Raw genomic sequence first — 56687 nt, forward strand, 5'->3', positions numbered from 1 at the left:
GGTGAAGTAGCGGGTTTCGATCAGGTGCGCCGTGTCGAAATCCACTTGGGCGCCTTCCACCACGGCGCAGAGGATTTTCTCCGGCGCAGGCAGGCAACCCTGGGTTTTGCTGCGCAGGATCGACGGCGTGATGGCCAGCATCGCCGCGAGCTTCGGATCCGACGGCGTGCCGCCAGGAATCTGATAACCCTTCACGTCCCAGCGCTGCACAGCGACCGGGTGAGCGACAATCCACGCCCGCGCCTTGGCCATCAGCTCATCGCGATCGGCGGCCAACTCGTCGATCAACCGCGCCTGCAACGCCTGTTGCGGACGGATTTTTTTGCCTTCGAGCAGGTATGGCAGGGCTTTTTCAATGCCCAGCATGCGGACCATGCGCACTACCCCGCCGCCGCCCGGCAACAGGCCAAGAGTGACTTCCGGCAGGCCAAGCAGCACCGACGGATTGTCCAGCGCCACACGGTGATGGCACGCCAGGCAGATTTCCCAACCACCGCCGAGCGCCGCGCCGTTAATGGCGGCAACTACCGGTTTGCCGAGGGTTTCCAGGGTACGCAGTTGGCCCTTGAGGGTCAGCACCTTGTCGTAAAAGGCTTTGGCTTCGGGTTTGCCGACCTTGATCAGTTCATTGAGGTCGCCGCCGGCGAAGAAGGTTTTTTTGGCCGAGGTGATGATCACACCGGCAATCGCATCCTTGTCGGCGACCAGGCGCTCGACGCAGGTGGCCATGGCCTCGCGGTAGACCGCGTTCATGGTGTTGGCGCTCTGGCCCGGCATGTCGATGGTCAGGACGACGATCTGGTCCTGACCCTTTTCGTAACGGATGGCTTGGGTCATGGCAATTTTCCTTGAGTCGGATTTTCTTAAAGTCAGGCTCAGAGGCGTTCGATGATGGTGGCAATGCCCATGCCGCCGCCGACACACAATGTCGCCAGACCATAGCGCAGGCGCCGGGTTTCCAGTTCATCGAGCAGCGTGCCGAGAATCGCGCAGCCGGTGGCGCCGAGCGGGTGGCCCATGGCGATGGAACCGCCGTTGACGTTGACCCTGTCCGGGTCGATGGCCATGTCTTTGATGAACTTGAGCACGACCGAGGCGAACGCTTCGTTGACTTCGAACAGGTCGATGTCTTCGACCCGCAGCCCGGCCTTGGCCAGTGCCTTGCGGGTGGCCGGCGCCGGGCCGGTGAGCATGATGGTCGGGGCGGTGCTGGTGACGGCCGTGGCGACGATCCGCGCCCGTGGCTGCAAGCCCAGCGCCCGGCCACAAGCTTCGGAGCCGATCAGCATCAGCGCCGCGCCATCGACGATCCCGGAACTGTTGCCCGGCGTGTGAACGTGGTTGATCCGCTCGACCTGGCTGTAAACCCGCAATGCCGTGGCGTCAAAGCCCATTTGCCCGATCATTTCGAAGCTCGGCTTGAGCTTGCCCAAGCCTTCCATGGTCGATTCGGCGCGAATGAACTCATCGTGATCGAGCAGGATGATGCCGTTCTGGTCCTGCACCGGCACCAGCGACTTGTTGAACGAACCGTTCGCCCGCGCCCGTGCAGCCTTCTGCTGGGAGTGCAGCGCGAAAGCATCGACGTCCTGACGGCTGAAGCCTTCAATCGTGGCGATCAGGTCGGCGCCCACGCCCTGGGGCGTGAAATGGTTGTGCAAATTGGTTTCCGGGTCCAGCGCCCAAGCGCCGCCATCGCTGCCCATGGGTACGCGGGACATCGACTCGACGCCACCGACCACCACCAGATCTTCGAAGCCGGAACGCACTTTCATCGCGCCCAGGTTCACCGCTTCCAGCCCCGACGCGCAGAAGCGATTGAGCTGCATCCCGGCCACACTGACGTCCCAATCGGCCACCTGGGTGGCGGTCTTGGCGATGTCGGCCCCCTGATCGCCGATGGGCGTCACACAGCCGAGCACCACGTCATCGACCTGACTGGTGTCCAGGGACGTGCGCCGCTGCAACGCCCTCAGCAGCCCGGCCACCAGGTTCACAGGTTTGACGCTGTGCAACGCGCCATTGGCTTTGCCTTTGCCACGGGGCGTGCGTAACGCGTCGAATATCAAGGCTTGGGTCATGACGTCCTCGAACCTGGTGGTGAATGGAAATCAAAGGATCAAAAGATCGCAGCCTTCGGCGGCTCCTACGGGAGGCCGCGAGATTCTGATCTTTATGCATTCACCTTATGCCGAGCAGCCGTGGATTCAATGACCACAGTGCTCACTGGCGTTGACGGTCACGCTCAGACGAACGGTAGTCAGCTACCGGATTAACCGATTCATGTCACCAAGCTGTCTAGCCAACGGGCGCCCAAGTAGCTGGCCATAGGCCTCATGCCTTTTTAACAGCAACTAGTGCCAATCCCATACGAAATGGATCTAAGCCAAGCGTGACGCGGGCCCTAATGTAAACCTGTACGAAGTTGTCGTCGGGTTTTGCCGAGGCACTCGTCCAACAAGGAAGTGCAGCGCTCTGCCGTCATGGAGATAGGCAGGCAGGCATCAGGAAATAACAAAAAAGGCGGTCAAGCCATGTTCAAGCATTCGAAAGTACGTCAAGCCGGGCTCATTCTATTTGCCACTACGCTGTTGTTGATTTTGCCGAACCTGACCAAGGTGATTGGCTGATCGAGCATCAGGGTTTTCATTTCGCCTGATTAAAAATGTGATTGGCTCGCTACCCGGGCCAGCGTGGCTGTGCCAACCTTTGCGGCACTTCTCACGACATGGACGGCGATCATTTGAAAACGCTCATTCTGTTTGGGGCCTTGCTGCTCAGCACGCCTCTGTTTGCCGCACAGCTGAATCTTGAGCTGGGCGCGAGCCCTCGCACGTGGCAAACCGAGGAATTGCTCAAGCATCCTCAGGTTCAGACCGTCACGATCACTAACGACGTTTCCTACAAGCGGGACATGAGCTATCGCGCCGTGCCGTTGGCGGCGTTGTTGACGGGTATCCAGCCTGACGATCATCTGCAAGCCGTTGCCCTGGATGGTTTTGCCGCCGAACTGGCTGCCGCGCCGCTGCTCAATACCCAAGGGGCGCGGGCCTGGCTGGCGATTGAAGACCCGGCCAAGCCGTGGCCGCCGCTGTCAGAGGGCAAGCACAGTGCCGGGCCGTTTTATCTGGTCTGGACCGATCCGCAGGCGGGCAATATCAGCCCCGAGCAATGGCCGTTCGAAGTGGCCAGTATCAAGCGCATGGCGCCGGTGGCCGAGCGCTTCCCTGCCTTGCTTCCCGATCCTGCGCTGAAGGCGGACGATCCGGTGAACAAGGGCTTTGCGCTGTTTCAGAAGAACTGCCTGGCGTGTCATCGATTGAATGGCGCGGGGGATGCGCAGTTCGGGCCGGACCTGAATATTCCGTTCAACCCGACCGAGTATTTCGGCGCGGACTTCCTCAAGCGCTACATTCGTGACCCGCAGAGTTTGCGTCAGTGGCCACAGGCGAAGATGCCCGCGTTCTCGACGACGGTATTGCCGGAGGGGGATCTGGAATTGTTGGTGGGGTATTTGAAGCACATGGCGGGACGGAAGGTGCAACCCTGAAGACATCCTACCTGTGGGAGCGGGCTTGCCCGCGATAGCATTATCTCAGACACCAATACGGTGACTGGAAGACCGTCATCGCGGGCAAGCCCGCTCCCACAGTGGGTGTGCGGTATCCCCGATTACTGCTGCTGGACGGAGATCACCGGCAGCGGCGTCGGCGAAACAAACACCTTGGCATGCATCTGCTCGCACCCACCGCCACGGCGCATGCCGCGCACCGGGCAGGCGTCGAGGTAGTCGAGGCCCACAGCCAGTTTCAGGTGACGCTCAGGGCGGGCCAGTTCGTTGGTCACGTCGAAGCTGTACCAGGCGTCATCCAGCCAGGCTTCAGCCCAGGCGTGACTGGCCAGGTGCTCGCTGTTCTCGCTGTATAAATACCCCGACACATAGCGCGACGGGACCCCAAGGCTGCGGGCGCAGGCGAGAAACGCATGGGTATGGTCCTGGCAGACCCCGGAACGCCTGGCAAAAGCTTGCGCGGCGCTGGTGTCCACTTCGGTGGAACCCGGCGCGTAGGTCATGTGCTGGTTCAGGCCATGCATCAAATCGATCAGCGCCGTGCGATCCCGGCGCTGTTTGCACTGTTTCTCGGCAAACGCGCGCAGGGCTTCGTCCGCTTCGGTCAGCCGGGTGAAGCGCAGGAACGGCAGCGCCGACTGGCTCTCATGCTCGGCTTCGCGCAATTCGTCGATGTCCACCTGGCCACGGGCTCCGATGATGATTGCCTCGTGGGGTTCGTCCAGGGTCAGCACATGCAGAATGTTGCCGAACGGATCGAGTTGCGCGCGCACCGGGCGCGGCAGGTCGAGCTGCCAGCTGAGCACATGCTGGCGCTCGCTGTCGTGAGGGGTCAGTCGCAGGTACTGGATGCTCGCCCGCACCTGATCTTCATAGTGATAGGTGGTCTCGTGGCTAATGGAAAGTCTCATGCAGCCTCCAGGTAGGAACTGTGAATGGCGTTGCCCAACTGGCGCACCAGCGGGATGAACTCGGTCAGCCAGGCGTGCAGGCCTTCGTCGAGGATTTCGTTGATACCGGTGTAACGCAGGCGCGCGTCCATCTCCGCCGCCAAACGCTGCGCAGGACGGCCATTGGCCCCCGGCAATTGGGCAAGGATCTGGTCGATTTCTTCGGTGCAGGCCCGCAGGGATCGCGGCACGTCGGCGCGCAGCAGCAACAGCTCGGCCACATGCCGGGCGCCGGGGGCATCGCGGTAGATCTCGGTGTAAGCCTCGAACGACGACAAAGCCCGCAGCAAGGCGCTCCACTGGTAGTAGGCGTGGGCCGTGCCGTCGCTGACCGCTTCGGCCTGATCGCCGGCCATTTCGTAACGGGCGTCGAGCAGGCGCAAGGTGTTGTCAGCCCTTTCGATAAAGGTACCCAGACGAATGAACCGAAACGCGTCGTTACGCATGATCGTGCCGTAGGACGCGCCGCGGAACAGGTGGGAACGCTCCTTGATCCACTCACAGAAACGGCTCATGCCGTAGCGACTCAAGCCCTGCTCGGCGATCCCGCGAATTTCCAGCCAGGTGGCGTTGATGTTTTCCCACATGTCGGCGGTGATTCGCCCACGCACCGCATGGGCACTGGCTCGCGCGGCACCGAGGCAACTGTAGATGCTCGCCGGGTTGGCCGCATCCAGAGCGAAGAAATGCAGCAGCCGTTCGGCATGCAAATCGCCGTGGCGCTCCAGGTAATCATCCAGGGTGCCGGTGATCAGCAACGGCATGGCAAGTTCGTGCAAGCCGTCGCCACGACCGTCCTGGGGCATCAGCGACAGCGAATAACTGATGTCGAGCATCCGTGCGAGGTTTTCCGCCCGCTCCAGGTAACGCGACATCCAATACAGATCCGAGGCAGTTCTACTTAACATGGCAGGCTTCCTTCAATCCTCGACCACCCAGGTGTCCTTGGTTCCGCCGCCCTGGGAGGAATTCACCACCAGGGAGCCTTCACGCAAGGCGACACGGGTCAAACCGCCGGGCACAACCCGGGTTTCGCGGCCAGACAATACAAACGGACGCAGGTCGATGTGGCGTGGAGCAATGCCGTTTTCGACAAAGGTCGGACAGGTCGATAAAGACAACGTCGGTTGGGCGATGTACGCGTGGGGCTTGGCTTTGATCCGCTCGCGGAAAGACTCGATTTCCGCCGCCGTCGCCGCCGGCCCCACCAGCATTCCGTAACCGCCGGAACCCTGGGTTTCCTTGACCACCAGCTCTGGAAGATTGGCCAAGACATGGGACAGTTCAGAGGGATTACGACACTGCCACGTCGGCACGTTCTTCAGGATTGGCTCTTCATCCAGGTAGAAACGAATCATGTCCGTGACGAAGGGATACACCGACTTGTCGTCCGCGACCCCGGTACCGATGGCATTCGCCAGCACCACGTTGCCGGAGCGATAGGACGACAGCAGCCCTGGCACGCCAAGCATCGAGTCCGGGTTGAACGCCAGCGGATCGAGGAAGGCATCGTCGAGGCGACGATAGATCACATCGACCGCTTTCGGCCCGTCCGTGGTGCGCATGAACACCTTGTCGTCGCGCACGAACAGGTCCGCGCCTTCCACCAGTTCAACGCCCATTTCCCGGGCCAGAAACGCATGCTCGAAAAATGCGCTGTTGAAGCGCCCTGGCGTCAGCACCACCACACTCGGGTTGTCGATCGGGCTGGAGCTTTTCAGGGTGTCGAGCAACAGGTTCGGATAGTGGTCGATTGGTGCGATGCGCTGGGCCGAGAACAACTCGGGGAACAGGCGCATCATCATCTTGCGGTCTTCGAGCATGTAGCTCACGCCACTGGGGGTACGAAGATTGTCTTCGAGCACGTAGTACGTGCCGTCGCCATCGCGCACCAGGTCGACACCGGAAATGTGCGAATAGATATCGCGGTGCAGATCCAGCCCTTGCATCGCCAACTGGTATTGCTCGTTGGCCAGCACTTGCTCGGCCGGGATGATGCCGGCCTTGATGATGCGCTGCTCGTGATAGAGGTCGGCAAGGAACATGTTCAATGCCTTGACCCGCTGAATGCAGCCGCGCTCGACGACCCGCCATTCACTGGCGGGGATACTGCGGGGAATGGTGTCGAAGGGAATCAGGCGCTCTGTCCCCTGCTCATCACCATAGAGCGTGAATGTAATCCCGGCACGATGAAATAACAGATCGGCCTCGCGTCGCCGTTGTGCCAGAAGCTCGTCAGGCGTTTCGGCCAGCCAACGGGCAAACTCCCGATAATGCGGGCGGACCTGGCCGCCGGCATCGTACATCTCATCAAAATAGGTGCGGATCATGCCGTACTCCTTGTCACCCGGACATCCAGGCCTTCGCAAGGCCCGTGCCATCGGCATAAACGCTTTGATATCAATCAGTTGGATAATAGCGCCACACGCACCGCACCAAATCCGTGCAGTAAATGCCCCAACCTGATCGCCCCCGCTTCATGGCGAAGCAATGCTGTCGCCTATCAGCAGCATAGTCAGAGTTGATTTCACCGCTCGGGGGGGAGATGCGGATAATTCGGGCATTCGCTGCAAAACTTATCGCTCTTCCCTTTTAGCCACTTGTTTAGGTGGCTTTTTTTTGTCCGTTTGAAATGTCGTGAAATAAAAGCAAGATCAAAAGATCTTTTTCACCCCCCACAAACGAAAACGGCCAACCCGAAGGTCAGCCGTTGCTGAGTGTTGTCGCTGTTCATAAGGTTATGCGAGTAGCCCTCGTACCTCCTGCTTGACGCCCCATCCTTCGATGATACCGCCCAAAGGTTCGACCACCGCCTCGAAGTCCTGCTCAAAGTCGCCGATCCCGTCGTAGGTGGCGTACATCACTTTGCTCAGTTCCAGATACCACGCACCGTCGTCGCGCACGCTGATCTGGGCATTCAAGGACTCACCACAAAAATGACCTGCCGCCCTGCGTGCCCGCTCCTCGTCCGGGAAAATGGCGTAGAACTCGATGGGGTGGAATCGTGAAAAGTCGAAACCGCCTTCTTTCATGCGGCGCAGCACGCTGCTGCTGATGTCTTCTTGATAGGCTGTGCTCATGAAACGTCCCCCTCAGACTGATGGATAGACTTTCCGTATTCCCTGCACTTTCAACCGATTGGCGAGAGCGATACGACAACAGAAGTTGCCGACGGGAAACAAGCATGTAGCTGACAAGACCAGACCTTAGCGAGTCATTCGCTGATCTCGCTTGCAGAGTAGCCCCAAGACAGAGCCGCTGCCAAGGTCTGGTGGTGAATGTGACAAGAGGTGTATCAGATCGGGGTAATACCGAGGATTTCAATGCTGTACTGGGATTTCAGACTTTTGACGGTCGGATCATCGGTACGACCCTCCAGATCATTGAGATCCAGTTCGGCAGCGACCGGCAGGCGCCGGGCGCGAATGAGTTTGGCGGCTTGCTCGCTGTTCGGGCATTCCTCGCACTCGAAGAGTTCGTCGACTGTTTCACCGTGATCATCCACGAAAGTGATTTTCCACTTTTGCATCGGTGCCTCCTCGATAACCCCGCAAAGGGGCTTACAACTATCTGGACTTTTACTCTGAGTGATCGTTCAAACGGATTACACCGCAAAGTATGAAAAGTAGACGGCATTGTGGGAGCGAGCCTGCTCGCGAAAGCGGTGTGTCAGTCGACATCTCTATTGACTGGAAGACCGTCTTCGCGAGCAGGCTCGCTCCCACAGAGGTTATGCGCAGGATTTAGTCGTTGCTGGGTTTGTTCACCGCTTGCAGCACGTATTGCGGCAAGGCGAACGCACCGATGTGGATTTCCGGGTTGTAGTAGCGGGTGATGATGCCGCTGCCAGCGAAACGCTGTTGCAAGGTTTCGCGGGACAACTTGCGATAGGCGGTATCGGTCGCGCCCCAGGCGAAGGTCATCGCGCCGCCGATGTAGGTCGGCACGGCCGCCTGATAGAAGTGCCAGTCCGGGAACAGGCTGCGCAGGCGGCCGGCGGTGGTTTTGACTTCTTCGATCTGCATGAACGGGGTGCCGTTCTGGGTCACCAGAATGCCGCCTTCGTTCAGGCAGCGACGGCAAGCCTGGTAGAAGTTTTCGGAGAACAGCACTTCGCCCGGACCGATCGGATCGGTGGAGTCGGAAATGATCACATCGAACTTTTCGGTGGTGGTGGCAACAAAACGCATGCCGTCGTCGATCACCAGGTTCAGGCGTGGATCATCGAACGCACCCTTGGAGTGGTTCGGCAGGAATTCCTTGCACATGTCGACCACGGTGCCGTCGATCTCGACCATGGTGATGTGCTCGACGCTGCGGTGCTTGGCCACTTCACGCAGCATGCCGCCGTCGCCGCCACCGATGATCAGCACGCGCTTGGCGGTGCCATGGGCGAGGATCGGCACGTGGGTGAGCATTTCGTGGTAGATGAACTCGTCGGCTTCGGTGGTCTGGATTACGCCGTCCAGCGCCATCACCCGGCCCATGCGCGGGTTCTCGAAGATCACCAGGTGCTGGTGCTCGGTGCGCACTTCGTGCAGCAGTTTTTCCATGCGAAAACGCTGGCCATAGCCTTCGTAAAGGGTTTCCAGGTACTCGCTGGTTGGGGTATTGCTCATGGGAAGTGCTCCGATGAATGCGGGTGGCAACGGACGGTTACCCGCCCATGATGGCCAATCGATCGCCTCGATTGACCGGGAAAGGCGCGCATTCTACGTTGCGGAACATGACAGGTCGAACCTTCGTCAGACAGAAGACATTTTGCACGCTCAAAAGACCCACTGTGGGAGCGGGCTTGCTCGCTCCCACAGGGGAAATGTGTCGGCCCTGAGAGCGGTATCAGATCCGCACGTCGCCTCGCGGCCCGGCGATGGCCCAGATGATCAGGCCCAGGACCGGCAGCAGGAGAATCAACAGCACCCAGAGGATTTTCATCCCGGTGTCGGCGCCACTTTTAAGCACGTTGATGATGGCCCAGATGTCCAGGGCAAGAATAATCAGGCCGATCAGACTGTTGAACGTGGAACCCATGGTGACGCTCCCAAAAAGTGATAGGCACTCTTAGGATAGTCGGGCCTGACGAGGGTTCCGTTTTATTACCGCCGTAGACGGCTTCAGACGTGGATGGCCAGTTTCAGGGCTTCCAGGGATGGCGCGGCAGCGATGCCGACTTCGGCGCACAATTCGAGTACCCGTGGCACGTCATTACCGTAGACCAGCACCACTTGCAGTTCATCGTCGAGCAACTGGCTGAAGTTCATCAACACGTAGCCACCGTTTTCCTTGTTCATGCTGCTCATCTGCACTTGAATGCGGTTGAGCGCCGTCAGGGCTTCGGTTTTGGCCAGTTGCTTGGGTTTGATGTTGAATTCAACGCCGGGGCCAAACGAGGCGACGATCTGCGCGAACAGGTCCATGTAGGTGTCAGCCTGGAACAGCACGGTTTCCGGCAAGCTGCCGACGACTACCCACTCACCCAACGGGATCGGGAAGGTGTCGTCGTAGTTGATGTCCGGATTGGCCGTCAGAAAAGCCTCGGGGTCGGCGTAGGCCTGAGCCGCTTCGTCAGCGACTTTCAGGATTTCGTCCTCGCCCATGCACCCGGAGCTGATTTTGCTGATGAGTTCGACGAGTGCGGCTTTCATGGGGCGGATCCTGTAGCGAGGGAATTTTGAGGGCGCGAAGGATAGCGCATTAAAAACGGATTGCGGGGCCTGGCATGAACCTGTGGCGAGGGAGCTTGCGCCCGCTGGGCTGCGAAGCAGCCCCAAAATCAGCCATCGCGGTCATTCAGATAGACCGCATTCGCCGGGTTTACGACTGCTTCGCAGCCCAGCGGGAGCAAGCTCCCTCGCCACAAAAGCCCCGCGACACTAGAGAGTGTCAGGCCAGGAGTTTTTGCAGCTGCGCCGTGGTATCCGCCGCGCCCATGGTCTTGGCCGCATCCAGTGCGGATACACCGTTGGCATCCTTGGCTTTCGGATCGGCGCCTTTGCTGATCAGGTAGTCGATGATTTCGACACGGTTGAACATCGCCGCCATCATCAGTGCCGTGCGACCGTCGAAGGACGAACCTTCCACCTCCGCGCGCCCCTCAACCAACGCCTTGACCACCGCCAGATCACCCTTGAACGCCGCACCGGCAATCGGGCTCTGGCCGTTGTCGTTGCGGATTTCCGGGTCGGCCTTGTGCTCGAGCAGGACTTTTACCGTGTCGACATGGCCGTGGTAGGCGGCGAGCATCAGCAAGGTGTCGCCCTTGTGGTTGCGCAGGTTCGGCGGCAGGCCCTTGGTCAGCAGCGCAGCCATCATGGCCGCATCGCCCTCGCGCGCTTTGTTGAACACCTGTTCGGCAAATTCAGCAGCCTCTTCGGGGGTCATCTGGCGGCTTTTGTCTGACATTGGGGACTCCACATTCGGTCAATCGGAAAGCCGATAGTTTCCCGAGCGCTCCGGAACCTGTCACTTCTTTTTTCTCATGGATGGCCATAGCCATATTCAATACGGGCCACACTCAATAGCGGTACTTGCCGCCGTAGATATCCGCCAGCACCTGCTCGGTGACTTGCACGTAAGTCTGGGTACCCGGCAACCAGGCGTAGATCGGGTCATCGCCGGTTTTGTTCGGGTCGAAGGCTTCGTCCTTGAGCCGGGTCTTCTGGTATTTGAACGTCCCGGTGGTCTCCATTTTCACTTTCACTCGCAGGAACAGTGGCACCGCATAAGCAGGCATTTGCTGCCTGGCGAAAGCCAGCAACTCACTGAAATCCAGGGTCGCCAGCGATTCAGCCGGCGTGATCGCCACCATCCCGGCACGCCCGTTGGTGTTGTGGATTTCCACGCCATAGGCCACGGCTTCGGCGATCTGCGGGTGTTGCAGGAGGATGTTTTCAACCTCGGTGGTCGAGACGTTTTCACCCTTCCAGCGGTAGGTGTCGCCCAAGCGATCCACAAACTGCGCATGGCCGAAACCAATGTTGCGCAGCAGGTCACCGGTATTGAAGTAACGGTCGCCCGTCTTGAACACGTCGTGGAGCACGACTTTGGCGGTCTTCTGCGGATCGGTGTAGCCGTCCAGCGGCGCCTTGTCGTCGATCCTCGCCAGCAGCAGACCTTGCTCGCCCTTGGCCACTTTGTGCATGAATCCCTGGGCATCACGTGTAGGTGCGCCGCTGTCGTGGTCGTACGCCACCAGTTCCCAGGCCATCAGGGAAAACCCGATGGTGTTGTCGAAATTGAGGATGTTGGTAAAACCGATGTTGCCGTCGCTGGCGGCGTACAACTCGCAGATATGGTTCACGGCAAACCGGGTCTTGAACTCGCTCCACGCACCAGGGCGCAGCCCATTGCCGATCATCTTCGTCACGCCGTGCCGACTGTCGTCGATGCTTGGCGGTTGATCCACCAGGTAACGACACAATTCGCCGACGTAACCGAGGGTGGTCGCTCGGTATTTGCGCACGTCGCTCCAAAACTGGCTGGCGCTGAACTTGCGGCGGATGGCAAACCCCGACGCCCCGCTGATCGCCGAACCCCAGCACACGCAGAGCCCGGTGGCGTGGTACAGCGGCAAGGTGCAATAGACGATGTCCTGCGGCTGCATGTCCAGGGCGATCAACCCGAAACTGGCGGAACTGCGCATCCAGCGGCCGTGCTTGAACACCCCGGCCTTGGGCAACCCGGTGGTGCCCGAGGTGTAGATATAGAAACAAGGGTCGTCGAGAAAAACCTGCCGGCTGCTGTCGGGGTTGCTGCTGGACGCGTCGCAGCTGGCCATCATCAGGTTGATGAAACCATCGGGCGTTTTGCCCGGATCGCTGAAGGTGTCTTGATCGGCGACAAACCAGGTGCGCGCCGCTTCGATGGCCACCCGTTCACGGACTGCGTTGAAGGCTGGAACCAGCTCTTCTCCGACGACGATCGCCACGGGCGCCACCAGGTTCAGACTGTGAGCGAGGGTGTCGCGGGTCTGTGAGGTATTGAGCAAGGCGCTGATCGCGCCGACCTTGGCCACCGCCAATATCGTCACCAGCAGCTCTACGCGATTCTCGATGAAGATCGCCACCACATCGCCCTTACCGATGCCTTGGGCGATCAGGTGATGGGCGATGCGATTGGCCCATTGATTGACCTGTGTATAAGTGAGCGCCACCTCGCCCTGCAACAAGGCCGGGCCATCGGGATTGCGCAACGTCGCCTGTTCGAAGCTCCAACCGAGGCCACACGGTTGGGTCGGGTCCTTGACGTTGGCGGCTTTCATGCCCCTCACCACGCGAGGAATGGCTTTGGCAATGGAAGGCAGCTTGCGCAGCATCATGCCCCAGGTAATCGTGTCGTTCAGCGTGCGGCTCATGGTTGCTCCCGTTCGATCTTCTTATTGTCGGGTGGCGTTGATTGAGGCCGAAAATACGTCAGCGCTTCTTGAGCTGTACACGCGGTTTTTGCAATGTTTTGTATCCGCACGCGAAGCGTTCGGTCGAACATTCGAAATGCGGAACCCTGGCGTTGTGATTGGTTCCATCCGGTCGACGGCGACCACGCAAAATGCAGGATGCACGATGGCCATTCATGCAAATTGCACGAACACCAAAAATACCAAAAAACATAAGCTATTGATTTGTATAGTGTTTTAAAAAATCAGGCGCTGGCACAATCACTGCAACTACCTCTCCATGTTGCCCTTCAAGCACTCACGGAGCCGATAGACATGAGCCTGATCCAGGAAAAATTTTCGTCGCTGTTCTCCAACTTCGAAGTGACCACCCAGCCACGGCCTGACGGCGGCATTCTGCTGACCCTGCGCGGTCAGGAAGGTAAAGTCTTCAAACGTTCGATTTCCTACCAACAAATGCATGCCGGCGATCAGCTGTCGTGGGTGATCAGCGCGATTCGCCGTGACATCGCCGAACAGGCCAGCGAACTGCCGCAGATCTCCATGCTGCAAAGCCAGCAACGGTTCGCCCTGCCGACCTATCACTCGGCGTAAACATGCTTTAAACAAACAGGCCGTGAAAGCTTTCGCTTCACGGCCTGTTGTGTTTCTGGAGTTGCGCAATCCATGTGGGAGCGAGCAGGCTCGCTCCCACAGGTTATGTGCATTGATCCTTAAAAAGTGGAAGGATTTATCCGCGCAAAACTGTCGACGGTCACATGCCCCGCCAACTCCCCGCCCTCACGGGCCAGGCCACAAGTGGCCATGCCGGCCGCACGCGCCGCGTCCAGTTCCTGAACGATGTCGGACAGAAACAGAATCTGCGAAGCCTCGATGCCAATCGCCTGGGTGATGCGCTCGTAGGACTGCGCTTCGCGCTTGGGCCCCGAGGTGGTGTCGAAATAGCCGCTGAACAACGGCGACAAGTCACCCGCCTGCGAGCAGCCGAAGATCAGTTTTTGCGCCTGGATCGAGCCCGAAGAATAAACAAACAGCTGATAACCTTCCTGATGCCAGCGCTTGAGCGCTTCAACGGCGTCCGGATAAACGTGGCCCTTCAACTGCCCGGCTTGATAACCCTGCTCCCAGACCATGCCCTGCAACGCTTTGAGCGGCGTGGCTTTGCGGTCTTCGGCGATCCAGCCCAGCAAAATGTCGATGACCCGTTCAACATCGGCGCCCGGCTCATTATTGTCCCGGCGCACGGCCACCAGTTGCTCGGCCACATCGGCGCGCCCGGCGTTCTGGCGAACGAAGTCCGGCAGGTGTTTGGCTGCATACGGAAACAACACGTCGAACACAAAACTCACCGCGCTGGTGGTGCCTTCGATGTCGGTGAGAATCGCTTTGATCGGCATCGGTTCAGTCCTCAAGACGCGGGAAGTGGCTGGCGATGTTGTCGCCGGTGAAATTGGCCACCCAGCCTTCGGGGTTGTTGAACAGGCGGATCGCGACGAAATGCGGGTTTTCGCCCATGTCGAACCAGTGCGGCGTGCCGGCTGGCACGGAGATCAGGTCATTTTTCTCGCAGAGCACGGCGTAGACGTAATCGCCGATGTGCAGGGTGAACAAGCCACGGCCGGCGACGAAAAATCGCACTTCGTCTTCGCCGTGACGGTGTTCATCGAGGAACTTGGCACGCAACTCGTCTTTTTGCGGGTGATCGCTGTTCAGGCTGACCACGTCGACGGTGATGTAACCGCGCTCGGTCATCAGCTGGTCGATTTGCTCCTGATACGCGGCGATCACTTCTTCCTGGCTGGCGCCGGGCTGGATTTTCGCCGCAGCTTGCCAACGGTCGAAGCGCACGCCCTGTTCGGCCAGGGTCGAGGCGATGTCTTCGAGGTGGGTCAACACCTTGTTCGGAATTTCAGGGCTTGAGACGTGATAAACGGACAGGCTGCTCATCTGGGCAACTCCTTAACGGTTCATGCTTTATGGTTCGAGAGCGAGCGCGTCTTCAACTCGCACTCGAACAAAAATTCAAAGGCCTCGATCTGCCGCAAAGCATCGCTCATCCGTGCGCCCCAGGTGTAGAGGCCATGGCCGCGAATCAGGTAGCCGACGCAATCAGGATGAGCATCGAGCCAAGGCTGCACCTTGGCGGCCAGCCGCGCAATGTCCTGATCGTTGTCGAAAATCGGCACGCGCACACGGGACTCGTGGGTCGAGACACCGCTGAAGGCCTTTTGCAGTTCGTAGTCTTCGAACTCGATGAACGCTTCCGGCGTCAGGCGCGACAGCACCGTGGCGTTCACCGAATGGGTGTGCAGTACCGCACCGATCTCAGCGCGCCAGCTATAGAGCTGAGTGTGCAGCAGGGTTTCGGCGGACGGCTTTTTGCCGGGCTCCAGACTATTGCCCGACATATCAGTGGCCAGCACATCATCCGGGCCCAGTTGGCCCTTGTGCTTGCCGGACACGGTCAGCAAGGCTTCGGTTGGCGACAGGCGGGTCGAGTAATTGCTGCTGGTGGCCGGCGACCAGCCGCGGCCATACAGAAAACGCCCGGCGTCGATGATTTCCTGGGCGAGGTGTTCACGGGTGAGGCTCATGGCCTGTCCTCTTGCATACGTGTGGCAATGATAATGGCAGCGGCGAAGGCTGCGAGACTGGCAATACTAAAGGTCAATGTGGCACCGAGGGCATTCCAGCTGTAACCGGAGTACAACGCGCCCAACGCGCCGCCGGTGCCGGCCAGCGCGGCATACAACGCCTGGCCCTGCCCTTGCTGGCGTGCGCCGAAGCTACGTTGCACGAACTGGATGGCAGCCGCGTGAAAGCTGCCGAAGGTGGCGGCGTGCAGCACCTGGGCGAACAGCAGCACCCAGAGGAACTCGGCAAACGAACCGAGCAACAGCCAACGCAGGGCCGCCAGCAGGAAACTCGCCAGCAGCACCCGGCGCACCGAAAAACGCGTGAGGATCTTGCTCATGGCCAGAAACATCAAGACTTCGGCGACCACGCCGACCGCCCAGAGCATGCCGATCAGCCCGCGACTGTAACCGAGCCGCTCAAGGTGCAGGGTCAGAAAGGTGTAATACGGCCCGTGACTCATCTGCATCAGCGCCACGCAACCGTAGAATGCCAACACACCGGGGTTGCGCAATTGCTCGATAAACCCCTCCCCCGTCAGGCGATTGCCTTGGGCCGGTTGCGCATTGGGCACCCACAAACTGCTGACCACGATCCCGGCCATGATCAGCACCAACGCCACCGGATAGATGTCCAGGCTGAGCCATTCGAACAACCGGCCCAGCGCAACCACGGTGATGATGAAACCGATGGACCCCCATAGGCGGATCTGACTGTAGCGCGACGTCTGCCCCTGCAAATGCGCCAGGGTGATGACTTCGAACTGCGGCAATACCGCGTGCCAGAAGAACGCGTGCAAGGCCATGACCATCGCCAGCCACGCATAGCTTTTGCTGACGAAAATCAGCGAGAACGTCAGCAAGGTGCAGACCGCGCCGAAACGCACGATGGCCAGCCGTCGGCCGGTGTAATCACCGAGCCAGCCCCAGATATTCGGCGCCACGCAGCGCATCAGCATCGGGATCGCCACCAGTTCGCCGATGCGCGCGCTGGAAAAACCCAGGTGATCGAAGTACAGCGCCAGAAACGGCGCCGTCGAACCGAGCAAGGCGAAATAGAATAGATAGAAACTGGAGAGCCGCCAGTACGGGAGCGCCGCCACAGCCGTCAGACCGTAGCGACGTTAAGGTCAGCCATTAAAGCTGACCCAGCACCGGAGTGCTCACGCGAACATCGGCGTTCTGCCCACGGTGACGCAGCAGATGATCCATCAGCACGATGGCCATCATCGCTTCGGCGATCGGCGTGGCACGGATGCCGACGCACGGGTCGTGACGGCCCTTGGTGACGACCTCCACCGGGTTGCCATGGATGTCGATGGAACGGCCCGGCGTGGTGATGCTCGACGTTGGCTTCAGCGCCAGGTGCGCGACGATCGGCTGACCGGACGAGATGCCGCCCAGAATGCCGCCGGCGTTGTTGCTGAGGAAACCTTCCGGAGTCATTTCATCGCGGTGCTCGGTGCCGCGCTGGGCGATGCTGGCAAAACCGGCGCCGATCTCCACGCCTTTGACCGCGTTGATGCTCATCAGCGCGTGGGCCAGCTCGGCGTCGAGGCGGTCGAAGATCGGCTCGCCGAGGCCCGGCATCACGCCTTCGGCGACCACGGTGATCTTCGCGCCGACCGAATCCTGGTCACGGCGCAACTGGTCCATATAGGCTTCCAGCTCCGGCACTTTGTCCGGGTCGGGGCTGAAGAAGGCGTTTTCTTCCACCGAATCCCAGGTCTTGAACGGGATTTCGATCGGGCCGAGCTGGCTCATGTAGCCACGAATGACGATGCCCTGGGTGGCCAGGTACTTTTTCGCAATCGCCCCGGCCGCCACGCGCATGGCCGTTTCCCGGGCCGAGCTGCGACCGCCGCCGCGGTAATCGCGTTCGCCATATTTGTGGTGGTAGGTGTAGTCGGCGTGGGCCGGGCGGAACAGATCCTTAATCGCCGAGTAGTCCTTGGACTTCTGGTCGGTGTTGCGGATCAACAGGCCGATGGCGCAACCGGTGGTGCGGCCTTCGAACACGCCGCTGAGGATTTCGACTTCGTCGGCTTCCTGGCGCTGGGTGGTGTGGCGGCTGGTGCCGGGCTTGCGGCGGTCCAGGTCGCGCTGCAGGTCCTCAAGGGAAATCTCCAGGCCCGGCGGGCAGCCATCGACAATGGCGACCAACGCCGGACCATGGCTTTCGCCCGCGGTGGTGACAGTGAACAGCTTGCCGTAGGTATTGCCGGACATGCGGGACGCTCCGTGAAATCGAAACTAAAATACGTAATGCGCGCCAGTATACGCAGGCTACCCGACTAGTTCATCCTCGAACCTTATGGGTGCCTGCGAGTCCAACCGGCACCTTGTGAATGATGGCGTGATGATGCTGCGAGTTCTAGCCTTGAGCCTTACCCTGTTTACCGGCTTTGTACAGGCCACTGTCCTGCAACGCCCGATCAGCCTGGACACGGGCAGCGGCGAGCTTTTCGGCTCGCTGTTGCTGCCCAAGTCCGACACGCCTGTGCCGGTTGTCCTGATCATTTCCGGCTCCGGCCCTACGGATCGTGACGGAAACAACCCCGACGGCGGGCGCAACGACAGCCTCAAACGGCTGGCCTGGGTGCTGGCCAAACACAACATCGCCAGCGTGCGCTACGACAAGCGCGGCGTGGCGGCGAGCCTTGCGGCCACACCGGATGAGCGCAATCTGTCGGTGGAAGCCTATGTAGCCGATGCCGTGGCCTGGGGGCAGAAGCTCAAGGCCGATCCGCGCCTGGGCAAACTGATTTTGCTGGGTCACAGCGAAGGTGCGTTGATCGCCAGCCTGGCGGCGCCCAGTGTCGATGCCGCGGCGGTGATTTCCATGTCCGGCAGCGCCCGCCCGATCGATCAAGTGCTGCGCCAGCAGTTGAGCAATCGCCTGCCGCCGCCATTGATGCTGCGCAGCAATGAACTGCTCGACAGCCTCAAGGCCGGTCACACCGACGACAACGTGCCGCCGCAATTGCAGGTGATTTTCCGCCCCAGCGTGCAGCCGTACCTGATTTCGCTGTTTCGCCAGGACCCGGCGGCGGCCTTCGCCAAACTGAAAATGCCGGCACTGATCATCCAGGGCAGCAACGACATCCAGGTCGGCGTGGGTGACGCCAAGGCACTCAAGGCGGCCAAACCGGACGCCGAACTGGCGCTGATCGAAGGCATGAACCACGTGCTGCGCATCGTGCCCAACGATGTGAAGCGGCAATTGGCCTCCTATAAAGATCCGCAATTGCCGCTGGCGGCCGAGCTGGGCACGCGAATCCTCGGGTTTATTGACGGACTTCGCTCCAGCTAAGCGCTGTTAGGGGCGTGAAAACTAGTTGAGAACGCCCCCTAGCCCTCCAGTCCTGAAAAAAACGGCCGATAAGCCTTTGTCGCCAGCGTTATGACTGGCGGCAACAGAGCTTGGACAGGATCTCGCCGTTATGACTGATACCCCGGCTTCACCCGACACCACCGCTGAAAAAGACGCACCGCCAGCGGTCGAGCTGCCGTGGGCGGACGTCCACGTCGAGCACCACAAAATGCTCCGCCTGGCGCCGCTGCAAACCGACCGCAACACCGGTGGCCGGCCATTGCGCTTTGTCGAATTCGGTTACGCCGAACGCAATAGCAAGGAACACAGCCTGATGCGCATGACCATCAAGCTGCCGGGCCAGCGGGTGCGCAAAGAACAGAACCATCTGGACGTGTGGGTCAATCACACGACCAAACGCGTGCATTTCGAGCCGGAAAGCGGCTTGCAGATCGAGCCGATGAACCGTGGCATCGGGCGCTATATGGCCTCTCAGGGCGTCACGTGGGCGAAGAAGAGATGGCCCGCCTACACCATCGACGGCACCGACCTGAACAACAAGGATGCGCTGAACGAAGACACCCGTCTGCGACGCGATCACTTTCTGCGGGTGCACGGTTTTGACGTGGTCTACGCCGATGCCCAGCATTTGAAGGGCAGCGTCAAAGAGGTGCAGGTCGGTGACTTGCTCGGCGACTGGAACAGCGAAAAGCTGCAACAGGTGGAAATCCTCGAAGCCGCGCAGATGCTCCAGCAAGCCGAGCAGAACCTGGCGGAACAGGAAGTCAAACTCAAGAAGCACGAAGAAAAGGTCAGCAAGTACAAACGCGAAGACGCCGGGCTGCGTTTTACCATTACGTGTCTGGTGGCGTTTGCGGTGTTTCAGGCGGGGTTGTTGATCTGGATTGCCACGCACCGTTGAAGGTTATAGACCGAGGCGCGGCCATCGCGGGCAAGCCACGCTCCCACAGGTTTTGTGTTGTATCCAAATGATGTGGCACACACAAAACCTGTGGGAGCGTGGCTTGCCCGCGAAGGCTTTCTACAGTCAGACGCGGGAAGCGAACAGCGCCTGATGATCGCGGCACTGCTCCGCTGTCAGCATGAACACACCATGCCCGCCGCGCTCGAACTCCAGCCAGGCGAAGTCGACTTCCGGGTACAGCGCCTCGACGTGAACCTGGCTGTTACCCACCTCGACGATCAGCAACCCCTTCTCGGTCAGATGATCCGCCGCTTCGGCAAGCATGCGGCGCACCAGATTCAAACCATCGTCGCCGCAGGCCAGGCCCAGCTCGGGTTCGTGCTGATACTCATCCGGCATGTCAGCGAAATCCTCCGCATCGACGTAAGGCGGATTCGACACGATCAGGTCGAAACGCTGACCCGGCAAACCATCGAAACCATCGCCCTGAACGGTGAACACCCGCTCGTCGACACCGTGGCGCTCGATGTTCTGGTTCGCCACTTCCAGCGCTTCGAACGACAGGTCGGCCAGTACCACTTCGGCGCTCTGGAACTCGTAGGCACAGGCGATGCCGATGCAACCGGAACCGGTGCACAAGTCGAGAATGCGCGCAGGTTCGGCGCCCAGCCACGGCTCGAAACGTTTTTCGATCAGCTCGCCAATCGGTGAACGCGGGATCAGTACACGTTCGTCGACAATGAACGACAGGCCACAGAACCAGGCTTCGCCCAGCAGGTAAGCGGTAGGAATGCGTTCTTCGATACGGCGCTTGAGCAAGCGTTGCAGATGGACCAGCTCGTCGTCTTCCAGACGGCAGTCCAGATAGCTGTCGGCGATTTCCCACGGCAGGTGCAGCGCACCCAACACCAGTTGACGGGCTTCGTCCCAGGCGTTGTCGGTCCCATGGCCGAAAAACAGATCCTCCCCATGGAAGCGGCTGACGGCCCAACGGATATGGTCACGCAGGGTACGAAGTCGGGAAGTGATCACGGGGTAAACTCCAGAAAAAACGACTGACGATTCTAACAGCCAAAAGGCGCCGCGACGACGCAGGAAAAACACCGGATCAGATGTAGGATTCTTCTATTTTCTCAGCAGGCTATTGAACAGAACGAGTATCTTGACAAGGCTGCAAGCCAACAACGGCGGTGCCTACGATGGTAGCGATTCACAGAAGCGCTCAGCCAGAGGACAATGTCGCAAAAGCCCCACTCGAAGGAGCCCCAGAATGTCCGTTCCAAAAACGATGTTTCAACTCAGCGGCCGCGGTTATGCAGCGGCCAATCTGGGTCATGCGACCCTTGTCATCATCGATGCCCAGAAAGAGTACCTCAGTGGCCCGCTGGCCCTGAGCGGCATGGATGCTGCCGTCGCGAACATCAAACACCTGCTGGCCGCTGCCCGTGCAGCCGGTCGCCCGATCGTGCACGTGCGTCACCTCGGCACTGTCGGTGGGCTGTTCGATCCACAAGGCGAACGCGGTGAGTTCATCCCGGGCCTGGAGCCGCAGGGCGACGAAACCATCATCGGCAAATTGCTGCCGAGTGCGTTTCATGGCACCGAACTGTACGATCGCTTGCAACAACTGGGCTCGCTCGACCTGATCGTCTGCGGCTTCATGAGTCACTCCAGCGTCAGCACCACCGTGCGCGCGGCGAAGAACCTGGGCTTTCGCTGCACCCTGGTGGAAGATGCCTGCGCAACGCGGGACTTGCCCTGCAAGGGCGGTATCCTCAGCGCCGAACAGGTTCAGCAGACCGAAATGGCGATCATGGCGGACAACTTCGCCACCCTCGCCCTGACCCGCGAACTGATCTGATCGACCTTCGATGAGCGGTCCACGCCGCCGCTCATCCGCAAAAGCCTCTCATTTTCCGTAATTGCCCTAGCCTCAGGAACATCCCGGTCAACTCCCGGTCGAAGGGCCGATACCCATTGAGGAAGGTCGGAATGAAGTTATCCGATGGTTTTGATGCACGCCGCTTGCGACCCAAGGGCCAACGCAACTGGCGGTTTCGCTTCGGCGCAGCGTTCGCTGCCCTGCTGGCGACGTGCGGCGTGTTGCTGGCGATGGCCGGCGCGGCCAGCCTGCTGGGGCGGCCACCAGCATTGGGCGAATTGAATGCCAGCCCGCTGGGCTCGGCGATCATTCTGGCCGTGGGCCTGTTCGTGCTGTACATCGGCGTCTGGCTGTGGCGCCGCTGCCGTCGCCGCTCGCGCCAGTCGCAAGAGCTGAACATGGCGCCGCACCTGATGAAAAAACATGACTGAATCAACGGCCCGGCGTTTTGGCGGGCCCGAATTGTTATGGATAGGGTCCCGACTTGGGTAAACTGGCCGCCCTTCGCGGAGGCTGACATGCAAGACGACGATTTTTCCCTGTTCAAAAGCGCGATCCAAGGCGTCAAGCCGATCAAGCACGATCGCGCCGAAACCGGCAAACCCAAGGCCGACCGCGCGCAAATCGCCAAGCTGCGCCAGGCCGCCACCGTGCGCACCGATGCCACCACCGTTGACGGGCTGTCCGATCAGTTCGTCATTGATGTCGGCCCCGAAGATGAGCTGATGTGGGCCCGCGACGGCGTTCAGGAAAGCCAGATCCGCAAGCTCAAGATCGGACAGATTCCGTTCGAAGGCAGCCTCGACCTGCATGGCATGAACGTGGAAAAGGCCCGTGAAACCCTGTGGGCGTTTCTGGCCGAAGCGACCAAATTCGAAATCCGCTGCGTGCGCGTCACCCACGGCAAGGCCGTGCGTCTGGACGGCAAACGGCCGATGATCAAGAGTCACGTCAACACCTGGCTTCGTCAGCATCCACAGGTGCTCGGCTTCACGTCGTGCCAACCGAAACACGGCGGCGCCGGAGCGGTTTATGTGATGCTCAAACGCACCATGATGGAAGGTCGCGACGAGTGATGCTGTCGCTTCACGCTTGCAGCGCCGAGTCCGCCACCGTACCCTTGCCCTTTGCGTAAAATCCCACAGGTAGTTTCATGTCCCTGGAACAGAATTACACCGAGATTCTCGGCCAATTGGGCGAGGACGCCTCCCGCGAGGGCCTGCTCGACACGCCAAAACGTGCCGCCAAAGCCATGCAGTACCTCTGCCGCGGTTATGAACAGACACTGGAAGAGGTCACCAACGGTGCCTTGTTCAGCTCCGACAACAGCGAGATGGTGCTGGTCAAGGACATCGAGCTCTACTCGTTGTGCGAGCACCATCTGCTGCCGTTCATCGGCAAGGCCCACGTTGCCTACATTCCGAGCGGCAAGGTCCTGGGGCTGTCGAAAGTCGCGCGCATCGTCGATATGTACGCCCGCCGCCTGCAGATCCAGGAAAACCTCAGCCGCCAGATCGCCGATGCGGTCCAGCAAGTCACCGGCGCCCTGGGCGTTGCGGTGGTGATCGAGGCCAAGCACATGTGCATGATGATGCGCGGTGTGGAGAAACAGAATTCGACGATGATCACCTCGGTGATGCTCGGCGAGTTCCGCGAAAACGCAGCCACCCGCAGTGAGTTTCTCAGCCTGATCAAGTAACGCGCAGCACGAAGAAAACCGGCACTCATCGCCGGTTTTTTTCGCCCGTGAAAAATCAGGTAAGCTGCGCGCCTTCTGTTTGCCCCTGAGAGGCTTATACCGTGTTCGTAAAAGCGCTTCGTGTCGGCCTCGGCCAATTGATCATCTTCATCGACTTCATCACTCGTCCAGGCAAGAAGCAGCGCCCCGCCGCCGCTCAGGCTCAGGTCGAAACGGCCGCCAAGGACCTGACCCTGTATCAGTTCCACGCCTGCCCGTTCTGCGTGAAAACCCGCCGCACCCTGCGTCGCCTGAACGTTCCAGTGGCCTTGCGCGATGCCAAGAACAACGAACAGGATCGCCAGGCCCTGCTGGAGCAAGGTGGCAAGATCAAGGTGCCGTGCCTGCGCATCGAAGAGAATGGCCAGACTACCTGGATGTATGAGTCCAAGGTGATCATTGATTACCTGGATAAGCGGTTTGCTGCGGCCTGATGGTTTTTGTGGTGCTTCGACCGGCGCCATCGCGGGCAAGCCCGCTCCCACAGGGATTTGTAGAGTAAATGGGATCTGTGTTTAAAACAGATCCACTGGTGGGAGCGAGGCCGCGATGAGGCCAGACCAACCACCACAAACTTCAGACAAAAATAAACCGGCCCATAGGCCGGTTTATTTGTTTACGCCCTCCCCTCAAGCCGCTTCTGCCGCCTGTGCCTGACGCACCACCGCCGCCAAGCGCTTGAGCCCTTCGTCCAGATGCGCCGGGTCGATGTGGCTGAAGTTCAGCCGCAGATGACCGGGGTTATTGTCCGGCTCAGGGAAAAATGGGGCAAGCCTCGCTCCTACAGTCGTACACACACCCTGCAGGAGCGAGGCTTGCCCGCGAAGGCGTCCTTCCTGGCGATATATCCCTATTGCCAAACTTTTCGTCCACAAAATCAAAAACATTATTTGCATTATTTGTATACAAAAGCATAATTCGCTTCGTGCGAGTTCCTGACCAGCAGGTCAACAAATTCGCAAGTACCTCAAAGGGTCGCTGCCACCCTCATGGGTCCGGCCCTGGAAATAACAATAAAACTCTTGAGGAGTACTCGCTGTGGAAAGCCGCAAATCCGAAGCCTCGACGCTGGAACTCTCGCCGCCATTACGCAATGGCTGGCTGGAGCGCATCTTCAAACTCAGCTTGCACGGCACCACGGTGAAGACCGAGCTGATCGCCGGCCTGACAACCTTCATCACCATGGCTTACATCATCTTCGTCAACCCCAACATCATGGCCGACGCCGGGATCGATCACGGTGCCGCGTTCGTCGCCACCTGCATCGCCGCCGCGCTGGGTTGCCTGCTGATGGGGCTGTACGCCAACTGGCCGGTCGGCCTGGCACCGGGCATGGGCCTGAACGCGTTCTTCACCTACACCGTGGTCGGCACCATGGGCTACAACTGGGAAACCGCACTCGGCGCGGTGTTCGTTTCCGGTGTGTTGTTCATGTTCCTGACCTTCTCCCGGATCCGTGAATGGTTGCTCAACAGCATTCCAGTGAGTTTGCGCTTTGCCATGGGCGCCGGTGTGGGCCTGTTTCTGGGGCTGATCGGCCTGAAAACCGCGGGCATCGTCGTCGATAGCCCGGCCACTCTGATCAAACTCGGCTCCCTGCGCGAACCTGGCCCACTACTGGCTGCCATCTGCTTCCTGATGATTGCCGTGCTCAGCTACCACAAAGTGTTCGGCGCGATTCTCATCAGCATCATCACCGTGACTCTGGCCGGTTGGGGCCTGGGCCTGGTGCACTACGAGGGCATCATGTCTGCCCCGCCGAGCCTGGCGCCGACCTGGATGGCCATGAACGTCGCCGGCGTGTTCAACGTCAGCATGATCAGCGTGGTGCTGGCCTTCCTCTTCGTGCACATGTTCGACACTGCCGGCACCTTGATGGGCGTTGCCCAGCGCGCCAATCTGGTGAACGCTGACGGCCGGATCGAAAACCTGTCCCGCGCCATGAAAGCCGACAGCGCCTCTAGCGTCTTCGGCGCCATGGTCGGCGTTCCGCCAGTTACCAGCTACGTGGAAAGTGCCGCTGGCGTAGCCGCTGGTGGCCGGACTGGTCTTACCGCCGTGGCCGTAGGTGTGCTATTTATTGCCGCCATGTTTTTCGCACCGCTGGCTGGCATGATCCCCGCTTATGCAACGGCCGGTGCGCTGATTTATGTGGCAATGCTGATGATGGGCGGCATGGCGCACATCGAATGGGACGAAGCGACCGACAGCATTCCGGCGATCGTCACCGCGATCATGATGCCGCTGACCTTCTCGGTCGCCGACGGTATCGCGCTGGGCTTCATCACTTACGTGGTACTGAAAGCCTGTACCGGTAAGCACAAGGAAATTTCCGTCAGCCTGTGGGTGCTATGCGCGATCTTCATCGCCAAGTTCATCTTCTTGTAAGCGTCACGCGGTACCCGTTTCAAACCAGCCTCACCCCGTCGGGTGGGGCTTTTGCACATAGGGAGGAAGTGATGAGTCTGGAAACCTGGCTGCTGTTCAGCGGCGCTGCGCTGGTGGTGATCCTGATCCCGGGGCCGCTGTCTTTGCTGATGATCAGCAACAGCCTGAATTACGGTTTACGCCGCTCTTACCCGGCGTTTCTGGGCGGCGTGATTGCGTCGCTCTGCCTGCTCAGTGCTTCGGCGCTTGGCTTGGGCGCATTGTTGCTGGCGTCGGAACAGCTGTTCAGCGCCCTGAAAATCGTTGGCGCGCTGTACCTGTTCTACCTCGCCTGGCAGAGCTGGCAGCAATCGCGTCAGCCATCCCAAGGCGCTGAAGTGCCTCAGGCTGTGCCGGTGCCACGCTTTCGTGCGCTGTTTGGGCGCGCGTTCATGCTCGGCGCCAGTAACCCGAAAGACATTTTGTTCTTTGCCGCGTTCCTGCCGCAGTTTCTGAGCGCCGAGCAACCGTTCCTGCCGCAGTTGCTGGTGATGATTGCCACCTGGACGGTGCTGGATCTGCTGTGCAAGCTGGCTTATGGCCTCGGTGCCCATGGCGCGGCGCGGTATCTGCGCAGTGGCAAGGGGCAGAGCTGGTTTAACCGGGTCAGTGCGGGGTTGTTCAGTGGCGCCGGTGCGGCGTCGTTATTGAGCCGCTAAAAGCAAAAGCTTCGCGAGCAAGCCCGCACACACATTGGAATGCGTACTCCTGTGGGAGCGGGCTTGCTCACGAAGGCGTCATTCGCAACACCACATTATCTACAGGCAAAAAAAAGCCCGCAGTGTGAGCGGGCAAAAGACCAAAGAAGCTATATGCGCAGGATTCTTGGGGGGGAAAGTCCTAGCTTCCTCTATAGGTCGAATAGCTGTAAGGCGAAATAAGCAACGGCACATGGTAGTGATCCTGTTCGGCAGAGATACCGAACCGCAGCACCACCACATCCAGGAACGCAGGCTCTGGAAGCTGAACACCACGGGCGCGGTAGTAATCGCCCGCGTGAAACTGAAGCTGATAGACCCCGGACCGATAGTCATCGCCTTGCAGCAGCGGCGCATCGACACGACCGTCGCTGTTGGTAATCGCAGTGGCGACCCATTCCAGCTGCGAACCTTCAACGCGGTACAACTCGACCTTGATCGAGCTGCCCGGGCAACCGTGTGCAGCGTCCAAAACGTGTGTAGTCAAACGTCCCATTGATTCTGCGCGCCTGCCTGCGTGGAGCAGTCAGACCTCGCGCCTCCCGAAGTCAGTTGAAAAGGAGGCCGCACCGTTTCGGAGCACGAAAAGTTGCGGCGAGCGACTGATTAAGACACTTTTCAAAAAAATTGTACACAATAAAAACGACATTTTTACTACCATCGCCGTCATTCAGGGTTTGACGGCGAATCTTGCACCGAACCATAAGATCAGCGGACCTTCCATCCATTAGCTGACCAGTCAGGCAGGTTTCTTGCAGTACCCTCCAAAGAGGACAGTCAGTGAAAAAGGCAAAAAATCAGGCTTACAAAGTGAATATAAAGTTGTATACAATCAACCCATCGCTGTGACGCCAGCCTGTCATCCCACTGCCTGGTCGCCACACAACCCTGACCTTGAACAAGTCGACACGAACAAGAAGGAAGACTGCAGTGAGCGCTGACTACCCACGCGACCTGATCGGTTACGGCAGTAACCCTCCTCACCCACACTGGCCGGGCAATGCCCGCATCGCCTTGTCCTTCGTGCTCAACTACGAGGAAGGTGGCGAGCGCAATATCCTTCACGGCGATAAAGAGTCCGAAGCCTTCCTTTCGGAAATGGTCTCGGCGCAGCCGCTGCAAGGCGAGCGCAACATGAGCATGGAATCCCTTTACGAGTATGGCAGCCGTGCCGGCGTCTGGCGGATTCTGAAACTGTTCAAGGAATTCGACATCCCGCTGACCATCTTCGCCGTGGCCATGGCCGCCCAGCGCCACCCGGACGTGATCCGCGCGATGGTCGAGGCCGGCCACGAAATCTGCAGCCACGGCTATCGCTGGATCGACTACCAGTACATGGACGAAGCGCAGGAACGCGAGCACATGCTCGAAGCGATCCGCATCCTCACCGAAATCACCGGCGAGCGCCCGTTGGGCTGGTACACCGGCCGCACCGGCCCGAACACCCGTCGGCTGGTGATGGAAGAAGGCGGTTTCCTCTACGACTGCGACACCTACGACGACGACCTGCCCTACTGGGAACCGAACAACCCGACCGGCAAGCCGCACCTGGTGATTCCGTACACCCTGGACACCAACGACATGCGTTTCACCCAGGTCCAGGGCTTCAACAAGGGCGACGACTTTTTCGAATACCTCAAAGACGCCTTCGACGTGCTGTATGCCGAAGGCAGCGATGCGCCGAAGATGCTGTCGATCGGCCTGCACTGCCGGCTGATTGGCCGCCCGGCGCGCCTGGCCTCGCTCAAACGCTTTATCGAATACGCTAAAAGTCATGAACAGGTGTGGTTCAGCCGTCGCGTCGACATCGCTCGCCACTGGCACGAAACCCACCCGTATCAAGGGGCTGCGACATGAGCCACTTCCAAACCCTGAAGCCATCGACTTTGAGCCGCGACGCGTTTGTCGCCGCCTTCGCCGACATCTACGAACACTCGCCATGGGTGGCCGAAAAGGCCTTCGACCTGGGCGTGGACGCTTCGATCGACGACATCGAAACCCTGCACCAGCGCATGAGCGACATTTTGTTGAGCGCTGATCACACAAGCCAACTGGCCCTGATCAACGCTCACCCGGACCTCGCCGGCAAAGCGGCCGTCCAGGGCCAACTGACCGAAGCCAGCACCCATGAACAGGCTGGCGCCGGTATTCACCAATGCTCGAGCGATGAGTTTCAACGCTTCACCGAGCTGAACGACGCCTACAAAGCCAAGTTCAAGTTTCCCTTCATCATGGCGGTAAAAGGCAGCAACCGGCATCAGATCCTCGCGGCGTTCGAAACGCGCATTCACAACTCGGTCGACACCGAATTCAAATGCGCGCTGGCGGAGATCAACAAGATCGCGTTGTTCCGATTACTGACCCTATAAGCGAGCTTGGCCCGAGTGCTCTTAAACGCGAAAAGTACCCAGGGCCCTGCAAGCATCCCAAGCCAACTTATTTAAAGGCAGACAAGAAGAATGAAAGCTTACGCCGTACCTTTCGAGAAGTTCGTCAACCTGGCCGACGCCCGCCTGGGCACCAAAATCATCTCGGTCACCGATGACTGGTTCGCAGATGCCAACCGTCTGTTCCAACCGACCCCGGCCGTGTGGAAGGAGGGCGTGTTCGATGACAACGGCAAGTGGATGGACGGCTGGGAGTCGCGCCGCAAGCGCTTCGAAGGCTACGACAGCGCGGTGATCCGCCTGGGCGTACCGGGCTCGATCAAAGGCGTGGACATCGACACTTCATTCTTCACCGGCAACTTCCCGCCGTCGGCTTCCCTGGAAGCCTGCTTCCTGACCTCCGGCGAGCCGGACGAAAACACCCAGTGGACTGAAGTGCTGTCGGCCGTCGAGCTGCAAGGCAACAGCCACCACTACCACGAAATCACCAACGACCAGGCCTTCAGCCACCTGCGCTTCAACATCTACCCGGATGGCGGCGTGGCCCGTCTGCGTGTGTACGGCATTCCGTTCCGCGACTGGTCAGCTGTGGGCGACAACGAACAGGTCGACCTGGCCGCAGCTCTGAACGGTGGCCGTGCGCTGGCCTGCTCCGACGAACACTTCGGCCGCATGAGCAACATCCTCAACCCGGGCCGTGGCATCAACATGGGCGATGGCTGGGAAACCGCCCGTCGTCGCACGCCGGGCAATGACTGGGTGATCGTCGCACTGGGTCATGCCGGCGAGGTCGAGAAAGTCATCGTCGACACCCTGCACTTCAAGGGCAACTACCCGGACACGTGCTCGATCCAGGGTGCATTCGTGAAAGGCGGCACCGACAGCCAGATCGAAACCCAATCGCTGTTCTGGCGCGAATTGCTGCCGAGCCAGAAGCTGGAAATGCACGCCGAACACACCTTCGCCGAGCAGATCAAGGCACTGGGCCCGATCACCCACATCCGCCTGAATGTGTTCCCGGATGGTGGTGTGAGCCGCCTGCGCGTTTTGGGCAAGGTCGCGAAGTAAGATTGCGATGATCGTTCCCACGCTCTGCGTGGGAATGCATACCGTGACGCTCCGCGTCACAGTGGACGCGGAGCGTCCATGGCGGCGTTCCCACGCAGAGCGTGGGAACGATCAAATTCAAAAGATTAAGAAGACCAGCATGCGCACATTGACGATTGAACCGCTGACCAAAGAAGCCTTCGCCCCTTTCGGTGACGTGATCGAAACCGACGGTAGCGATCACTTCATGATCAACAACGGTTCGACCATGCGCTTTCACAAACTGGCTGTGGTCGAAACCGCCACGCCAGAGGACAAGGCGATCATCAGCATCTTCCGCGCCGACGCGCAGGACATGCCGCTGACCGTCCGCATGCTGGAGCGTCATCCGCTGGGCAGCCAGGCTTTCATTCCGCTGCTCGGCAACCCCTTTCTGATCGTGGTCGCGCCACTTGGCGATGAACCTGTATCAGGCTTGGTCCGCGCCTTCGTCACCAACGGCAGGCAGGGCATTAATTACCATCGCGGCGTCTGGCACCACCCGGTGCTGACGATCGAAAAGCGGGATGACTTCCTGGTGGTTGATCGCAGTGGCACAGGCAACAACTGCGATGAGCATTTTTTCAAAGAGGATGAGTGTTTGATCCTCGCCCCCCACCAATAAGAGAAGAGTCCGATCACTTGACAACAAAAGTGACGGGCGAGAGGTAAAGACTGTGGAAGCACATCTGTTGGAATGGCTGAACCTGAGCGTGCGCTGGGTTCACATGATCACTGGCGTGGCCTGGATCGGTGCATCGTTCTATTTCGTCTGGCTGGAAAACAACCTCAACCGGGTCAACCCGAAAAACGGGCTGGCGGGCGATTTGTGGGCGATCCACGGCGGCGGCATCTACCACCTGGAAAAATACAAACTGGCTCCACCGACCATGCCGGACAACCTGCACTGGTTCAAATGGGAAGCCTATTTCACCTGGCTGTCGGGGATCGCGCTGCTGTGCGTGGTGTTCTACTCCAACCCGACGCTGTACCTGCTGGCACCGGGCAGCACCCTGAGCGGCCCTGAAGGCGTAGCCATCGGCCTCGGCTCGCTGTTCATCGGCTGGTTCATCTACTCCTTCCTCTGCGACTCGGCCCTGGGCAAACGCCCTGCCCTGCTGGGCTTCATCCTGTTCGTGCTGATCATCGGCGCCGCTTACGGCTTCAGCAAAGTGTTCAGCGGTCGGGGTGCGTACCTGCATGTCGGCGCCATCATCGGCACCATCATGGTCGGCAACGTGTTCCGCATCATCATGCCGGCCCAACGCGCATTGGTGGCGGCGATTGCCGAGAACCGCACGCCCGACCCGGCGCTGCCGGCCAAAGGCTTGCTGCGTTCGCGGCACAACAACTACTTCACCTTGCCGGTGCTGTTCATCATGATCAGCAACCACTTCCCGAGCACCTACGGCAGCCAATACAACTGGCTGATCCTGGCCGGGATCGCGGTGCTGGCGGTGTTGGTGCGTCACTACTTCAACACCCGTCATGACAGCCACAAGTTTGCCTGGACCCTGCCCGTCGCGGCAGTTGGCATGATTTGCCTGGCGTACGTCACGGGGCCGGCGCCGATGTCCAGCGCGCCTGAAGTGGCCAAGGCACCTGGGACTATCGAGTACCAGCCGCTGCCAGAAACCGCCCTTGGCGGTGGTGCCAAACCTGAAGCTGCAAAACCCGCTGCACCTGCCGCTGCACCGGCCCAAGCCTCGAATCAGGGCCCGACGTTCGACAAGGTTCACAGCGTCATTCAGGAGCGTTGCGCGGTCTGTCACTCGGCCAAACCCACCAGCCCGCTGTTCAGTGCGGCACCCGCCGGCGTGATGTTCGACACGCCAGAACAGATCCGCCAAAACGCCGCTCGCATTCAGGCTCAAGCCGTCACCAGCCAGATCATGCCACTGGGCAACATCACCCAGATGACCCAGCAGGAACGTGACCTGATCGGTGCGTGGATTGTTCAGGGCGCTGCGACCCATTAAGTAGCAAAAGCTTCGCGGGCACGCCTCCTCCTACAGGATTTGCATTGACCTTGCAGGGGCGAGGCTTGCCCGCGAGTGGCCGCATTGATCTGAACCTGTGACGAGGGGTTCGCCCTCACATCAGGGCAAGCCCCCTTATCACAGTGCACCTCAAACAATAAAAACAAGAGGGAGCAACAGATGATTAATCCCCAGACAAGCCTGTCGCTTGGCAGCGTCGGCCTGACTGCCTACAACCGTGCCCCAAACCTGTCGCCAGTGCTCTGTTGCGGGGCACTTGAGCCGTGGCACGGGAGTCGGCATTCTCCGCGGCCGTCCGAATCCGGTCTAAAAAAAAGCGCAGATTTAATTCCTGACCAGAAAGCCAACTTACCCCGGCTCTGGACCGCACCAAGGCAACCCGAATTGACACTCAATCGACTGTTTTCGAACAGCCGAACGGGCGTTTTTTGGCTTTTTTAAAGCCTTGGCTCAGCTCTTGCTAACAGCACCAAAGCTGACCGACTGGATGACTTTTTACCGCAGCAAGAAAAGGCGCCACACCAGAGCGCCGACCTTAGAAAAACAACGTGGAACCACCTACTTTTTGGGAGCAACCGAATGAAACGTACGTGCACCAGCCTGATGCTCGCGGGATCCTTGCTGGCCGGGGGCCAGGCAATGGCCGGCGACTTGCTGCAATGGCAGAACAACAGCCTGACCTACCTCTACGGCAAGGACTTCCAGGTCAACCCGCGCATTCAGCAAACCGTCACCTTCGAGCACGCCGATGCCTGGAAATACGGGGACAACTTCGTGTTCGTCGACAAGATTTTCTACAACGGCAAGGACGACAGCGGCGTTGGCTCGAACACCTATTACGGCGAAATCAGCCCGCGCTTGTCGTTTGGCAAGATCTTCGACCAGAAGCTGGAATTCGGTCCGGTCAAGGACGTACTGCTGGCGATGACGTACGAGTTCGGTGAAGGTGATACCGAGTCCTACCTGATCGGTCCGGGTTTTGACCTGGCAATTCCCGGGTTCGACTACTTCCAGCTGAACTTCTACCAGCGCCACACCGAAGGCAGCCGCCCGGGTGACAACGTCTGGCAGATCACCCCGGTCTGGGCCTACACCATTCCTGTCGGCGATTCGAACATCCTGATCGATGGTTTCATGGACTGGGTGGTCGACAACGACCAGAACAGCAAAGGCACCTACCACGCCAACCTGCACTTCAACCCACAGATCAAATACGACTTGGGCAAAGCCTTGAACATTGGCGAGAAGCAGTTGTATGTGGGTGTCGAGTACGACTACTGGTCCGACAAGTACGGGATCAAGGACAGCCAGGCCTTCAAGACCGATCAAAGCAATACGAGCTTGCTGGTGAAGTTCCACTTCTGATCGCAAAAAGCATCGCGGGCAAGCCACGCTCCCACAGGTTCTGTGTCGTTCACATCATCGGCGAACGACACAAAACCTGTGGGAGCGTGGCTTGCCCGCGAACAGCCACACCGCCAATCTCAAGCCGGCACCGCAGGCTCCATCAACCCCAGAAACCGGCACAACTCATCCCGCTTGGCCAAGGCATCGCGCCGCCCCAGATCGATCAACTCGCTGCAATACCCCGCCTCGAACAACAGATAACTCAGCACCCCCGCCCCGCTGGTCTTGGTCGCCCCCGGCCCGCGTAAAAACAGACGCAAGGCCGCCGGTAATTCCTGCCGATGCCGCGCCGCAATTTCATCGATCGGCTGACTCGGCGAAATCACCAGCACCTCCACCGGCGCCGCCCCCAATGCACGACTCGACATGCCGTCGGGCAGCAGATGGCTGAACTGATTCAGACGCTGCAACAACTCGATGTCACTTTCCAGGCTGTCAATGAACGTACTGTTGAGCATGTGCCCGCCAATCTGCGCCAGGGTCGGCTGCTGACCGGTGTAGGCGCGTTGCAGCGGCTGTTGCGGGTCGACGCCGCGCGGGTTGCCGCTGACGCCCACCACCAGCACGCGGCTGGCGCCCAGGTGCAGGGCCGGGCTGATCGGCGCCGACTGGCGCACTGCGCCATCGCCGAAATACTCTTCGCCGATTTTCACCGGTGCGAACAGCAACGGAATCGCCGAACTGGCGAGCAGATGGTCGACGCTCAATTGAGTCGGTACGCCGATTCGCCGATGGCGCAACCAGGACTCGATGGTGCCGCCGCCCTGATAAAACGTGACAGCCTGACCGGACTCATAACCGAACGCCGTGACCGCCACCGCCTTCAATTGTTTTTGCGCGATCGCTTCGGCAATCCCGGGCATGTGCAGTTTGTGATTGAGCAAACGGCGCAGCGGCGAACTGTTGAGCAGGGCCACTGGCACCGGCGAACCAATGCCCATCAGGTTGTGACTGACAAAACGGGTGGCCTGATGAATCACCCCCGGCCAATCGCTGCGTAATACCAGATGGCTGCGAAAACCTTGCCAGAAGGCCGTCAGACGCTCGATCGCGCCACGAAAGTCCATTGCTCCACTGGCCAGGCTGACCGCGTTGATCGCACCGGCCGAGGTGCCGACGATCACCGGAAACGGATTCGCCGCCCCCATCGGCAGCAGCTCGGCAATCGCCGCGAGCACGCCCACCTGATAGGCCGCCCGAGCCCCACCGCCGGAAAGAATCAACCCTGTAACCGGTTCAGCAGAACTCATTGCAACACTCCATGGTGCTTAAAGGGGTCGGTGACTCAACCGCGTTTGACGTACAGCTTCGGCTCGCCCGGTGGACGGCTCTTGAAGCGGCGATGCGCCCAGAGGTATTGCTCCGGACATTCGCGCAAGGCACTTTCGACCCACTGGTTGATCCGAATGCAGTCAGCCTCTTCCGTCTCGCCGGGAAAGCCTTCGAGCGGCGCGTGAATCACCAACCGATAACCGCTGCCGTCAGCCAGGCGCTCCTGGGTGAACGGCACCACCAGCGCCTTGCCCAGCCGTGCGAATTTACTGGTGGCGGTGACAGTCGCCGCCTGAATCCCGAACAGTGGCACGAAGATACTTTGCTTGGCGCCGTAGTCCTGATCCGGTGCGTACCAGATCGCTCTCCCTGCCCGCAGCAGTTTGAGCATGCCACGCACGTCGTCGCGCTCCACCGCCAGCGAGTCGAGGTTGTGCCGCTCGCGGCCACGACGCTGGATGTAGTCGAACAGCGGATTCTTGTGTTCGCGGTACATGCCATCGATGGTGTGCTGCTGACCGAGCAGCGCCGCACCGATTTCCAGCGTGGTGAAATGCACGGCCATCAGAATCACGCCCTTGCCCTCCGTCTGGGCCTGCTTCAAATGCTCCAGGCCTTCGACATGAGCCAGTTTCGCCAGACGCTTGCGCGACCACCACCAACTCATGGCCATCTCGAAGAAGGCGATCCCGGTGGACGCGAAGTTTTGCTTGAGCAGGCGCTTGCGCTCGGCAGCGGATTTTTCAGGGAAACACAGCTCAAGATTGCGCTTGGCAATGCGCCGTCGGTCGCCGGCCACCCGATACATCAATGCACCCAGGGCGCGACCGATCGACAGCAACGCCGGATACGGCAATTGCACAATCAGCCACAACAGCCCCAGGCCACACCACAGCGGCCAGAAACGCGGAGAAAGAAATGCTGTTCGAAAACGCGGGCGATCCATTAAAGGTTCCGTCAAGACAGTGGCCGCGCATTCTACATCGTTCGACCCGGCTTGCGGCCCGCGGGCGTTCTCGTTATAAGTCTCGGCACTTTTAGTGACAAGCCGTTGTATGCCGACCATGAGCCAAACCGAACCGCTAGACCAAGATCCCGTGTTCCAGTTGAAGGGCAGCATGCTCGCCATTACGGTGCTGGAACTGGCCCGTAACGACCTTGAGAGCCTTGATCGGCAACTGGCCGCCAAAGTCGCCCAGGCGCCCAACTTCTTCAGCAACGCGCCGCTGGTACTGGCCCTGGACAAACTCCCGGCCAGCGAAGGCTCGGTCGACCTGCCGGGATTGATGCGCATCTGCCGTCAGCACGGCCTGCGCACCCTGGCGATCCGCGCCAGCCGCATCGAAGACATCGCAGCGGCCATCGCCGTCGATCTGCCGGTGCTGCCGCCGTCCGGTGCCCGTGAGCGCCCGCTCGACCCGCTCGAAGGCGTCGTTGCGAAAAAACCGGAAAAACCACCGGAACCGACCATCAAACCGACGAAAATCATTACCTCGCCAGTACGCGGTGGCCAGCAGATTTATGCCCAGGGCAGCGATCTGGTGGTGATTTCGTCGGTCAGCCCGGGGGCGGAACTTCTCGCCGATGGGAATATCCATGTATACGGCGCGATGCGCGGTCGTGTCTTGGCCGGCGTCAAAGGCGACACGAAAGCCAGGATTTTCTGTCAGCAAATGACCGCTGAACTGGTCTCCATCGCCGGCCACTACAAGGTTTCCGAAGATCTGCGTCGCGATCCATTGTGGGGCGCGGGCGTACAAGTCAGCCTGTCGGGCGACGTGTTGAACATCATTCGGCTTTAACGGATACTGCCGCATTTTCCAAGCATCTCTAAAACGTAGCGAAAACGGCTCAAACGAAGTAGGAAAAAGGCCAAAAGCAGTGTTTACCGGGGGTAAGCACCGCTCAGAACCGGATTCCAGCCAAGGCTGTCCGACTGCAGTAGTTTTTCAAGAGATGTTTTTCAGGGGCTAAACGTCCTTTTTCCTTAGGGGTAAAACACCTTGGCCAAGATTCTCGTGGTTACATCCGGCAAGGGTGGTGTGGGTAAGACCACCACCAGCGCCGCTATCGGTACCGGCCTCGCTCTGCGTGGTCACAAAACAGTAATCGTCGACTTCGACGTCGGTTTGCGTAACCTCGACCTGATCATGGGTTGCGAGCGCCGCGTGGTATATGACTTCGTCAACGTGGTGAACGGCGAAGCCAACCTGCAACAGGCCCTGATCAAAGACAAACGCCTGGAAAACCTCTACGTCCTGGCCGCCAGCCAGACGCGCGACAAAGACGCGCTGACCGTCGAAGGCGTGGAAAAAGTCCTGATGCAGCTCAAGGAAGACTTCGATTTCGTGGTCTGCGACTCCCCGGCCGGTATCGAGAAAGGTGCCCACCTGGCCATGTACTTCGCCGACGAAGCGATTGTCGTGACCAACCCGGAAGTTTCCTCCGTACGTGACTCGGACCGCATGCTGGGCCTGCTGGCCAGCAAGTCCCGTCGTGCCGAAAGAGGCGAAGACCCGATCAAGGAACACCTGCTGATCACCCGCTACCATCCAGAACGTGTCAGCAAGGGCGAAATGCTCGGTGTCGAAGACGTCAAGGATATTCTCTCGGTGACATTGCTCGGCGTGATCCCTGAATCCCAGGCGGTGCTCAAGGCATCCAACCAGGGTATTCCGGTGATTCTCGACGACCAGAGCGACGCTGGTCAGGCCTACAGCGATACCGTTGACCGCCTGCTGGGCGAAAATCGCGAACACCGGTTCCTTGATGTCGAGAAGAAGGGATTCTTCGAGCGACTTTTTGGAGGTAGGTAATGAACCTTTTTGACTTCTTTCGTGCCAGTAAAAAGGTCAGCACCGCGTCGGTAGCGAAAGAGCGTCTACAGATCATCGTGGCGCATGAACGCGGCCAGCGCAGTACGCCGGACTACTTGCCAGCCCTGCAGAAGGAACTGGTGGAAGTGATCCGCAAGTACGTCAATATCGGGTCCGATGACGTGCACGTCGCTCTGGAAAACCAGGGCAGCTGCTCGATCCTGGAACTCAATATCACCCTGCCAGATCGCTGAGTCGATCCGGCGGGAGCCACGGCGGCTCAGAACCTTTGAGCCTGTGTAGGAGCTGCCGCAGGCTGCGATCTTTTGATCTTGTTTTAAAAGCAAAATCAAAAGATCGCAGCCTGCGGCAGCCCCTACACGGGACAATGGAGGTTCTGAGCCGCCGTTGGCGTTTGTTACGAGGCTGTTTTAATGCCGTTGTCCAACATCCGTATCATCCATCAGGACGCCGCCGTACTGGTGGTGGACAAGCCGACCCTGCTGCTCTCTGTCCCTGGCCGGGCCGATGACAACAAGGACTGCCTGATTACCCGCCTGCAAGAAAACGGCTACCCGGAAGCGCGAATAGTTCATCGGCTGGACTGGGAAACCTCCGGCATCATTCTGTTGGCCCGTGATCCGGACACTCATCGTGAGCTGTCTCGGCAATTTCACGACCGAGAAACCGAAAAAGCCTACACCGCCCTGTGCTGGGGACAACCGGAACTGGACAGTGGCAGCATCGACCTGCCCCTGCGCTACGACCCGCCGACCAAGCCACGTCATGTGGTGGACCACGAATTCGGCAAGCATGCCCTGACCTTCTGGCGCGTGCTGGAGCGTTGCGGCGACTGGTGCCGCGTCGAGCTGACGCCGATCACCGGCCGCTCCCACCAGTTGCGCGTGCACATGCTCTCCATCGGCCATCCGCTGTTGGGTGACGGGCTCTACGCCCATCCGCAAGCCCTGGCCGCCTGGCCACGCCTGTGTCTGCACGCGAGCATGCTCAGTTTCACTCATCCGCAAAGCGGCGAACGCTTGCGTTTCGAGTGCCCGGCACCGTTCTAGAGCAACAACCGAAAAAATGTGGGAGCGAGCCTGCTCGCGATGGCGCAGGGACAGGCAACATGGATGTCACTGAAACGCCGCCTTCGCGAGCAGGCTCGCTCCCACAAGGGACCTTCCACAGCAGCAGCCCGCCGCCAATTCTGCGGCCAATACGTTAGACTTGCGCCACTGCTGTCTGGAGCTGCTTATGCGCGAAGAGTTGAACCAAGGCCTGATCGATTTCCTCAAGGCCTCCCCTACCCCGTTCCATGCCACCGCCAGCCTTGTTCAGCGTCTGGAAGCCGCCGGCTTTGTGCGCCTCGACGAGCGCGAGCCGTGGAACACCGAAGCCAACGGTCGTTACTACGTCACCCGTAACGACTCTTCGATCGTCGCGTTCAAAATGGGCCGTCATTCGCCCCTGCATGGCGGCATCCGCCTGGTCGGCGCGCACACCGACAGCCCGTGCCTGCGGGTCAAACCCCAGCCGGAGCTGCAACGCCAAGGCTTCTGGCAACTGGGTGTCGAAGTCTATGGCGGTGCACTGCTGGCGCCTTGGTTCGACCGCGATCTGTCCCTGGCCGGCCGCGTGACCTTCCGCCGTGATGGCAAGGTCGAGAGCCAATTGATCGATTTCAAGGCACCGATCGCGATCATTCCGAACCTGGCCATTCACCTTAACCGTGAAGCCAACATGGGCTGGGCGATCAATGCCCAGACCGAACTGCCGCCGATTCTCGCGCAATTTGCCGGTGACGAACGCGTGGACTTCCGCGCCGTGCTCACCGATCAACTGGCCCGCGAACATGGCCTGAACGCCGACGTGGTGCTCGATTACGAGCTGAGTTTCTACGATACCCAAAGCGCTGCTGTCATCGGCCTGCATGGCGATTTCATCGCTGGCGCACGCCTGGACAACCTGCTGTCGTGCTACGCCGGCCTGCAAGCGTTGCTGACGGCCGAAACCGACGAAACCTGTGTGCTGGTCTGCAACGATCACGAAGAAGTCGGTTCCTGCTCGGCCTGTGGCGCCGACGGTCCGATGCTTGAGCAGACCCTGCGCCGTCTGTTGCCCGAAGGGGATGAATTCGTACGGACCATTCAGAAATCCCTGCTGGTCTCGGCCGACAACGCCCACGGCGTGCACCCGAACTACGCCGACAAGCACGACGCCAACCATGGCCCGAAACTCAACGCCGGCCCGGTGATCAAGGTCAACAGCAACCAGCGCTACGCCACCAACAGCGAAACCGCCGGGTTCTTCCGCCATTTGTGCATGGCCGAAGAAGTACCGGTGCAGAGCTTCGTGGTGCGCAGCGACATGGGTTGTGGCTCGACCATCGGCCCGATCACCGCCAGCCATCTGGGCGTACGCACCGTGGACATCGGCCTGCCGACGTTCGCCATGCACTCGATCCGTGAGCTGTGCGGCAGCCATGACCTGGCGCATCTGGTCAAAGTGCTGAGCGCGTTTTACGCCTGCCACGAATTGCCGTAAGAACGCAGTCCCCCGTAGGAGCTGCCGAAGGCTGCGATCTTTTGATGTTGATCTTTTGGCGTATTCAAATGTGCTGAAAATCAAGATCAAAAGATCGCAGCCTTCGGCAGCTCCTACGCCACACATCACCAACGCCCGCCCGAAAGCCGCCTAGACTTGCAGTACACCCTCCGACAAGGCTGGCACCATGATCTCGATGTCTGCGTTTCACGCCATGCTGATCCCGATTCTGTCCGGGATGATCATGCTGGCCATCGGCTTCAACTTTCGCGACAAGAACGCCGGTGTGTTCGCGATGTGGGTCGGCATGCTGATGATCCTCGCCACCGTGATCTACAAGATCCTCGCCAAACTCAACGAGTAAAATCCTCGCGCCTACGCAAGATCAAACAATCAGACCACATCCACCCCGACATGAATCGCATCATGACGCCAAAACTCCAGGTCACAATCGATCAAGCGTCCATGCTGATCATAATTGACCCGGACAATCCGCAACCCGGGGCTCCCCACCGACACCCGTAAAGCCGCCGCCGCATCCACCGACAACGCCGTCGGCACAATCTCGAAACGCACACGCCCATAGTGCAAATCATAGTGCCGTGCATACAGCTCGGTGATCGACTGATTCAGATCGAAGTCCAGAATCCCCGGAAAAAACTGCGGGTTCAGGTAATGCTCCACATACAGCACCAATCGCCCGTCAATCCGTCGCGAGCGGCAGATCTGGATCACACTCGACAGCGCCGGCAACTGCAACCACGCACACACCGCCGCCGACGCCGGCTGCAACCGCGCTGAAATCACCTCGGTGGACGGCACTCGCCCCTGGGCACTGACCATCGCGTGAAAGTGGCTGCGCTGCATCAGGTTATAAGCCAGCCGCGGGGGCGACACGAACCAGCCGCGCCGCTCCTCGCGATAAATCTGGCCCTGGGCCTCCAACTGCAATAAGGCCTCACGCACGGTGATCCGCGTGGTACCGAACAACTCACTGAGCTTGCGCTCGGCCGGCAACTTGCTCCCGGGCGCCAACAGACCGTGGTCGAGCTGTTCTTGCAGAACCTGCCCGATCGCTGTCACCGCTTTGGTTGTCTCGATGCGCATCAACGTTACCTATCTGGACTAGACCAGCACTGTTTCAGGGCAGAACCGCGATTGAATCCGGGCTCCATCAACTGCCTGCAAGCCTAGGCACTGCACATGACTGGCAGATGACAAAGCCGCCGAACGGTTGTGCCAGACACCTGCAATTTTATGGCCAAGTCCCTTTCATATCAGCCCTTTAGCCATGGTCTACGCTTATCTCGCACCCCACGTATCCGAGCGCAGAAAATTCAGGCCGACCGGTCGTCGACATCAAAATGTCATCCAGGACGCCTAAATTGGCTCAGGTATTGCTGACCTAGACCAACACAACCGCAATCGCAGCGTTGAAAACGCCCAAAGGAGCTTCGGATGAAACAGTTTTTCCTGGCATCACTGTTAGGCTCGACCATTGCCCTGTGCACTGCCGCCATGGCGGCGGATACCGATCTGAAAACACTCGAAGCCGCTGCGAAAGCGGAAGGCGCCGTCAACAGCGTCGGCATGCCCGATGACTGGGCCAACTGGAAAGGCACCTGGGAAGACCTGGCCAAGAAATACGGCCTGAAACACATCGACACCGACATGAGCTCGGCCCAGGAAATCGCCAAGTTCGCCGCCGAAAAAGACAACGCCACTGCCGACATCGGTGACGTCGGTGCCGCCTTCGGCCCGATCGCGGTCAAGCAAGGCGTGGTGCAACCTTACAAACCCACCACCTGGGCACAGGTTCCGGATTGGGCCAAGGACAAGGACGGTAACTGGGCGCTGGCCTACACCGGCACCATCGCGTTCATCGTCAACAAAAAACTGCTGCACGGTTCCGCGGCGCCGACCAAATGGGCCGACCTCAAGACCGGCAAATACAAAGTCTCCATCGGTGACGTGAGCACCGCCGCACAAGCGGCCAACGGTGTACTGGCCGCCGCCCTCGCCAATGGCGGTGACGAGAAAAACATTCAGCCAGCCCTGTTGCTGTTCGCTGACATCGCCAAGCAAGGCCGCCTGTCCATGGCCAACCCGACGATCGCCACCATGGAAAAAGGTGAAATCGAAGTCGGCGTGGTCTGGGACTTCAACGGCTTGAGCTACAAGGCCAAGATGGCGAATCCGGATGACTACACCGTGCTGATTCCATCCGATGGCTCGGTGATTTCCGGTTACACCACCATCATCAACAAATACGCCAAGCACCCGAACGCCGCCAAGCTGGCCCGCGAATACATCTTCAGCGACGCCGGCCAGATCAACCTGGCAAAAGGCAACGCCCGTCCGATTCGCGCCGAGCACTTGACACTGCCGGAAGAGGTCAAGGCCAAGCTGCTGCCTAACGAGCAGTACAAAAAGGTTACGCCGATCAAAGACGCCGACGCGTGGGAAAAGACCTCCAAGGCGCTGCCGCAGAAGTGGCAAGAAGAAGTCATCATCAATATGCCGTAATGCAGTAGATCCCCAGCTGGGGATCTGATGGTGATCCAAATGTGGGAGCGAGCCTGCTCGCGACGAGGGACTGTCAGCCAACATCAATGTTGAATGTCAGACCGCTATCGCGAGCAAGCTCGCTCCCACAGGGGATTGGTTGCGTACTTGAATCATCTGTTTTTGCGGAGTTCCAGCCCCTATGAAGCACAACGTCATCCTTGTCGTGCTCGACGGCCTCAATTACGAAGTCGCGCGTCACGCCATGGGGCATCTGCAGGCTTACGTTGGCGCAGGACGCGCAGCGCTCTACAAACTGGAGTGCGAATTGCCGGCCCTGTCCCGCCCGCTTTACGAATGCATCCTGACCGGCGTAACGCCGATCGACAGCGGCATCGTTCACAACAACGTCTCGCGCCTGTCCAGCCAGCGCAGCATTTATCACTACGCCACCGACGCCGGCCTGAAAACCGCCGCCGCGGCCTATCACTGGGTCAGCGAGTTGTATAACCGTTCGCCGTTCGTGGCCGCCCGGGATCGTCACACCGACGACCCGAAACTGCCGATCCAGTACGGTCACTTCTACTGGAGCGACCACTACCCGGACTCGCACCTGTTCGCCGACGCGGAAAACCTGCGCCTGCGCCACACGCCGAACTTTCTATTGGTCCACCCCATGAATATCGACGACGCCGGGCACAAGCACGGCCTCGACACCCCGCAATACCGCAACAGTGCCCGCTCGGCCGACATCATCCTCGCCGACTACCTGCAAGGCTGGCTCGACGCCGGTTATCAAGTGCTGGTGACCGCCGACCACGGCATGAACAACGACCGCTCGCACAACGGCCTGCTATCCGAAGAACGCGAAGTGCCGCTGTTCGTCCTCGGCGACGCCTTCAGTTTCAACGCCAGCGCCGCACCGAAACAAACCGAACTGTGCGGCACCGTCTGCGAACTGCTGGGCGTGCCCCACGACAAACCTGTGTGCCGGGAGCTGCTCAAGTGAACGCCATGACCCGTGGTAAATGGCTGGCCGCTCTGTGCCTGGTGCCCTTCACGCTGTTCTTTATCGTGTTCGAGATCGCCCCGCTGCTCTGGGTGATGATCAACAGCCTGCAATCGGAAGAGTTCGGCTGGGGCCTGGCCAACTTCAGCAAAATCTTCAACTCGAAGTTCTATTTGCAGGCGATCCAGTACAGCCTCGAAATCAGTTTCTGGTCCAGCGTGTTCGGCATCATCATCGCCGTACTCGGCGCCTACTCCCTGCGCCGGGTCGACTCGAAACTGCGCAACTTCGTCAACGCCTTCGCCAACATGACCAGCAACTTCGCCGGCGTGCCCCTGGCCTTCGCATTCATCATTTTGCTGGGGTTCAACGGCAGTATCACCATCATGCTCAAACAGGCCGGGATCATTCAGGATTTCAACCTGTATTCGAAAACCGGGCTGATCATTCTCTACACCTACTTCCAGATCCCCCTGGGCGTGCTGTTGCTCTACCCGGCGTTCGATGCCCTGCGCGAAGACTGGCGTGAGTCCGCCGCCTTGCTGGGCGCCAACGGCTGGCAGTTCTGGCGGCACATCGGTTTGCCGGTGCTGACCCCGGCGCTGCTGGGCACGTTCGTGATTCTGCTGGCCAACGCCCTCGGCGCGTATGCCACGGTCTACGCCCTGACCACCGGCAACTTCAACGTGCTACCGATCCGCATTGCGGCGATGGTCTCCGGCGACATTTCCCTCGACCCGAACCTGGCCAGTGCCTTGGCCGTGGTGCTGGTGGCGTTGATGACCCTGGTGACCATCGTGCATCAGTTGCTGTTGAAGAGGAGCTACCATGTCTCGCGCTGAACTGGGCCCCGTCGGTGTCTACCACCGGGTCGTGGTGTATTTGCTGTTTGCCATTCTGCTGTTACCGCTGCTCGGCACCTTGATCTACTCGATCGCCAGCAGTTGGTCAGCGACGATTATGCCCAGCGGCTTTACCTTCAAGTGGTACATCCAGCTGTGGAGCGATCCGCGCTTTCTCGATGCGTTCGGCCAGTCGTTGCTGGTCTGCATCGGTTCGCTGATTCTGTCGGTGGTGCTGATCCTGCCGCTGCTGTTCGTGGTGCATTACCACTTCCCGAAACTCGACGCGCTGATGAACATCCTGATCCTGCTGCCCTTCGCGGTGCCACCGGTGGTGTCGTCGGTGGGGCTGTTGCAGCTCTATGGCTCGGGGCCGTTCGCGATGGTCGGTACGCCGTGGATTCTGATCGGTTGCTACTTCACCGTGGCGCTGCCGTTCATGTACCGGGCGATCACCAACAACCTGCAAGCGATCAACCTGCGCGACCTGATGGACGCCGCGCAACTGCTCGGCGCCAGCACCTGGCAAGCGGCATTCCTGGTGGTGCTGCCGAACCTGCGCAAGGGTTTGATGGTGGCGTTGTTGCTGTCGTTCTCGTTCCTGTTCGGTGAATTCGTGTTCGCCAACATCCTCGTCGGCACCCGCTACGAAACCCTGCAGGTCTACCTCAACAACATGCGCAACAGCAGCGGCCACTTCACCAGCGCGCTGGTGATTTCCTATTTCTTCTTTGTGCTGGTTCTGACCTGGGCGGCCAATATCTTGAACAAGGACAAAAGCGAATGAGCTATGTCAGCGTCCAACACCTGCAGAAAAACTACGCAGGCACTACCGTATTCAGCGACATCAACTGCGAAATCAAGAAGGGCGAATTCGTCACCCTGCTCGGCCCGTCCGGTTGTGGCAAATCCACCCTGCTGCGCTGCATCGCCGGGCTGACCTCGGTGGATGGCGGCAAGATTCTGCTTGAAGACCAGGACCTCGTGCCGCTGAGCCCGCAAAAACGCGGGATCGGCATGGTGTTCCAGAGTTATGCGCTGTTCCCGAACATGACCGTGGAGCAGAACGTCGCCTTCGGCTTGCGCATGCAGAAGGTCAACGCCGACGACGGCCACAAGCGCGTCGCCGAAGTGCTGAAACTGGTGGAGCTGAACGACTTCGCCGCCCGTTATCCGCATCAACTGTCCGGTGGCCAGTGCCAGCGGGTCGCCCTGGCCCGTTCACTGGTAACCCGGCCTCGCCTGCTGTTGCTGGATGAGCCGTTGTCGGCGCTGGATGCACGGATTCGCAAGCACTTGCGCGAACAGATCCGTCAGATCCAGCGCGAACTTGGCCTGACCACGATCTTCGTCACTCACGATCAGGAAGAAGCCCTGACCATGTCTGACCGAATCTTCCTGATGAATCAGGGAAAGATCGTACAAAGCGGCGACGCCGAAACCCTTTACACGGCGCCAGTCGATGTTTTTGCCGCAGGCTTCATCGGCAACTACAACCTGCTGGATGCCGACAGCGCGACAAAACTGCTGCAGCGGCCGATCACCCACCGCATCGCGATTCGCCCGGAAGCCATCGAGCTGAGCTTGAACGGCGAACTCGACGCGCAAGTGCGCAGCCACAGCCTGTTGGGCAACGTGATTCGCTACCGGGTAGAAGCCCGGGGCGTGGAATTGGTGGTGGATGTGCTGAACCGCTCGGCGGCCGACCTGCATCCCGATGGTCAGCGCCTGGCACTTTCCATCGATCCAACGGCCCTGTGTGAGGTAGCCTGATGACCTTGCTGATGTTGAAGAGAGAACTGCACTGATGGCCCTGGCAATTTTTGATCTGGACGAAACCCTGATCCACGGCGACTGCGCCACCCTCTGGAGCGAGCAAATGGGTCGCCTGGGCTGGGTCGATCCCGAGTCGTTCATGCGTCAGAACAACGAACTGATGGACGCTTACAGCCACGGCAAGTTGCGCATGGAGGAGTACATGACCTTCAGCCTGGAGCCGATGATCGGTCGCACACCGCAAGAGGTCGAGCACTTGGTGGCGCCCTGGGTGGAAGACTTCATCGAGCCGATCATCTTCAGCGACGCCACCAAAGCCATCGCCGCCCACCGCAAGGCCGGCGACCGGATCCTGGTGATTTCGGCCTCGGGCACGCACCTGGTCAGGCCGATTGCCGACCGTCTGGGCATCGACGAAATTCTCGGCATCGAGCTGGAATTGGCGCACGGGGTATACAGCGGTAACACCGTTGGCACCCTGACCTACCGCGAAGGCAAGATCACCCGCTTGCTGGAGTGGCTGGATGCGCAAGAGGAGAACCTGGAAGGCGCGAGCTTCTATTCCGATTCACGCAACGATTTGCCGTTGTTGCTGAAGGTGGATTTCCCGCATGTGGTGAATCCGGATCCGGTACTGCTCGAACACGCCGAAAAAGCCGGCTGGCCAATCCATATCTGGAAGTAACCAGATCCTTGTGGGAGCGTGGCTTGCCCGCGATGAACGATAACGCGGTTTAACTGACACACCGCGTCGCCTAAATCGCGGGCAAGCCACGCTCCCACAGGTTCAGTGTTGTTAGTTCAAGCTTTCGTCGATCACCAACACCAGTTTGCCCGACACCTTATTGGTCGCCAGCTCAGCAAACGCCGCTTCGGCATCCTCTATCGCAAACGTCCTGGCCAGTTGCGGGCTCAACCGCCCTTCGGCAAACAGCGGCCAGACGTGCTGGCTGAGATCGCTGAACACATCGGCCTTGAACTGCTCGTCGCGATTGCGCAGGGTCGAACCCAGCAGTTGCACACGCTTGGCCAGCACCTGTGCCAGATCCAGTTGCGCCTCACGACCGCCCATCAAACCGATCAGCACCCAACGCCCATCGCGGGCCAGCAGCTTTAGGTTCAGTGCAGCATAATTACCGCCCACCGGATCGAGGATCACGTCGAACGGGCCCAGATCATTCAAACGGTCCAGATCCTTGCTGCGCACGACGCCACCCTGGGCGCCCAACGCTTCACAGTAGGCCAGACGTTCCTCGGAGCCGACGCTGACCCAGCACGGGTTGCCAAACGCCTTGCACAGCTGAATGGCAGCTGAACCGATTCCACTTGCTCCGGCGTGCAGAAGAACTTTCTCACCCGGTTTGATTGCAGCCAATTGAAACAAATTCAGCCAAACGGTCGCATACACTTCCGGCAATGCCGCGGCCTCGGCCAGGGACAACCCCTCGGGAACCGGCAACACGTGCCGTCCGTCGACAACTACCTCTTCGGCCATCCCGCCCCCGGCCAGCAAGGCGCAAACCCGATCGCCTACCTGCCAGGACGAGCCCGGACCGACCTCGCTGATCACCCCCGAACACTCAAGACCCAGTACCTGACTGGCCCCCGGCGGTGGCGGATAAAGGCCTGCTTTCTGTAACAAATCGGCGCGATTGAGTCCTGCAGCCGCCACTCGGATACGAACTTGTCCTACATCGCATGTAGGACTCAGCTCTTCAACCCACTCCACTCGCCCCTCAACGCCTTGCAATGCTTTCACAGTGCCTCCATAGTGAGTCTGGACTGAGCCCGTAGCTGTAGCGCCGGGCTTTCTTGCATTATGCGACCGGCCCTTGTGGGAACCGGCGACTTCAAAGACGGCCTAATATGCGTGATCAATTGTCCCTGCGTCGAATCAGCATGAAGCATTTTTTCCCCAGCACCGCCCTCGCGCTTGTCATTGGTCTCGGTCTTTTGCCGATGTCGAGCAATTCGTTCGCAGCCAACAGCTGGGACAAGCTTCAGCCCGATCGTGACGAAGTCATCGCCAGTCTGAACGTCGTCGAATTGCTCAAGCGTCACCACTACAGCAAGCCACCGCTCGACGATGCGCGCTCCGTGATCATCTACGACAGCTACCTCAAGCTGCTGGATCCATCGCGCAGCTACTTCATGGCCAGTGACATTGCCGAATTCGACAAATGGAAAACCCAGTTTGACGACTTCCTCAAGAGCGGCGACCTGAACGCCGGGTTCACCATCTACAAGCGCTATCTGGACCGCGTAAAGGCGCGTCTGGACTTTGCCCTTGCCGAGCTGAACAAGGGCGCCGACAAGATCGACTTCACCACCAAGGAAACCTTGCTGGTCGATCGCAAGGATGCTCCTTGGCTCAAGACCAGCGCCGAGCTGGACGACCTGTGGCGCAAACGCGTCAAGGACGAAGTGCTGCGGATGAAGATCTCCGGCAAAGAGCCGAAGCAGATTCAGGAAACCCTGACCAAGCGTTACAAGAATCAGCTGGCGCGTCTGGACCAGACCCGCGCGGAAGATATCTTCCAGGCGTACATCAACACCTTCGCCATGTCCTACGACCCGCACACCAACTATCTGTCGCCGGATAACGCGGAGAACTTCGACATCAACATGAGCCTGTCCCTGGAGGGCATCGGCGCCGTGTTGCAGAGCGATAACGATCAAGTGAAAGTCGTGCGTCTGGTGCCTGCCGGCCCGGCCGACAAGACCAAGCAGGTCGCACCGGCCGACAAGATCATCGGCGTGGCCCAGGGCAACAAAGAGATGGTCGACGTGGTCGGCTGGCGCCTGGACGAAGTGGTCAAACTGATTCGTGGTCCGAAAGGCACCGTGGTGCGCCTGGAAGTGATCCCGGCCAGCAATGCGCCGAACGACCAGACCACCAAGATCGTGCCAATCACCCGCGAAGCGGTGAAACTTGAAGACCAGGCCGTGAAGAAGTCGGTCCTCAACCTCAAGCAGGACGGCAAGGACTACAAGCTCGGCGTCATCGAGATCCCAGCCTTCTACCTGGACTTCAAGGCCTTCCGTGCCGGCGATCCGGATTACAAGAGCACCACCCGCGACGTCAAGAAACTGCTGACCGAGCTGCAGAAAGACAAGGTCGACGGCGTGGTCATCGACCTGCGCAACAACGGCGGCGGCTCCTTGCAGGAAGCCACCGAGCTGACCAGCCTGTTCATCGACAAAGGTCCGACCGTACTGGTGCGTAACGCCGACGGCCGGGTCGATGTACTGGAAGATGAAAACCCGGGGGCGTTCTACAAAGGCCCGATGGCGTTGCTGGTCAACCGTTTGTCCGCCTCGGCGTCGGAGATCTTCGCCGGTGCCATGCAGGACTACCATCGCGCACTGATCATCGGCGGCCAGACCTTCGGCAAAGGCACCGTGCAGACCATTCAGCCGCTGAACCATGGCGAGCTGAAACTGACCCTGGCCAAGTTCTACCGGGTTTCCGGCCAGAGCACCCAGCATCAGGGCGTGCTGCCGGACATCGATTACCCGTCGATCATCGACACCAAGGAAATCGGCGAAAGCGCCCTGCCGGAAGCCATGCCGTGGGACACCATCCGCGCGGCCATCAAGCCGGCGCTCGACCCGTTCAAACCGTACATCACGCAGCTCAAGTCCGAGCATGACGTGCGTTCGGCCAAAGACGCGGAGTTCGTGTTCATTCGCGACAAACTGGCCTTGGCCCAGAAGCTGATGACCGAAAGAACTGTCAGCCTCAATGAAGCCGACCGTCGTGCACAACACGCCGATATCGAAGCCAAGCAACTGGCCATGGAAAACATCCGTCGCAAGGCCAAGGGTGAAGAACCGCTCAAAGAGCTGAAGAAAGAAGACGAAGATGCCATCGCGGCCGAGCCGGACAAGACCAAGCCAGAAGACGACGCCTACCTGAGCGAGACCGGGCGGATTCTGCTGGATTACTTGAAACTCAACACCGCGGTCGCCAAGCACTGAGTGGTTGCAATCCGAATGATGGCAATTTAATACTGATGCTCCCCGGAGCGTCATCAAACAGACATCATTCTGTCGTGAAATAAAGGACTGGGAGCTTTGCGCTCCCGGTCCTTTTTTTATCGCCAGAGATCGCCATGACCACGACCGAACAGCTGAGTGCCTTGAGCTCAATACTGACTCAAAGCGGTTTGCACAGCCTGTTCCAGCCGATCATCTCCCTCTCCGAACGACGTATCATCGGCTACGAAGCCCTCAGCCGCGGCCCCTCCAACAGTCCGCTGCACTCCCCCGTTGCCCTGTTCGCTGTTGCCCGGCAGGCCGGTCGCCTCAGCGAACTGGAGATCGCTTGTCGCCAAAGCGCTTGCCGACGCTTCAATGAACAGCAACTGCCCGGCAAACTGTTCCTCAATGTGTCCCCGGAATCCCTGCTCGAAGCCGCCCACCAACCCGGCCGCACCCTGCAACTGCTGCAGGATTTCGGCATACCGCCAAGCCAGGTAGTGATCGAACTCACCGAACAGACCCCGACCGACGATTTCCAGTTACTGCAAACCGCCCTGCATCACTATCGGGCGATGGGGTTTTCCATTGCGCTGGATGATCTGGGGGCCGGTTATTCGAGCTTGCGGCTCTGGTCTGAATTGCGGCCGGACTACGTCAAGATCGATCGGCACTTTATCGACGGCATTCATCAGGACGCGCTCAAGCGTGAATTCGTCGGTTCGATCCTGCAAATCGCCAAGGCCTCCCGGGCAAAAGTGATCGCCGAAGGCATCGAATTGCCGGAGGAACTCGCCGTGCTGACCGAAATGGGCGTCGATCTCGTGCAAGGCTATCTGCTCTGCCGTCCCCAGGAGCATCCGCCCCGCGATACCCGGACCTTGATGCCCAAACCCAACAGCACCGCAGCGACACTGAACGAGGAAGTCAGTGACCTCAGCGCCCTGCTCAACGACCAACCGGCGGTCACCAGCGACACCCCAACCGCCACCGTGCTGGAAGCCTTCCGCCGCCAAGCCAACCTGAACTCCCTGGCGGTGCTCGACGAGCAAGGCCAGCCCTGCGGCATCGTCCACCGTCATTCCCTCTCGGACGCCCTCCTCAAGCCCTTTGCCACCGACCTGTTCGCCCGCAAACCCATCAGCCGGCTGATGAGCGACGACTTCCTCGCCGTGGAGCTGAGCCAGTCGCTGCAACAGGTCAGCCGCTTGATCACCAGCCGCGCCCGACAGCGCATCGAAGAAGACTTCATCATCACCCTCAACGGCAGCTATCTGGGCTTGGGCCGAGTGATCGACGTGCTCAAACTGATTACCGAACTGAAAATCCAGCAAGCCCGCTACGCCAACCCGCTGACCCTGCTACCGGGCAACGTACCGATCCAGCAATGCCTGACACGGCTGCTGCAACAGGAACGGGAATCGGTGATCTGCTACGTAGACATCGACAGCTTCAAACCCTTCAATGACATCTATGGCTACGGCCGCGGGGATGAAGTCCTACTGTGTTTGGCGCAATGCCTGAACGACCGCGTCGACCCGACCCGCGACTTCGTCGGCCATATCGGCGGCGACGACTTCCTGCTGGTGCTCGGCCCGGAAGACTGGCGCAAACGCCTGAATCAACTGCTGGACGACTTCCACAGCCAATGCCGACGCTTCTACCGCAGCGAACACCTGGAAGCCGGCTGCTTCATCGCCCCCAACCGCCAGGGCGTACGCCAGGAGTTTCCGCTGTTGTCCCTGTCCATCGGCGTGGTGCATTTACATCCACAGGCCTGCGGACAGCTTGATGCCAGCCAATTAGCCGAGATGGCGTCGCAGGCCAAACACCACGCGAAGAATGTGCCGGGGTATAGCGTGCATGTAATTGATAGCCTGGCGGTGCCGGCAACCGAGGAAGCGTTAGTCGCCGGACATCGATGATTTGCCGTACATCCCGTAGGAGCTGCCGAAGGCTGCGATCTTTTGATCTTGCTCCCCCACGACCCAGTGGCAAAGGGGCCTGCCCTAATGCCAGTCGATAAGGTTGAACACCCATCCTGTGGCGAGCGAGCTTGCTCGCGCTGGGCTGCGTAGCAGCCCTAAAAAATCCGGCTATACCGCAGATTTCATGAGTGCTTCGCACTCAAGCGGGAGCAAGCTCCCTCGCCACAAAAAGCCATTCGGCGCTAATCCGAAGACCGAACCCGCAACCGCCGCCCAATCACATCCAGCACATCACACCCATCACGCAATGGAATTGCACAAAGCAAGGCAAAGTCGCTGAGAATCATCGAGTCGCATTCGACTGAGCCACGCATGGACAGGTTCTCAAGCACTTGGGTAACGGCGCGGATTCGGTAGCTGGCGGCGTCGGTCAGAATGTCCAGTGGCGCGTGGGTATCGACGAACAGCGTGGGCATGTCGTTGCAGTTACTGGTGAGCGCCATGTAACGGTTTTCGGGGTGGGGAATTGGTTTTTCGTAGGGTGGATCGGGGTGAAGTGTTGGCATTTTAAAACTCCAGGAAAAATAGGAGCTGCCATTTGCCTTCCTACAGGCATGGGTGGCAGCTATACGCGGGGTAGGAATATCGAGCCCCAGAGACACTCGACCACGCCGAAGCGTGCCCGCGCACAGCCGCCGCAACTGATTTTACGGACGCAAGTCAGCAGCCGCAAATCAGAAGTCGACACTTATGTCGTCTTTGGGAGGTTGAAGGGTTCCTACACCCTGCCACTGAATATGCAGTGACTCCCAAAGCCTATCGATTGAACTCACTACGCACCAGTTCACGAAAACCGCCACAACTTGAAGGAAACTTCCGAAGACCTTGCCCAGAAATTTCGCTCAAAAAAGAAAACTTGGCGGAAGGCTTCGCTGAAGCCTGGCTTGATTTCTCTACCGTGGGTTAACCGGTTTCGACCTATAGCTGCCGGTAGCGACAGGCAGAAATCGGCCGATTCTGTTGAAAAAGTCGGATTTTCATCTCGCCTGAACTCAAGCACGACCACCACCGGAGACCCTACTCACCACATTGAGTGGTTTTTCGGACCTTCGTTGGCTTTTGCTGCTCTGTTAGTGGGTTAGTTTGAGGTTTTTTGCTTGGTGCAGGCGCACCTATCCCGTGACTGGTGGCCCTTGAGATGAAAATTTGGCCAGCCGTCGCAAGTTCTGCACCGCAGCGGCCAGCGTGAATTCATCGGACGCGCCACTCATGCCACGTAGTCGCAAGCGATCCAATTTCAGGATGCGCTTGAGGTGGGCAAACAGCATTTCGACCTTTTTACGTTCGTGGCGAGAGCGCTGATACGCCGGCGTCGCTGCGATGCGTCGAGCCACATCACGAGCGGCTTCATGGACGCTGCGGACGATCTTACGAATCGAAGTGTTCGGGCAGCACTTGGCTTTCATCGGACACGTAGCACAGTCGGTCTGTCTGGATCGGAAGATGATGGTGTTGGCTTTGGTGACGTGCGAACGCTCGTTCTTGAAGGCTCGCCATTCGCTGCGTAATACGTTGCCGGCTGGGCAGCGATATTCCTCGGCCTCTTCATTCCAGTGGAAATCGTTACTCGAAAAGCTGTCGTTCTTGCGCTCAGTTTTGTCCCACGCCGGCACATGCGGTTCGATGTCTTTTTCCTCCACCATCCAGGCCAGCATCAGCGCTGTACCGTAAGCGGTGTCGCCAATGAGGCGCTCTGGCTTGATGTCGAACTGCGCTTCAACCCGGTCGATCATGGTCTTGGTGCTCTCGACTTCTGCGGTTCGATGAGCCGGTGTGGGTTCCACATCCATGATCACGCCGTGCTCGGTATCGATCAGATAATTCGTGGAGTAAGCGTAGAAAGCTGGGCCGCCTGGAGCAGCGGTCCAGCGGGCCTGAGGATCCGTCAGCGACAGGCGCTTCGGTAGCGTTTCGACCAAAGCCTCTTCATCGAGACCTGCAAGGTACTCACGCACGGCGCGGGTGCTCAGGGCCGGATCGCTCCAGTTGACCTGTTCATCACCCGGTACGCCGCGCTGCCGACTGGCATCCGCTTTGATGATGCTGGCGTCCACGGCAAAGCCTTCGCCTTTAACCAGGCCTGCGTCCATGCAGCGACGCAGCACTTCATTGAACAACCAGCGAAACAGATCACTGTCCCGAAAACGGCCGTGTCGGTTCTTGGAAAAGGTCGAGTGATTAGGGACTTCATCCTCAAGGCTCAACCGGCAGAACCAGCGATATGCCAGGTTCAGATGGGCCTCTTCGCACAATCGCCGCTCTGAGCGAATACCGTAGCAGTAGCCGACGATCAGCATGCGGATCATCAGTTCAGGATCAATCGACGGACGCCCAATCGGGCTATAGAAATCGGCGAGGTAATGGCGCAGGTCGCTCAGATCGAGACATTGATCAATGCTGCGCAGAAGGTGATTGGCTGGGATGTGATCTTCAAGGTTGAACGAGTAAAACAGTCGCTCCTGCCCACTCGATAACTGTCCCATCATGCTGTGTGATCCCCCGTCGGCCAATGCAGAGATTTTGCCGGAGGCCAGCCAGGGGAGCTACTTTTTCAACAAAATAGGCCAAGAGCGGACATTGAAGTACTGGACCTATGCAAATGAATCACCAAGGTGATGCAAGCGCATAAAAATGCCGGCCGCTATCAAATATCTCCGTAGACGCACCATCAATATCGTGATGCGTAGCGATTGGGCCATTCTTGCATCACATCAATGAAAACCGCTTTCGATAATCACTTGGCCCAACTCCGAGACGCCGCATAAATGCCCTTCGGAACCCGTCCGTATTGGCATAACCGACTGTATCGGCCAAGCGCTTGAGTGAAACGTCAGAATCTTCGATCAACCGTCTGGCCGCATCGATCCGGGCCAGTTCAACAAATTCGGCCGGGGTCGAACCGGCTTCAGCCTTGAAGGTACGGGCGAAGTTTCGCTCGCTCATACCGGCGCGGGCGGCCAGGATGGGGACGCTTAAGTCGGCCTTCAGGTGCTCCACCACATAATCCTGCACGTCTCGGATCACGCTGCGTTCGGCGGTTTGCGCTGCTAGTTGCGCGCTGAACTGCGATTGCCCGCCAGGCCGCTTGAAGAACATCACCATTTCACGGGCCACGCTGAGCGCCAATTCTCTGCCGTAATCTTCTTCGACCAGCGCCAAAGCCAGGTCCATGCCCGCCGTGACACCCGCCGAAGTGTAGATGTTGCCATCCTTGATAAAGATGCTATCCGGATCGACGTGTGTTTGCGGGTGCTCCTTAGCGAGTTTTGCGCTGGAATTCCAATGGGTGGTGACACGGCGCCCGTCGAGAAGGCCAGCGGCGGCCAGTAGAAAAGCACCGCTACAGACTGAGCCGATACGACGTACGGATTTCGCTTGCCGACGTAGCCAATCTTGCAACGCGGGGTCATGCGCGATTTCGTCGATATGTGGGCTGCCGGCCACAAGCAAGGTGTCGATCTTGCCTTTATAAGTTTCGAAGGTTTCATCAATGCCAAGCTTCAAACCACTTGAGCCTTTGATCATGCCCTTGCTGGTACCGATGACTTCGACCCGATAGGCGCGCGGATTACCCAGTTGCTTGGCTGCTTCGGCGAAGACGTCGGCGGGCCCGACGACGTCCAGCAGTTGCACACGGGGGAATGCCAGGAGGGTTATACGCATGATGTCTGTCCTCGTCGAATCATTGGCTGAATACGTCGCTTTACGACTATTTCAGCCAACGGCTGTTTGGCTGAAAATAGCCCCAACAGTAAATTCAGTCAAACGGGAGACTGCCATGAACACTGCATATACCCCCACCGTCGATGCCGCTCAAACGGTAACCGCCAGCAAAACATCGATCAAAAACCTGCCTATCAATTTGTTCGGTTCAGTGATGGGTTTGGCCGGCCTGGGCCTGGCCTGGCGCTTGACTGGCCAGTATTACGGCGTCGGCGGCATCTTGGGTGAGGCAATTGGCGCTCTTTCCGGCCTGGTATTCGTGCTGTTGACCCTGGGATACCTGACCAAATGGGTGAAACATCCAGCAGCGGTCAGGGCCGAGTTCAACCACCCGATCGCCAGCAACTTTTTTGGCACCGTCACCATTGCACTGTTGTTGCTTTCGGCAGTCGCGGCACCCCACAACGAATTGCTCGGACGGGTTCTCTGGATACTGGGCAGCGCACTGACGGTGTTGCTCGCAGGCCTCGTGGTTTCCCGTCTGTTGTCGGGCAATCAAGACTCGTTGAATGCCGTACCTGCCTGGCTGATTCCAGGTGTTGCCACCCTCGATATCGCGGTAACCGGTGCGCATATGCCTATGGCCTGGGCTACTGAGTTCAACCTGTTTGCCCTCGCCGTGGGTGCAGTGCTGGCGCTAGTATTCTTCACCCGGATCTTTTCGCGGCTGGTGCATGAGGCAGCTCCGGCCAAAGGCATGGTGCCTTCGCTGATGGTCCTGATTGCACCCTTTGAAGTAGGTTTCCTGGCCTACACCAACGTGTTCGGCGAGATCGACCGGTTTGCCAGTGTGTTGTTCTACTTCGGCCTGTTCCTGTT

Annotated in this window: 58 protein-coding genes and 1 pseudogene (2 of these 59 only partly in view); 32 read left to right on the forward strand and 27 right to left on the reverse strand. The window is 59.3% G+C overall.

Annotated elements, in window-relative coordinates; genetic code table 11:
- Both LOY38_RS20555 and LOY38_RS20560 read right to left on the reverse strand, forming a co-directional pair.
- On the reverse strand, positions 1-837 hold the beginning of the coding sequence (locus tag LOY38_RS20555; RefSeq protein ID WP_258696813.1) for a 3-hydroxyacyl-CoA dehydrogenase NAD-binding domain-containing protein. The gene continues 1308 nt to the left of window position 1, outside the view; the window shows 837 of its 2145 coding nt (coding positions 1-837); it begins with the start codon at positions 835-837; the stop codon falls past the left edge of the window.
- Positions 838-875: 38 nt separating this feature from the next.
- Positions 876-2081, reverse strand: coding sequence for an acetyl-CoA C-acetyltransferase (locus LOY38_RS20560; protein ID WP_258696814.1), 1206 nt, complete (start codon positions 2079-2081; stop codon positions 876-878).
- Between the two features lie 647 nt (positions 2082-2728).
- On the opposite strand from LOY38_RS20560, the gene LOY38_RS20565 reads away from it, so the two are divergent.
- Positions 2729-3550, forward strand: coding sequence for a cytochrome c (locus LOY38_RS20565; protein ID WP_258700765.1), 822 nt, complete (start codon positions 2729-2731; stop codon positions 3548-3550).
- 122 nt (positions 3551-3672) lie between these two features.
- On the opposite strand, the gene LOY38_RS20570 is transcribed toward LOY38_RS20565, so the two are convergent.
- The 10 genes from LOY38_RS20570 to LOY38_RS20615 all read right to left on the reverse strand — a co-directional run bounded on the left by LOY38_RS20570 (position 3673) and on the right by LOY38_RS20615 (position 12874).
- The gene (locus LOY38_RS20570) at positions 3673-4482 is read right to left on the reverse strand and encodes a transglutaminase family protein (protein WP_258696815.1); all 810 of its coding nucleotides are present in this window, start codon (positions 4480-4482) and stop codon (positions 3673-3675) included.
- Positions 4479-5429, reverse strand: a complete 951-nt coding sequence (locus LOY38_RS20575; protein ID WP_010456611.1) for an alpha-E domain-containing protein — start codon at positions 5427-5429, stop codon at positions 4479-4481. The genes LOY38_RS20570 and LOY38_RS20575 overlap by 4 nt, the downstream gene beginning before the upstream one ends.
- 12 nt (positions 5430-5441) lie before the next feature.
- Entirely contained in the window at positions 5442-6851 is a 1410-nt protein-coding gene (locus tag LOY38_RS20580) for a circularly permuted type 2 ATP-grasp protein (protein WP_223487611.1), read from the reverse strand.
- Positions 6852-7259: 408 nt separating this feature from the next.
- Positions 7260-7601, reverse strand: coding sequence for a ribonuclease E inhibitor RraB (locus LOY38_RS20585; RefSeq protein WP_258696816.1), 342 nt, complete (start codon positions 7599-7601; stop codon positions 7260-7262).
- Positions 7602-7816: 215 nt separating this feature from the next.
- The gene (locus LOY38_RS20590) at positions 7817-8050 is read right to left on the reverse strand and encodes a hypothetical protein (RefSeq protein ID WP_105339692.1); all 234 of its coding nucleotides are present in this window, start codon (positions 8048-8050) and stop codon (positions 7817-7819) included.
- 214 nt (positions 8051-8264) lie between these two features.
- On the reverse strand, positions 8265-9140 hold the full coding sequence (gene speE / locus LOY38_RS20595; RefSeq protein WP_205889622.1) for a polyamine aminopropyltransferase: 876 nt from the start codon (positions 9138-9140) through the stop codon (positions 8265-8267).
- A gap of 220 nt (positions 9141-9360) precedes the next feature.
- The gene (locus tag LOY38_RS20600) at positions 9361-9552 is read right to left on the reverse strand and encodes a PLDc N-terminal domain-containing protein (RefSeq protein ID WP_258696817.1); all 192 of its coding nucleotides are present in this window, start codon (positions 9550-9552) and stop codon (positions 9361-9363) included.
- A gap of 83 nt (positions 9553-9635) precedes the next feature.
- Positions 9636-10166 carry a hypothetical protein gene (locus LOY38_RS20605; RefSeq protein ID WP_258696818.1) on the reverse strand — a complete coding sequence of 177 codons (531 nt, stop codon included), beginning with the start codon at positions 10164-10166 and terminating at the stop codon, positions 9636-9638.
- Between the two features lie 238 nt (positions 10167-10404).
- On the reverse strand, positions 10405-10923 hold the full coding sequence (locus LOY38_RS20610; protein ID WP_258696819.1) for an ankyrin repeat domain-containing protein: 519 nt from the start codon (positions 10921-10923) through the stop codon (positions 10405-10407).
- A gap of 112 nt (positions 10924-11035) precedes the next feature.
- Entirely contained in the window at positions 11036-12874 is a 1839-nt protein-coding gene (locus tag LOY38_RS20615; RefSeq protein WP_258696820.1) for a long-chain-acyl-CoA synthetase, read from the reverse strand.
- A 354-nt stretch (positions 12875-13228) separates the two neighbouring features.
- Between LOY38_RS20615 and LOY38_RS20620 the strand changes: the two genes are divergently transcribed.
- Positions 13229-13507: a DUF3509 domain-containing protein gene (locus LOY38_RS20620; RefSeq protein ID WP_258696821.1), complete on the forward strand. Its 279-nt coding sequence runs from the start codon at positions 13229-13231 to the stop codon at positions 13505-13507.
- A gap of 119 nt (positions 13508-13626) precedes the next feature.
- Here LOY38_RS20620 and mtnC read toward each other — a convergent pair whose 3' ends face one another.
- From mtnC to aroC, 5 genes are read right to left on the reverse strand one after another with little or no spacing between them, the layout of a single operon-like run.
- Positions 13627-14310 (reverse strand): acireductone synthase, encoded by a 684-nt coding sequence (gene mtnC / locus LOY38_RS20625; RefSeq protein ID WP_258696822.1) that lies wholly within the window; start codon positions 14308-14310, stop codon positions 13627-13629.
- Between the two features lie 4 nt (positions 14311-14314).
- A complete protein-coding gene (locus tag LOY38_RS20630) occupies positions 14315-14860 on the reverse strand; it encodes an acireductone dioxygenase (RefSeq protein ID WP_258696823.1) in 546 nt (181 codons plus the stop codon).
- A 20-nt stretch (positions 14861-14880) separates the two neighbouring features.
- Entirely contained in the window at positions 14881-15507 is a 627-nt protein-coding gene (locus tag LOY38_RS20635) for a methylthioribulose 1-phosphate dehydratase (protein ID WP_258696824.1), read from the reverse strand.
- On the reverse strand, positions 15504-16649 hold the full coding sequence (locus tag LOY38_RS20640) for an MFS transporter (RefSeq protein ID WP_258696825.1): 1146 nt from the start codon (positions 16647-16649) through the stop codon (positions 15504-15506). The genes LOY38_RS20635 and LOY38_RS20640 overlap by 4 nt, the downstream gene beginning before the upstream one ends.
- A gap of 34 nt (positions 16650-16683) precedes the next feature.
- Positions 16684-17775 carry a chorismate synthase gene (gene aroC, locus LOY38_RS20645; protein ID WP_007940813.1) on the reverse strand — a complete coding sequence of 364 codons (1092 nt, stop codon included), beginning with the start codon at positions 17773-17775 and terminating at the stop codon, positions 16684-16686.
- Between the two features lie 85 nt (positions 17776-17860).
- On the opposite strand from aroC, the gene LOY38_RS20650 reads away from it, so the two are divergent.
- Both LOY38_RS20650 and LOY38_RS20655 read left to right on the forward strand, forming a co-directional pair.
- Positions 17861-18859, forward strand: coding sequence for an alpha/beta hydrolase (locus tag LOY38_RS20650; RefSeq protein ID WP_258696826.1), 999 nt, complete (start codon positions 17861-17863; stop codon positions 18857-18859).
- Positions 18860-18989: 130 nt separating this feature from the next.
- Positions 18990-19781 carry a hypothetical protein gene (locus LOY38_RS20655; RefSeq protein ID WP_258696827.1) on the forward strand — a complete coding sequence of 264 codons (792 nt, stop codon included), beginning with the start codon at positions 18990-18992 and terminating at the stop codon, positions 19779-19781.
- A gap of 126 nt (positions 19782-19907) precedes the next feature.
- Here the strand turns inward: LOY38_RS20655 and prmB are convergent, their stop codons facing one another.
- Positions 19908-20816: a 50S ribosomal protein L3 N(5)-glutamine methyltransferase gene (gene prmB, locus LOY38_RS20660; RefSeq protein ID WP_258696828.1), complete on the reverse strand. Its 909-nt coding sequence runs from the start codon at positions 20814-20816 to the stop codon at positions 19908-19910.
- A 238-nt stretch (positions 20817-21054) separates the two neighbouring features.
- Between prmB and LOY38_RS20665 the strand changes: the two genes are divergently transcribed.
- The 5 genes from LOY38_RS20665 (at position 21055) to LOY38_RS20685 (ending at position 23838) form a co-directional block, all read left to right on the forward strand.
- Entirely contained in the window at positions 21055-21645 is a 591-nt protein-coding gene (locus LOY38_RS20665) for a cysteine hydrolase family protein (RefSeq protein WP_258696829.1), read from the forward strand.
- Positions 21646-21776: 131 nt separating this feature from the next.
- Entirely contained in the window at positions 21777-22097 is a 321-nt protein-coding gene (locus LOY38_RS20670; protein ID WP_258696830.1) for a hypothetical protein, read from the forward strand.
- 87 nt (positions 22098-22184) lie between these two features.
- Entirely contained in the window at positions 22185-22742 is a 558-nt protein-coding gene (locus LOY38_RS20675) for a Smr/MutS family protein (protein ID WP_105339706.1), read from the forward strand.
- A gap of 77 nt (positions 22743-22819) precedes the next feature.
- Complete coding sequence (gene folE / locus LOY38_RS20680) at positions 22820-23365, forward strand: GTP cyclohydrolase I FolE (protein ID WP_007940820.1); 546 nt, start codon at positions 22820-22822, stop codon at positions 23363-23365.
- A 101-nt stretch (positions 23366-23466) separates the two neighbouring features.
- Positions 23467-23838: a glutathione S-transferase N-terminal domain-containing protein gene (locus tag LOY38_RS20685; protein ID WP_129436949.1), complete on the forward strand. Its 372-nt coding sequence runs from the start codon at positions 23467-23469 to the stop codon at positions 23836-23838.
- Positions 23839-24033: 195 nt separating this feature from the next.
- Here LOY38_RS20685 and LOY38_RS20690 read toward each other — a convergent pair.
- Positions 24034-24171 (reverse strand): annotated as a pseudogene (locus tag LOY38_RS20690) (PLP-dependent aminotransferase family protein); the annotation flags it as partial.
- A gap of 271 nt (positions 24172-24442) precedes the next feature.
- Here LOY38_RS20690 and LOY38_RS20695 point away from each other — a divergent pair.
- A complete protein-coding gene (locus LOY38_RS20695; protein WP_408980532.1) occupies positions 24443-25792 on the forward strand; it encodes an NCS2 family permease in 1350 nt (449 codons plus the stop codon).
- Between the two features lie 71 nt (positions 25793-25863).
- A complete protein-coding gene (locus LOY38_RS20700) occupies positions 25864-26490 on the forward strand; it encodes a LysE family translocator (protein ID WP_258696831.1) in 627 nt (208 codons plus the stop codon).
- A 181-nt stretch (positions 26491-26671) separates the two neighbouring features.
- Here LOY38_RS20700 and uraH read toward each other — a convergent pair whose 3' ends face one another.
- Entirely contained in the window at positions 26672-27025 is a 354-nt protein-coding gene (gene uraH / locus LOY38_RS20705) for a hydroxyisourate hydrolase (protein WP_258696832.1), read from the reverse strand.
- Between the two features lie 434 nt (positions 27026-27459).
- Here uraH and puuE point away from each other — a divergent pair, with 434 nt between their 5' ends.
- The 6 genes from puuE to LOY38_RS20735 all read left to right on the forward strand — a co-directional run bounded on the left by puuE (position 27460) and on the right by LOY38_RS20735 (position 33367).
- A complete protein-coding gene (gene puuE, locus LOY38_RS20710; RefSeq protein ID WP_258696833.1) occupies positions 27460-28386 on the forward strand; it encodes an allantoinase PuuE in 927 nt (308 codons plus the stop codon).
- Complete coding sequence (gene uraD, locus LOY38_RS20715; RefSeq protein ID WP_258696834.1) at positions 28383-28898, forward strand: 2-oxo-4-hydroxy-4-carboxy-5-ureidoimidazoline decarboxylase; 516 nt, start codon at positions 28383-28385, stop codon at positions 28896-28898. The genes puuE and uraD overlap by 4 nt, the downstream gene beginning before the upstream one ends.
- Positions 28899-28988: 90 nt before the next feature.
- The gene (alc, locus tag LOY38_RS20720) at positions 28989-29984 is read left to right on the forward strand and encodes an allantoicase (protein WP_258696835.1); all 996 of its coding nucleotides are present in this window, start codon (positions 28989-28991) and stop codon (positions 29982-29984) included.
- A gap of 139 nt (positions 29985-30123) precedes the next feature.
- Entirely contained in the window at positions 30124-30627 is a 504-nt protein-coding gene (locus tag LOY38_RS20725; RefSeq protein WP_258700767.1) for an ureidoglycolate lyase, read from the forward strand.
- 52 nt (positions 30628-30679) lie between these two features.
- Positions 30680-31981, forward strand: coding sequence for a urate hydroxylase PuuD (locus LOY38_RS20730; protein ID WP_258696836.1), 1302 nt, complete (start codon positions 30680-30682; stop codon positions 31979-31981).
- A 600-nt stretch (positions 31982-32581) separates the two neighbouring features.
- Entirely contained in the window at positions 32582-33367 is a 786-nt protein-coding gene (locus LOY38_RS20735) for an outer membrane protein OmpK (protein ID WP_258696837.1), read from the forward strand.
- Positions 33368-33486: 119 nt separating this feature from the next.
- Here the strand turns inward: LOY38_RS20735 and LOY38_RS20740 are convergent, their stop codons facing one another.
- Both LOY38_RS20740 and LOY38_RS20745 read right to left on the reverse strand, forming a co-directional pair.
- Complete coding sequence (locus LOY38_RS20740) at positions 33487-34659, reverse strand: patatin-like phospholipase family protein (protein WP_258696838.1); 1173 nt, start codon at positions 34657-34659, stop codon at positions 33487-33489.
- Positions 34660-34694: 35 nt separating this feature from the next.
- Positions 34695-35627 (reverse strand): lipid A biosynthesis lauroyl acyltransferase, encoded by a 933-nt coding sequence (locus LOY38_RS20745; protein ID WP_258696839.1) that lies wholly within the window; start codon positions 35625-35627, stop codon positions 34695-34697.
- A gap of 118 nt (positions 35628-35745) precedes the next feature.
- Here LOY38_RS20745 and minC point away from each other — a divergent pair, with 118 nt between their 5' ends.
- The 6 genes from minC to LOY38_RS20775 all read left to right on the forward strand — a co-directional run bounded on the left by minC (position 35746) and on the right by LOY38_RS20775 (position 40408).
- Positions 35746-36483 carry a septum site-determining protein MinC gene (gene minC / locus LOY38_RS20750; RefSeq protein ID WP_258696840.1) on the forward strand — a complete coding sequence of 246 codons (738 nt, stop codon included), beginning with the start codon at positions 35746-35748 and terminating at the stop codon, positions 36481-36483.
- Positions 36484-36684: 201 nt separating this feature from the next.
- Positions 36685-37497, forward strand: coding sequence for a septum site-determining protein MinD (minD, locus tag LOY38_RS20755; protein WP_030131659.1), 813 nt, complete (start codon positions 36685-36687; stop codon positions 37495-37497).
- Positions 37497-37751, forward strand: coding sequence for a cell division topological specificity factor MinE (minE, locus tag LOY38_RS20760; protein WP_007898843.1), 255 nt, complete (start codon positions 37497-37499; stop codon positions 37749-37751). The genes minD and minE overlap by 1 nt, the downstream gene beginning before the upstream one ends.
- A 180-nt stretch (positions 37752-37931) precedes the next feature.
- Positions 37932-38567, forward strand: a complete 636-nt coding sequence (locus LOY38_RS20765; RefSeq protein WP_007940846.1) for an RluA family pseudouridine synthase — start codon at positions 37932-37934, stop codon at positions 38565-38567.
- Positions 38568-38754: 187 nt separating this feature from the next.
- A complete protein-coding gene (locus LOY38_RS20770) occupies positions 38755-40044 on the forward strand; it encodes a M18 family aminopeptidase (RefSeq protein ID WP_258696841.1) in 1290 nt (429 codons plus the stop codon).
- 187 nt (positions 40045-40231) lie between these two features.
- Complete coding sequence (locus LOY38_RS20775; RefSeq protein WP_258696842.1) at positions 40232-40408, forward strand: hypothetical protein; 177 nt, start codon at positions 40232-40234, stop codon at positions 40406-40408.
- A gap of 29 nt (positions 40409-40437) precedes the next feature.
- On the opposite strand, the gene phnR is transcribed toward LOY38_RS20775, so the two are convergent.
- The gene (gene phnR, locus LOY38_RS20780) at positions 40438-41151 is read right to left on the reverse strand and encodes a phosphonate utilization transcriptional regulator PhnR (protein WP_258696843.1); all 714 of its coding nucleotides are present in this window, start codon (positions 41149-41151) and stop codon (positions 40438-40440) included.
- Between the two features lie 351 nt (positions 41152-41502).
- On the opposite strand from phnR, the gene LOY38_RS20785 reads away from it, so the two are divergent.
- The 6 genes from LOY38_RS20785 to LOY38_RS20810 all read left to right on the forward strand — a co-directional run bounded on the left by LOY38_RS20785 (position 41503) and on the right by LOY38_RS20810 (position 46861).
- Complete coding sequence (locus LOY38_RS20785; protein WP_258696844.1) at positions 41503-42570, forward strand: ABC transporter substrate-binding protein; 1068 nt, start codon at positions 41503-41505, stop codon at positions 42568-42570.
- A gap of 181 nt (positions 42571-42751) precedes the next feature.
- Positions 42752-43558, forward strand: coding sequence for an alkaline phosphatase family protein (locus LOY38_RS20790; RefSeq protein ID WP_258696845.1), 807 nt, complete (start codon positions 42752-42754; stop codon positions 43556-43558).
- A 5-nt stretch (positions 43559-43563) separates the two neighbouring features.
- A complete protein-coding gene (locus LOY38_RS20795) occupies positions 43564-44400 on the forward strand; it encodes an ABC transporter permease subunit (RefSeq protein ID WP_258700768.1) in 837 nt (278 codons plus the stop codon).
- Positions 44387-45187 (forward strand): ABC transporter permease, encoded by an 801-nt coding sequence (locus tag LOY38_RS20800; RefSeq protein ID WP_258696846.1) that lies wholly within the window; start codon positions 44387-44389, stop codon positions 45185-45187. Before LOY38_RS20795 ends, LOY38_RS20800 begins: the two co-directional genes overlap by 14 nt.
- Entirely contained in the window at positions 45184-46173 is a 990-nt protein-coding gene (locus LOY38_RS20805) for an ABC transporter ATP-binding protein (protein WP_258696847.1), read from the forward strand. Before LOY38_RS20800 ends, LOY38_RS20805 begins: the two co-directional genes overlap by 4 nt.
- A 34-nt stretch (positions 46174-46207) precedes the next feature.
- Positions 46208-46861: an HAD family phosphatase gene (locus LOY38_RS20810; RefSeq protein WP_258696848.1), complete on the forward strand. Its 654-nt coding sequence runs from the start codon at positions 46208-46210 to the stop codon at positions 46859-46861.
- 111 nt (positions 46862-46972) lie between these two features.
- Here the strand turns inward: LOY38_RS20810 and LOY38_RS20815 are convergent, their stop codons facing one another.
- Positions 46973-47935 (reverse strand): zinc-binding dehydrogenase, encoded by a 963-nt coding sequence (locus LOY38_RS20815; RefSeq protein WP_258696849.1) that lies wholly within the window; start codon positions 47933-47935, stop codon positions 46973-46975.
- 140 nt (positions 47936-48075) lie between these two features.
- On the opposite strand from LOY38_RS20815, the gene LOY38_RS20820 reads away from it, so the two are divergent.
- Together LOY38_RS20820 and LOY38_RS20825 are read left to right on the forward strand one after the other, a co-directional pair.
- On the forward strand, positions 48076-50157 hold the full coding sequence (locus LOY38_RS20820) for a carboxy terminal-processing peptidase (protein ID WP_258700769.1): 2082 nt from the start codon (positions 48076-48078) through the stop codon (positions 50155-50157).
- Between the two features lie 134 nt (positions 50158-50291).
- Positions 50292-52082 (forward strand): bifunctional diguanylate cyclase/phosphodiesterase, encoded by a 1791-nt coding sequence (locus LOY38_RS20825; protein WP_258696850.1) that lies wholly within the window; start codon positions 50292-50294, stop codon positions 52080-52082.
- A 245-nt stretch (positions 52083-52327) separates the two neighbouring features.
- Here the strand turns inward: LOY38_RS20825 and LOY38_RS20830 are convergent, their stop codons facing one another.
- From LOY38_RS20830 to LOY38_RS20840, 3 genes are all read right to left on the reverse strand, one after another.
- Positions 52328-52651 carry a hypothetical protein gene (locus tag LOY38_RS20830; protein ID WP_258696851.1) on the reverse strand — a complete coding sequence of 108 codons (324 nt, stop codon included), beginning with the start codon at positions 52649-52651 and terminating at the stop codon, positions 52328-52330.
- Between the two features lie 606 nt (positions 52652-53257).
- Positions 53258-54631 (reverse strand): transposase, encoded by a 1374-nt coding sequence (locus LOY38_RS20835; protein WP_258696852.1) that lies wholly within the window; start codon positions 54629-54631, stop codon positions 53258-53260.
- A gap of 220 nt (positions 54632-54851) precedes the next feature.
- Positions 54852-55808, reverse strand: coding sequence for a GlxA family transcriptional regulator (locus LOY38_RS20840; protein WP_084321207.1), 957 nt, complete (start codon positions 55806-55808; stop codon positions 54852-54854).
- A 115-nt stretch (positions 55809-55923) separates the two neighbouring features.
- Here LOY38_RS20840 and LOY38_RS20845 point away from each other — a divergent pair, with 115 nt between their 5' ends.
- Positions 55924-56687, forward strand: the 5' portion of a protein-coding gene (locus tag LOY38_RS20845) for an SLAC1 anion channel family protein (protein WP_258696853.1). 238 nt of this gene lie beyond the right edge of the window; the window shows 764 of its 1002 coding nt (coding positions 1-764); it begins with the start codon at positions 55924-55926; the stop codon falls past the right edge of the window.

It is taken from the genome of Pseudomonas sp. B21-015, assembly GCF_024749285.1.
Classification (GTDB): Bacteria; Pseudomonadota; Gammaproteobacteria; order Pseudomonadales; family Pseudomonadaceae; genus Aquipseudomonas.

Bases quoted from the DNA above. Each gene is read 5' to 3' on its own strand.
- minC (WP_258696840.1), top strand. From the start codon at position 35,746: ATGAGCCAAACCGAACCGCTAGACCAAGATCCCGTGTTCCAGTTGAAG.
- speE (WP_205889622.1), bottom strand. From the start codon at position 9,140: ATGAGCAATACCCCAACCAGCGAGTACCTGGAAACCCTTTACGAAGGC.
- LOY38_RS20630 (WP_258696823.1), bottom strand. From the start codon at position 14,860: ATGAGCAGCCTGTCCGTTTATCACGTCTCAAGCCCTGAAATTCCGAAC.
- LOY38_RS20745 (WP_258696839.1), bottom strand. From the start codon at position 35,627: ATGGATCGCCCGCGTTTTCGAACAGCATTTCTTTCTCCGCGTTTCTGG.
- LOY38_RS20805 (WP_258696847.1), top strand. From the start codon at position 45,184: ATGAGCTATGTCAGCGTCCAACACCTGCAGAAAAACTACGCAGGCACT.
- LOY38_RS20840 (WP_084321207.1), bottom strand. From the start codon at position 55,808: ATGCGTATAACCCTCCTGGCATTCCCCCGTGTGCAACTGCTGGACGTC.
- LOY38_RS20675 (WP_105339706.1), top strand. From the start codon at position 22,185: ATGCAAGACGACGATTTTTCCCTGTTCAAAAGCGCGATCCAAGGCGTC.
- LOY38_RS20565 (WP_258700765.1), top strand. From the start codon at position 2,729: ATGGACGGCGATCATTTGAAAACGCTCATTCTGTTTGGGGCCTTGCTG.
- LOY38_RS20800 (WP_258696846.1), top strand. From the start codon at position 44,387: ATGTCTCGCGCTGAACTGGGCCCCGTCGGTGTCTACCACCGGGTCGTG.
- LOY38_RS20740 (WP_258696838.1), bottom strand. From the start codon at position 34,659: ATGAGTTCTGCTGAACCGGTTACAGGGTTGATTCTTTCCGGCGGTGGG.
- LOY38_RS20610 (WP_258696819.1), bottom strand. From the start codon at position 10,923: ATGTCAGACAAAAGCCGCCAGATGACCCCCGAAGAGGCTGCTGAATTT.
- LOY38_RS20770 (WP_258696841.1), top strand. From the start codon at position 38,755: ATGCGCGAAGAGTTGAACCAAGGCCTGATCGATTTCCTCAAGGCCTCC.
- LOY38_RS20665 (WP_258696829.1), top strand. From the start codon at position 21,055: ATGTCCGTTCCAAAAACGATGTTTCAACTCAGCGGCCGCGGTTATGCA.
- LOY38_RS20615 (WP_258696820.1), bottom strand. From the start codon at position 12,874: ATGAGCCGCACGCTGAACGACACGATTACCTGGGGCATGATGCTGCGC.
- LOY38_RS20655 (WP_258696827.1), top strand. From the start codon at position 18,990: ATGACTGATACCCCGGCTTCACCCGACACCACCGCTGAAAAAGACGCA.
- LOY38_RS20795 (WP_258700768.1), top strand. From the start codon at position 43,564: ATGACCCGTGGTAAATGGCTGGCCGCTCTGTGCCTGGTGCCCTTCACG.
- alc (WP_258696835.1), top strand. From the start codon at position 28,989: ATGAAAGCTTACGCCGTACCTTTCGAGAAGTTCGTCAACCTGGCCGAC.
- LOY38_RS20830 (WP_258696851.1), bottom strand. From the start codon at position 52,651: ATGCCAACACTTCACCCCGATCCACCCTACGAAAAACCAATTCCCCAC.
- LOY38_RS20570 (WP_258696815.1), bottom strand. From the start codon at position 4,482: ATGAGACTTTCCATTAGCCACGAGACCACCTATCACTATGAAGATCAG.
- LOY38_RS20585 (WP_258696816.1), bottom strand. From the start codon at position 7,601: ATGAGCACAGCCTATCAAGAAGACATCAGCAGCAGCGTGCTGCGCCGC.
- LOY38_RS20810 (WP_258696848.1), top strand. From the start codon at position 46,208: ATGGCCCTGGCAATTTTTGATCTGGACGAAACCCTGATCCACGGCGAC.
- LOY38_RS20725 (WP_258700767.1), top strand. From the start codon at position 30,124: ATGCGCACATTGACGATTGAACCGCTGACCAAAGAAGCCTTCGCCCCT.
- LOY38_RS20825 (WP_258696850.1), top strand. From the start codon at position 50,292: ATGACCACGACCGAACAGCTGAGTGCCTTGAGCTCAATACTGACTCAA.
- mtnC (WP_258696822.1), bottom strand. From the start codon at position 14,310: ATGCCGATCAAAGCGATTCTCACCGACATCGAAGGCACCACCAGCGCG.
- LOY38_RS20785 (WP_258696844.1), top strand. From the start codon at position 41,503: ATGAAACAGTTTTTCCTGGCATCACTGTTAGGCTCGACCATTGCCCTG.
- LOY38_RS20605 (WP_258696818.1), bottom strand. From the start codon at position 10,166: ATGAAAGCCGCACTCGTCGAACTCATCAGCAAAATCAGCTCCGGGTGC.
- LOY38_RS20650 (WP_258696826.1), top strand. From the start codon at position 17,861: ATGGGTGCCTGCGAGTCCAACCGGCACCTTGTGAATGATGGCGTGATG.
- LOY38_RS20700 (WP_258696831.1), top strand. From the start codon at position 25,864: ATGAGTCTGGAAACCTGGCTGCTGTTCAGCGGCGCTGCGCTGGTGGTG.
- uraD (WP_258696834.1), top strand. From the start codon at position 28,383: ATGAGCCACTTCCAAACCCTGAAGCCATCGACTTTGAGCCGCGACGCG.
- LOY38_RS20580 (WP_223487611.1), bottom strand. From the start codon at position 6,851: ATGATCCGCACCTATTTTGATGAGATGTACGATGCCGGCGGCCAGGTC.
- minE (WP_007898843.1), top strand. From the start codon at position 37,497: ATGAACCTTTTTGACTTCTTTCGTGCCAGTAAAAAGGTCAGCACCGCG.
- phnR (WP_258696843.1), bottom strand. From the start codon at position 41,151: ATGCGCATCGAGACAACCAAAGCGGTGACAGCGATCGGGCAGGTTCTG.
- LOY38_RS20560 (WP_258696814.1), bottom strand. From the start codon at position 2,081: ATGACCCAAGCCTTGATATTCGACGCGTTACGCACGCCCCGTGGCAAA.
- LOY38_RS20575 (WP_010456611.1), bottom strand. From the start codon at position 5,429: ATGTTAAGTAGAACTGCCTCGGATCTGTATTGGATGTCGCGTTACCTG.
- LOY38_RS20590 (WP_105339692.1), bottom strand. From the start codon at position 8,050: ATGCAAAAGTGGAAAATCACTTTCGTGGATGATCACGGTGAAACAGTC.
- LOY38_RS20820 (WP_258700769.1), top strand. From the start codon at position 48,076: ATGAAGCATTTTTTCCCCAGCACCGCCCTCGCGCTTGTCATTGGTCTC.
- LOY38_RS20670 (WP_258696830.1), top strand. From the start codon at position 21,777: ATGAAGTTATCCGATGGTTTTGATGCACGCCGCTTGCGACCCAAGGGC.
- LOY38_RS20835 (WP_258696852.1), bottom strand. From the start codon at position 54,631: ATGATGGGACAGTTATCGAGTGGGCAGGAGCGACTGTTTTACTCGTTC.
- LOY38_RS20790 (WP_258696845.1), top strand. From the start codon at position 42,752: ATGAAGCACAACGTCATCCTTGTCGTGCTCGACGGCCTCAATTACGAA.
- LOY38_RS20775 (WP_258696842.1), top strand. From the start codon at position 40,232: ATGATCTCGATGTCTGCGTTTCACGCCATGCTGATCCCGATTCTGTCC.
- aroC (WP_007940813.1), bottom strand. From the start codon at position 17,775: ATGTCCGGCAATACCTACGGCAAGCTGTTCACTGTCACCACCGCGGGC.
- LOY38_RS20735 (WP_258696837.1), top strand. From the start codon at position 32,582: ATGAAACGTACGTGCACCAGCCTGATGCTCGCGGGATCCTTGCTGGCC.
- LOY38_RS20600 (WP_258696817.1), bottom strand. From the start codon at position 9,552: ATGGGTTCCACGTTCAACAGTCTGATCGGCCTGATTATTCTTGCCCTG.
- LOY38_RS20620 (WP_258696821.1), top strand. From the start codon at position 13,229: ATGAGCCTGATCCAGGAAAAATTTTCGTCGCTGTTCTCCAACTTCGAA.
- uraH (WP_258696832.1), bottom strand. From the start codon at position 27,025: ATGGGACGTTTGACTACACACGTTTTGGACGCTGCACACGGTTGCCCG.
- folE (WP_007940820.1), top strand. From the start codon at position 22,820: ATGTCCCTGGAACAGAATTACACCGAGATTCTCGGCCAATTGGGCGAG.
- LOY38_RS20635 (WP_258696824.1), bottom strand. From the start codon at position 15,507: ATGAGCCTCACCCGTGAACACCTCGCCCAGGAAATCATCGACGCCGGG.
- LOY38_RS20765 (WP_007940846.1), top strand. From the start codon at position 37,932: ATGCCGTTGTCCAACATCCGTATCATCCATCAGGACGCCGCCGTACTG.